The following is a 56,878-nucleotide window of genomic DNA, read 5'->3' as shown; positions in this document are numbered from 1 at the left end:
GATCTCCCGCTGGCGCATCAGATCCTTGTAGGCCAGCTTCTGCCCGTCTTCGCCTTCGTATTTCTTGCGGCCGTCGATCTCGATGAGAAGCCAACCGCCAATGCAGAGGTCAGGGCGGAAACGGCCGATCTGGAACTGAGCCGTGATGTCGTCGATTCCCGCTTCGATGAGCAATGCGCGGGCGTAGCTCTCATAGGGGGACTCGGAGCGGTCGATCGCGTGCTCCAGGCATCGCCTTACAGTAGCGATTCCTTTCTTCCGCCCCATAGCTTCGATGTACTGGCGGATCTCGTTCCGTGTGAAGCCGTTGTTCAGGAGGCAATCGGCCGCCACAAGCCCCTCGGCGAAGCCGTGGTACCTGGCGATATCAACGAACGTCCGGATCGCGCTAGTGACACTCACACCATGAACAGTCGTGATGTCAGAGTCAGACAATGTCCCGTAGCGGTATGTGTAGCGCTCACTGTTCGCCCGGGATGGTGATGCTTTTCCACTTTTCAGCGCAAGTTCTATTGTCTCAGTGGAGGTGGCGATGACCCACATATTCCAGATCCGAGCAGCCGAACGCGCCACAAGGACCGATCCGGTGGAACTCCGTGCAGCGGCATAGGCGAGCAGATAGCGTTTCTCGTGGTAAGGCAAAGCGGTGAAATCACCGGTGGGATAGCAGAGCGTGCCAGGAAGAGCTTTGTACTGCGATAATTCGTGGGCGGTCGCACCCTTCATGCTCAGGACGCGGAAGTCTGTCAGCGGGCGAGTGAGCTCTGCGATGCGTTCAGCATTCATACACTCTTAGACTTCACCGCCTAACGACGGGTTCCGTCGCCGATTTAGATTCACGGTGCACGGCCAGCCCACACGTGCAAATAGACAGCTTGGTCCGGTTTTCGAAAGTGCAGCCGTCGTCATCGTGTGAAAAGTGTTTGCGACGGCCAGCGACCAGTCCTAGCTTGGTGCCATGACGAACGAGACTGAGCCCCAGCCGGCCGAAGCGAACCAGGCGAACTCCACCCCGCACTACGACAACAGCGCTGCGAACGACTGGTCCTTCGACACCCGCGCCATCCACGCGGGCCAGAGCGTTGACAACGGAGTTGGCGCGCGAAACCAGCCGATTTACATGACCACGTCCTACGTGTTCAACGATACGCAGCACGCGCAGGATCGTTTCGCGTTGGCGGATCCGGGCCCGATTTACACCCGCATCACGAACCCGACGCAGGAGGCGCTGGAGAACCGTCTGGCGTCGCTTGAGGGCGGTGTCGCGGCGGTGGCATTCTCCTCGGGCATGGCGGCGGAGACGGCGGCGATCACGAACCTGGCCAGTGCGGGCGACCACATCGTCACGTCCCCGCGCTTGTACGGCGGTACGGAGACGCTGTTCGAGGTGACACTGCCACGTTTAGGCATCGAGGTCAGCTTCGTGGACAACCCGGACGACCCGGACAGCTGGCAGCAAGCGGTCAAGCCGAACACGAAGGCGTTCTACGGCGAGACTTTCGGCAACCCGATCGCGGACGTGCTGGACATCCCGGCTGTCGCACAGATCGCGCACAATAATCAGGTGCCGTTGATCGTGGACAACACCATGGCTACTGCGGCAATCGCCCGTCCGTTGGAGCTAGGCGCGGACATCGTGGTCGTGTCCACGACGAAGTTCTACACCGGCAACGGGGCAGCTCTCGGCGGCGCGATTATCGACGGCGGCTCCTTCGACTGGACCGTCACCCGCGACGGCGAACCGGTCTTCCCGTACTTCGTCAACCCGGACCCCGCCTACCACGGTCTCGTGTACGCAGACCTCGGCGCACCGGCATTCGCGGTGAAGGCCCGCGCAGGTGTCCTCCGCGACACAGGTGCCGCCATTTCGCCGTTCAATGCCTGGGTGGCGCTGCAGGGGATGGATACGCTTGGCCTGCGCGTCGAAAAGCATAATGCGAATGCGCTGAAGGTCGCTGAATACCTGGCGGCGAAGGACGAGGTGGCGCACGTGAATTTTGCGGGGCTGCCGGATTCGCCGCACTACGCCACGAAGGAAAAGCTCGGCCTGCAGTACACAGGGTCGGTGCTGTCTTTCGATCTCGCGGGTGATCCGAGCGACAAGACGCAGGCGTGGGCGTTCATCGACGCGTTGAAGCTGCATTCCAACCTGGCAAATATCGGCGATGTCCGCTCGCTCGTCGTGCACCCCGCGACCACGACGCACTCGCAGTCCACGGAGGCTGGCCTGGCCCGCGCCGGCATCACGCAGGCGACGATCCGCCTGTCGGTGGGCATCGAGGACATCGACGACATCCTCGCTGACCTCGACCGTGGATTCGCTGCAATCGCATGATTATTCTCCCGCCCGAAGGCGAACTAACCACCCAGCCGATCGGCGACGTGCGCACAGAAGCCGGCGCCACGATCCGCGACGTGCGCATCGCTTATCGACGTTGGGGTGCCTTCACTGGCGACCCCCACGGCCGCAACAACCTCATCCTGGTCGAGCACGCGTTGACCGGCGACTCGAACGCCGCCGGCTGGTGGGAGGGCCTGATCGGCCCCGGCGCACCGCTGGACACCGACCGTTTCTGCGTCGTGTGCACGAATGTTCTCGGCGGCTGCTCCGGTTCGACCGGCCCGTCGAGTGAGCACCCCGACGGCGGGGCGTGGGGCTCGCGCTTCCCCGCCATCTCCATCCGCGACCAGGTGCGGGCGGAAGCGCAGTTCTTGGAGAGTCTCGGGATCAACAGCATGCACGCCATTGTCGGCGGCTCCATGGGCGGGGCGCGCGCTCTGGAGTGGACGATCATGTACCCGGATTGGGCGAATTACGCCTGCGTGATCGCCATGTCCGCCCGCGCGTCCGCATGGCAAATCGGCATCCAGACAGCACAGATCACGTCGATCGTGCGCGACCCGGACTGGCAGGGCGGCGACTACTACGGCACCGGCCGCTCCCCCGATGCGGGCCTGGCCGCTGCCCGCCGCATCGCCCACCTGACCTACCGCGGCGAGCAGGAGATCGACGAACGCTTCGGCACCATGTCCCAGCCGGGCGAGAACCCCTTAGGCGCCTTCCGCGACGAGCAGCAGCGCTTCGCCGTGCAGAGCTACCTCGATCACCAGGGCGAGCAGCTGGTCAGGCGTTTCGACGCCGGCTCCTACGTCGCCATCACCGAATCCCTGTCACGCCACGACATCGGCCGCGGACGCGGCGGCCTCAACCGCGCACTGGCGCAGATCAGCGTGCCCACGATGGTCGTCGGCGTGGACACCGACATCTTGTACCCGTTCCACCAGCAGGAACACTTGTCGCGCAACATCGGCAATCTGCTGGCCATGAACAAGATCGTTTCCCCCGTCGGCCACGACGCATTCCTTGTGGAGACCCGCCAGATGGGCCACATCCTGCGCAATTTCATCATTCTGGCGGACCAGACCCCGTCTGCAACGGACCTGGCGAAGACCCGCGGGCACTACGAGATCTAACTGCCCAGCGAGTCCACCGACACAGCCAGCCACACCAAGCCAGCGCCGGCGGTAGTGGCGAACATCGCGTCGAACCGCCGGGAGCGCACTGCGAGCAACCCCATGACCTGGGAATCGCAGGTGAGGCGGCAGGCAGTGAGCCACAGCATCGCCGCACCGAGGGTGAAACAGGCGCGGCGCCAATGCTCGGTCACCGCGAACAGGGTCGCCACCACGAAGCCGAGCACGAACACCCCGACCATGACCTGCTGCGCTCGCAGCGGCAGACGCGACGGCGGGTTTCCGATGTCGTGCGGATTATCCAGGCTCGGTGGCACCGGCCCGGCCGAGGCAGAACTGCCACTGGCTGCCGGGCCGGCCCCGTTGTGAGCGGGCAGCTTACTGGGCTCCGGCAAGGCGCTCGGCACGCTCGACGATGTTGCGCACCAGGAACGTGCGGGTCATCGGACCGACACCACCCGGGTTCGGGGAGACCCAGCCGGCCTTTTCCCAAACGTCGGGGTGGACGTCGCCGGTGGTCTTGCCGTCGACACGCGAAACCCCCACGTCGAGCACAGCGGCACCTTCCTTGATCATGTCGGCGGTAATCATGTGGGGCTTACCGGCGGCTGCGATGATCACGTCGGCGCGGCGGGTCTCAGCAGCCAGATCCTTAGTGCCGGTGTGGCACAGCACCGCGGTAGCGTTGACATCGCGCTTGGTCAGCATGAGCGAGATCGGACGGCCGACGGTCACACCGCGGCCGATCACGCACACGATCGCGCCGTTCAGATCGACGCCGAAACGCTCAAGCAGCGCGAGCGAACCGTTCGGGGTGCACGGCAGCGGCGCGGGCTCGTTGAGCACGAGGCGGCCCAGGTTCACCGGGTGGAGGCCGTCGGCATCCTTGTCCGGGTCGATCAGGCCCAGCACGCGGTTCTCGTCCAGGTGCTTCGGCAGGGGAAGCTGCACGATGTAGCCGGTGACAGCGGGGTCGTGGTTGAGTTCGTCGATAAGCGCATCGAGCTCTTCCTGCGTGCAGTCGCCCGGCAGCTCCTTCATGATCGACGCGATGCCGAGCTGCTCGCAATCCTTGTGCTTCATGCGCACATAGTTCTGGCTGGCGGGGTCCTCGCCGACGAGCACCGTGGCCAGGCCCGGCGTGATCCCGTGTTCTTCCTTGAGACGAGCCACGCGAGCTTCGAGGTCCGCGAAAATCTCCTCGCGGTAGAGTTTTCCGTCCAATTTGATCGCAGTCACGGACACCATCTTAAACACCAGTGTTTCCCCGCGCGGGCCCCATCGCGCCACCCCATCGCGCCACCCCATCGCGCTGGCAGGGACTACCATCGGCTCCGAACGCTCATCACCACATTCGAAGAGAATTCTCGAGGAGGCGGGACACGTGACCGAATCCGCACCAGATGACCTGAATACCCTCTACACCCGAATCGATGACGCTGCCGGCGCCATTGCCGAGGATGTGACAGCGTGGCGCCACCACCTGCACAAGAACCCGGAGTTGTCGAACCGGGAGGTCGAAACCGAGCAGTTCATCGTCGAGCGTCTCGAGGAGTTCGGAATCACCGATATCAGCCAGGGTATCGCCGGGCACGGGGTCGTCGCGCGGATCGCCGGGGGTCGGAGCGAAAACGGCTTCGGTGAAGACGACCGCAGCGAGAACAGTGAGAGCAGCGAGAACAGCCGCACCATACTCCTCCGCGCCGACATCGATGCACTACCGGTGAAGGAGAAATCGGGCGAGGACTTCGCGTCGGAGAAGGTAGACACGGACTACCCCGGTGGACCATTTCCCGTGGCGCACGCCTGCGGCCACGACACACACACCGCGATGCTGCTCGGCGCGGCGAAAATCCTCCACGACATCCGCGAAGAGCTGAGAGGCGAGGTCCTGCTGGTCTTCCAGCCAGCTGAGGAAGGACCGCCTCCGGGTGAGGACGGCGGCGCGTCGCTAATGGTCGAGGAGATGGAACAGCGTGGCATGTTCGACCCCGCACCCACCATGGCCTTCGGCATGCACATCACCCCGATGCCGGTCGGGGCGATCGGATACGCCCGCGGAATCCAGCACGCTGCGTCCGAAACCGTCAAGATCACCATCGAAGGCAAGCAGGTCCACGGCTCGACACCGTGGCTCGGCGTTGATCCCATGCCGGCTGTCGGCGACATCCTGAGCAATATCGGTCAGATCTACCGCCAAGTGGATGTCCAGGAGCGCTTCTCCATCTCACTCGGCCACATCGTGGACGAGGGCCGGTTCAATATCGTGGGCAACAAAGTGGAGATCTGGGGGACAGTCCGGGCGTTGCGACCTGAGGTGATGTCCGACGTCAACGAGCGGATCGAGCGCTACGTCACCCACACCGCCGCAGCTCACGGCTGCACAGGCGAGGTTGAATTCCTCGACCAGATCCCCGCCGTCGCCCACACACAGGAATGGATCGACGCGATCATGCCTACTTACCGGCGGGTCGCCGGGGACAAGCCCGTCATCGAGGTCCCGCCGGCCATGGGGTACGACGACGTCTCCGAGTTCACCTCCCGCTTCGGCGGGGTCTACGGGCTGCTCGGCGGGCAGAACATCGCGTTCACCGAGGACGGCGGCATCACGCCCACAAACGGCGACGACCGCGGTTTCGCCGCAAACCACTCCCCGCAGTTCTACGTCAACGACGACGCCCTCACCTACGGTGTCCGCCTTCACGCACACGTCGCGGTCAATCACCTGCTCGGTGAACTCGATGACGGGGACGGCCAGCCGCGCTCCTAAGCTAGGGTGCATGCCGCCGCTGCACGTCATCTTCGACAACCCCGTCATCCCGCCGAACACCGGCAACGCGATCCGCATGTGCGCAGGCACCGGTGCCACGCTCCACCTCGTGCGCCCGCTGGGTTTCTCCCTCGACGACAAGCACCTACGTCGGTCGGGCCTCGACTACCACGACCTCGCCCACGTCGAGGTCCACGACGACATCGACGCATGCTTCGCATCGCTTATCGACGCCCGCATCTTCGCCTTCACCACCCAAGCCACCCGCCACTTCACCGACGTGGCTTTTCAGCCGGGCGACGCTTTATTGTTCGGGACCGAGCCGACCGGCCTTCCCCGGGAGCATTCCCACCATGAGCGCGTGACCGACCAGCTCCGTATCCCGATGCTGCCCGGACGACGGTCGATGAACCTCTCCAATTCCGCCGCCGTGGCCACGTACGAAGCGTGGCGGCAGCTTGGCTTCCCCGGAGGGATGTGAATCGGAGGGGTGTGAATCCGTTCAGCCCCGGTCCCGAGGATCGGCGAGAGGCGGCAGCTCGCGGGCGCTCAACTCACCGACCAGACGGTGGCGGTCTGATCTGTGCGGCGGAGCGGTTTCGCGGGAATGGGTGAGAGGGAAAGGGCTTGGCTGGAGGCGTCGATAGGCGACGGGATGCGAGCGCGCTTCGGTGAGCGGACATCCCACGCGGGCGACGTGACCTGGTGTGCACCTAGCGGGCTGATCGCCGTGATGAGGTCGACGGCTTGCTCGCGCGTGCCGTCCGGCAGCAACCGCGACGTGCCGGACTGCTTGTTGGACTCCCGTCCGTACCCGGCCACGTTGACGGTGACTGTCCACCAGCCGAACGGCCGCCACAACATGGGTTGGGACAGCCCGTTGGCGTGGATGCGGTCCAAGGGCACCGCTTGCCTGCGCCGATTGGCTATTCGAGCTTCCGCGAAACCGGGTTCATCTCCTTCGGGGAAGTGGGCAGCTACGGCGCGGGATCGTCGTCACGTGCGTGCCTCCTTCGGGCGTGGGTGTGAGCCGGCATGTACGGCTCGGGAACAGCATGTACGGCTCGGGAACAGGCTGCATAGGCGCCACCCTACCGTGCGGTCACCTCGCCGAAACGGCGCGCGACGGGAGCCAGCACCGCCGGCTTCGTAGCCACCCACGCACCCGCGATCACCGCAAGCGACACCAAGAGAATGATGAAACCCAGCCAGTTATTCGCATACACGTCCGGGTCGACATCGCCGCGCGCCACGTACATGTTGTTCAGATTGCGCAAAACACCCGTGGCCAGCACCAACAGCACGTGAACCACCACGAACACCAGGAAGTAGACCATCACCGGGAAGTGGATCTTGCGAGCAACCGACGCCGGGAACAGCTTGTTCGCCGCCGTCCACTCGTTCTTCCACCACATACTCATGCGCACACCCGACGCGATCGCCAACGGCGCCGCGATGAACACCGTGACAAAATAAGCCAGCTGCTGCAGCGCGTTGTAATTCACCCACGCGTTCTCCGTCGGCCAATCCAACGTCAGGTACTGCAGACCCGCCGACAGCGCATTCGGGAACACCTCCCAACTCGTCGGCACCACCCGCATCCACTGGCCCGTCGTGAACAGCAGAACCACGAAGATCGCACCATTGACCACCCACAGCACGTCCAAGGCCAAGTGGATCCACAACGTCAGACTGATCTTCTTCCCACCGTCGCGCGGCCGCCAGTACGCATCCGGCTTCCTCTGGGTGCGCACCTGCCACCCCGTCTTCACGATCAATGCCATCAAGAACATATTGAAAAAGTGCGACCACCCCAGCCACGCCGGCAGCCCCACCGGCGCAGTATCCGGCAGCGGGTTCTCACCCGGGTAGTGCGCCAAGAAGTCCTGCCCCGCGCCGTTATTCAGAAACGCGCGCGCCGCGAATACAGCCACCAACAACAGCACTGCCAAGCCAAGCACGCCGAGCGTAGCAACACGACGCCATCCGCCTTTCGACGTCTCCCCCTTCCCGGCCCCCCTTACTTTCTCCGGCGCGGTTGCGCTCCCGGACTCGGCTGACTTCCTTGAGGCGGTTGCGCTTCCGGGCATGGTTGCTTTCCGCGCCCCAGCACGATCTTCCGGCTTCGAACTCGAAGACGCCACTGGCTGCGTATCGGATGCACGTTCTTCGCTCGCTGTGGGCTTCGCCGTTCCAGGTACAGCGGCACCCGGTGCAGCCCCACCCGGCGTCGCCGCTGGTTTCACCGCCCCGCCCGGCGTCACCGCGCTAGGCGGTTTCGGAGCAGCAGGTGCTCCGGGCACAGCCACACTCGTTGCCGCCGGAGGTTTCGGCGCCGTGTTCCCAGGTTCCACGGCTGTAGGCGGTTTCGGAGCAGCCGCGGTCGCGCTTCCGGGGGGCTTAGGTGCAGCTCCTCCCGGTACCGGTGGCTTCGGCGCAGCCGCAGCGGGCGCAGCCGGTGGATTTGGGGCCGCCGGTGCTTCCGGCGCTGTCGGCGCCTTCGGTGTCGCGGGTGCTCCCGGTACGGATGGCGGCTTCGGCGCGGAGGGGACGTCGTTGGACGATGCTGCCTTGGGAATGTTGTTGCTAGTCATCGCTGCTTAGATTATCCAAGCGTTCGGGATGGGTGGAACCTAGCTTCTCTGAAACAGGGGTTTACATTCGCAGCGCCGGGTGAGCTGTTTGGACCAATCGGTTACCGCCTTCGCACCTTCACAGTGAGGCTAGTGAGGGGGTGACTTTTCATTGGCCCTGGCTGACGACCTATTGATCATCAGTGGGCGAAACAGTTGGGCTTCCCCAACGGGTGAAAAATTTGACATCTTTGACCACACAGCCATCTCACAGCATCGCGTTGACCAGTATCTATAAACGCTTTCCGATATGATCGATGTCAAATCTTTCATCGGTGGGGCCGGACCAACCTTTTTTGTACCGAGAAATCCCCAGAAAGAAAACCCCCGGAAAATAGGTTGAAAAAGCGAGCTGGAGGGGTTCACCGGAAATCGCGGGAACCGCGGGTGAGCCACTCCCCCATCTCGAGGGGCTCGAGCTTGTCGGCGAGGACGCTGACAGCGCTGGAGGCGTTCTCGACGATTCCACGCACGATCAGGGCCTTGGCGGTGCGGGCGAGGATCTTCTGCCGGTTCCACAGGCCTTTGGGGATGATGATGTTGGTCAGGCCGGTCTCGTCCTCCATACCCAAGAAGGTGACGCCGCCGGCGGTGCGGGGGGCTTGGCGGTGGGTGACTACCCCGGCGACGCGGATACGGGTGCCGTCGGGGACGCGTTTCAGATCGGTGCAGGTCAGCACGTTGGCAGCGCGAAGAGCGCCGCGCAGCATGTCCATGGGCATCAGGCCCGGGGTGACGCCGGTGGCGGCGATGTCGGCGGCCATGAGTTCGAAGGAGTTCATGCCGGGGAGGGCGGGGGCGTGGATAGCTGAAAGGCCGGGGAGCATGCCGTCGCGTTCGGTCGCGGAGACGCCGGCTTGCCAGAGAGCTTGTCGACGGTCCACTCCGAAACAGTGCAACGCCCCAGCGCGGGCGAGCGCTTCGACGTGTTCGACGGTGAGGTCGGCGCGGCGGGACAGGTCTGGGATGCCGGTGAAGGGGCCTGAAGCCTGGGCAGCCTCGATCCGCTCGGCGGCTTTCGCGCCCAGCTCTTTGATCAGGTTCAACCCGACGCGGATGGTGCCAGAGTCGATGCAGCGGGCCTGGACACCCGAGGCATTGACATCGACGGGCAAGACAGTGATGCCGTGGCGGCGGGCATCCTGGATGAGGGACTGCGGGGAATAAAAGCCCATGGGCTGGGCACGGAGCAGGGCGACGCAGAACTGCGCCGGGTAATAGTGCTTGAACCAGGCGGAGAAGTACACCAGAGACGCAAAGGACTGGGAGTGGGATTCAGGGAACCCGTAGGCGGCGAAGGCGACGATCTTCTGCCACAACCGGTCTGCCACGTCAGCGCTGATCTGGTTCTCCGCCCAACAGCCGTCAAAGAACCGCTGGCGCAGGGCAGCCATTTTGGCGGGTGAGCGCTTGGAACCCATGGCGCGGCGCAGGGAGTCAGCTTCTGCACCGGAAAAGCCGGCGGCGTCGACGGCGATCTGCATGAGCTGCTCCTGGAACAGCGGGATGCCAAGGGTCTTGCCCAGGGAGCGTTCCAGCACGGGGTGCTCGTACTTGACGGGCTCGAGACCATCACGCCGACGCAGGTAGGGGTGCACGGATCCGCCCTGGATAGGACCAGGCCTAATCAGTGCGACCTCCACCACCAAGTCGAAGAACCGCCGCGGTTTCAACCGCGGCAGAGTGTTCATCTGGGCGCGGGATTCCACCTGGAAGACTCCGACGGAGTCGGCGCGGCAGAGCATGTCGTACACGCTGGCGTCGTCAAGCGGAAGATCCCACAGACGAACCTCGCGGCCGGTGGTCTCGCGCACGAGGTCGATCATGTGGTGCAGCGCCTCGAGCATGCCCAGTCCGAGCAGGTCGAATTTGACCAGGCCGGCGGCAGCGCAGTCGTCTTTGTCCCATTGCACGACGGAGCGGCCCTCCATGCGCGCCCATTCCACCGGCACGACATCGGCGATGGGGCGGTCGCAGATCACCATGCCGCCGGAGTGGATGCCCAGGTGGCGGGGTTGACCTTTCAACTGGGCGGCCAGCGAGGAGACTCGGTCGGGGGGCGACGCAAGACCTTTGGACCACGCATCGGCGGCGCCCTGCGGGTACCCGAGAGCCCGGGCGGCGTCGCGGATCGCGCCTTTCGTGCGGTACGTGATCACATTGGCCACCTGCGCGGCGTTGTCGCGGCCGTAGGTGGAGTAGGTGTACTGGATGACTTCCTCGCGGCGGCCGGATTCGATGTCGATGTCGATGTCGGGCGGGCCGTCGCGGTCCGGCGACAGGAAACGCTCGAAAAGCAGTCCGGAGGAGACCGGTTCGACATTGGTGATGCCGAGCGCGAAGCACACCGCGGAATTCGCCGCCGACCCGCGCCCTTGGCAGAGAATATTGGCCTCGCGGCAAAAGGTCACCAGATCGTCGACGATGAGAAAATACCCAGGAAAGCCGAGTTGCTCGATGACACGGAGTTCGTGCTCGATCTGGGCGCGGGCGCGTTTGCGCACGTCAGCAGGCCGGGGTGCGTAACGTTCCCGCCCCCGCTCCTCCACGAGGTGCCGCAGCCAGCTCATCTCGTCGTGCCCGTCGGGAGTGGGGAACCGCGGTAGCTGCGGCGCGACGAGGTCGAGGGTGAACACGCATTGCTCGGCCAGCTCGACGGTGAATGCGAGAGCATCGGCGCATTCGGGGGCCATGGCCAGCAGTTGCTCGCCGGAGCGCAGCCAGTTCGCACCCATCGGATGCACGTCACGGTACGCGGACGCAATCGCTTCTCGACGCCCCAATGCCCTTTTCGCCCCCGCCAACCTCGCCCGATCCCGGGTGGCTGCCCCGGGAGCAGCAGTGACGATCGCGGGCACCTGGGGATACGCCTGCAGAGAAGCGTGCCTATCCGCGTCCTCCGGGAGCATGGATACCTCAAATTCCCTGACCACTCGGTCTAGTCCGAAGCATTCGATCAGATCGTCGATGCGGTCAACCCACCGCCACCCAGCCAGGGCAATGCAGGTGCCGTCCAGTGCGGTGGCGATGTCGGGCAGCGGCGGGTAATACAGCACGCCCTTCTCCCCTCCCGCCATGTGCGCCCGAGCCATGAGGTGGGACAGGCGGCGGTACCCCTCGGGTCCGCGGGCGATGAGGGGGAGAGGCGGGGCGTCGATAAGCGAAAGCTCGGCGCCGAATACTGTGGCAACATCGGCATCGGCGGCTGCTTCGGCGAATTTCACGGCTCCATAGAAACCGTCCCTGTCCAGCAGTCCGAGCGCAGATAGGCCGACTTCGCGGGCGCGAGCCACGAGTTCTTCCGGCTCACTCGCACCGCCGGCGTCAGAGAGGAAGCTGTACGTGGACACGGCGTGCAGCTCCGCGAAAGGAACAGCCGGCACACCGCGGGAAATGCGCTCCCGAACCGGCTCGCGGGTGTGGTCGACGGGAATGGGAACGGGGCCCGGGCGGCCGGAGAGCACGCGCTCCAGCCGCGACCACGTCAAACCTTCTCCGCCACGGAAATCCACACCCGCAGAATAGCGTGACTCGAAACTGTGTTCCAATCTTGGATTACTTGGCGCAGTCCCAAACTAGACTAAGCGGTACGCACGGTGCTACATTTTCCTCACGTTCATTTCCCGACGACAAAGAAAGAGCAGGAAGCGACATGCGCCTCAACCGTGTAATTGCAACCGCAGCGGCCTCCATCCTGGCTGCGACCGGGCTGGTTGCGTGCTCCTCCGATTCCGCCGATAACGCCGCAAACGAAGGCGGCGCCAAGGACGGCGACCAGGTCGTCCGCATCGGCACGACCGACTCCGACCAGAAGGCATGGTCTGTCTTCGTGGATAAGGCTAAAGAAGAGGGCATCAACCTCGAGCTCGTCCCCTTCACCGAGTACACCCCGGTGAACCCGGCCCTGGCCGAGAACCAGATCGACGTGAACAAGTTCCAGCACATCCTGTACCTCGCCCAGTACGAGGCATCTTCCGGTGAGGACCTGCGCATCGTCGGCTCCGCCGAGATCAACACCCTCGGCCTGTTCTGGAAGGACCACGACAGCCTCGATGGCATCGAGGGCCAGAAGATCGCCATCCCGAACGACCCGTCCAACCAGGGCCGCGCCATCAACGTCCTCGTCCAGGCTGGCCTGGTCAAGGTCAAGGAGGGCGCAGACAAGCTGAACCCGAGCCCGGCCGACATCGACAAGGACGGCTCCAAGGTCGAGGTCACCCCGGTCGACGCATCCCAGACCCCGACTGTCTACAACCAGGGCGACCCGGCGATCATCAACAACAACTGGCTCTCCCGCGCCGGTATCGACGCGTCCACCGCTGTCGCTTCCGACGACCCGAACTCCGAGCTGGCTGAACCGTACATCAACATCTTCGCCGTCCGCGCCGAGGACATCGACAACCCGACCTACGAAAAGCTCGTGGAGATCTGGCAGACCCCCGAGGTCACCGAAGCTTTGAACGAGGACTCCAACGGCACCGCCGTCCAGGTCCAGAAGTCCAAGGAGGACCTGAACAAGATTCTCGACCGCCTCGTGGAGGAAGCGAAGTAATGGCCGCAACCGGCACCCGGATCGAATTCCGGGACGTGAACAAAGTGTTCCGGTCCGGGAAGAAAGGCGCCGACGTCGTCGCGTTGGACAACGTCAATCTCACCGTCGAACCGGGCGAGATCTTGGGCGTGATCGGATACTCGGGTGCCGGCAAGTCCACGCTCGTGCGCATGATCAACGGGCTGGACACCCCCACCTCGGGACAGATCCTGCTGGACGGCACCGACATCGTCGGCATGCCGGCCAAGCAGCTGCGCGAAGTACGCCGCAACATCGGCATGATCTTCCAGCAGTTCAACCTGTTTTCGTCACTGAACGCCGCGGGCAACGTGGAATATCCGCTGAAGATGACCGAGATGAGCTCCGCGGACCGCAAGGCCCGCGTGAACGAACTGCTCGATTTCGTCGGCCTCGCCGAGCGCGGCAAGAACTACCCGGAACAACTCTCCGGCGGCCAGAAGCAGAGGGTCGGCATCGCACGTGCGCTGGCCACGAGTCCTTCGCTTTTGCTTGCCGACGAAGCCACCTCCGCCCTCGACCCCGAGACCACCCAGGAAGTCCTAGCGCTGCTCAAGGAAGTCAATGAGCGCACCGGCATCACCATCGTGGTGATCACCCACGAGATGGATGTCATCCGCGCCATCGCCGACAAAGTGGCGGTGATGGAGAACGGCCGCGTCGTCGAACACGGCTCCGTCTACGATGTCTTCTCCAACCCGCAAACGCAGGTGGCGCAGCGCTTCGTGTCCACGAGCCTGCGAAACACCCCGACCGCCGCGGAAGAACGCGAGCTTATGAACAAGGACGGCCGCCTGTTCACCGTCGACCTGACTGCCGAGTCCGGCTTCTTCTCCGCCGCCGCGAAATTGCAGGAACGCGGGGTGGACCTCGATGTCGTCCACGGCAGCGTGACCACGCTGCAGGACCACTCCTTCGGCAAAATGACCGTTCGCCTGACCGGCAACCAAGAGGCCATCGAGGACTTCTACTCCACCCTGCGCCGCGCGACCACGATCAACGAGATCACCACGAACGGGGAGGCTAACTAATGAGCGCGACGAACGAATTGATTCTCGCCGCCGGCAGTGTCGACTGGGACCGCCTCGGCCCCACCTACGTCGACGCGATCGGCGACACCCTGTTCATGGTGATCATCACCATGCTCGTGGGCGGTTTCTTCGGCCTGATCATCGGCCTGTTCCTCTACACCACCCGCCAAGGCGGCGTGCTGCAGAACAAGGCTGTCTACTGGGTACTGAACATCCTGGTGAACTTCTTCAGGCCCATCCCCTTCATCATCATGATCGCCATGCTCTACGCCGTGACGCTTGCGGTGGTGGGCACCACGATCGGCCGCGAAGCCGCCACCTTCGTCATGTGCGTGACCGCCACATTCACCGTCGCGCGCATCGTGGAGCAGAACCTTGTGGCCATCGACCCCGGCGTGATCGAGGCGGCCCGCGCAATGGGCGCCGGCCCGTGGCGCATCATCCGCACCGTGATCATCCCCGAGGCGCTCGGCCCGCTGATCTTGGGCTTCACCTTCATCTTCATCGCCGTGATCGACATGTCCGCCATGGCGGGCTACATCGGCGGCGGCGGTCTGGGTGACTTCGCCATCGTCTACGGCTACCGCGCGTACCAGCCGGAAGTCACCTGGCTTGCTGTGATCACCATCGTGGTCATCGTTCAGCTGGCGCAGCTTCTGGGCAACTACTTGTCCCGCAAGGTCATGCGCCGCTAAGCCCGCAGCGCCGGCTCAGGAGAGAGTCACAGACTCAACCGCCCAGTACGAACCGGTCTTCGGTTCATCGCCGCAGGAGGACACCACTCCTGCGGCTTCTTTCTTGCGCAGGGAGGCGGTGAAGGTGCGGTCAGTGGGAGCGTCGATAAGCGAAATGCTCGCTGCATCATCGTGGATTTCTGACGTGCTCACGGAGAGCTGCCCGTAAGCCACGTCCTGCCCCTCGCGCTGAAGGTGCGCGGCGACGGCGATCTCTGCCGCTTGTTCCGGCGGGGTGAGGGTGCCGCGGCCGCGGTTACCGGGGACGAAGTACTGGGCGCGCATCGCGGCGGCCAGCATCGCTTCAGTCGCCTCGAGGTTCATGCGGCCGAAGCTGTACCCCCACGGCATGAGCAGCATCGCCGGAGCAAAACGGTGCCCCTTGACGTGCGAGGTCTCCCACACCACATCGCCCGTCTTCTTGAACGGGTAGCGGCGTTCCAGCTCGCTGACCATCGGGCGGCCTTTCACCGCGCAGCACCTGTCGCGCTTGGCGTGCGTGCACACGAGAAGAAGCGGAGCGATGCGCGTCTGCCCGCCGTTGCGGCCGGGGCCCGACAGGTCGAGATCCAGAATCGCCTCGGGCCCGTCGACGTGAAGGACTTCGGTGACCCCAATGTCGGAAAAAACAATATAGAGGTGATGATCGTTGATCTCGCGGCCCTCACGCGTAGGGTGGCGGATCAGCTGTAACGACGCACCGGCTTCCTTCATCCGGGTTTTCAGCTTCGCGGTCAGCCCCTCACCGAAGGTGTCGCCGTCGAGGATGTCGTGGCTCCACGACCCCGGGTACTCGAAAAGCACATAGATGCCCGCTTGTTTCGCAGTGCCGGGCAGGGGCTCCACCTCCACGTCGGAGCACAGTGTTCGGTGGCCATCAGACATGCTTCTAAGGGTAGCCTATCTCGCTGGGGAGGACTCTCGAGGAACAGCCACCTCAAATTGCCCATATACCCCCATTAGGGGATTTCTCCGAAAAATTTTTCCGAAGTTCGTTCTTTTCTAATCTTTACTAAAGGTAAACTCCAGATTAATCCCACACTTGAGATTAATCCCACACTTGCCTGGCGTTCGGTACGACGGGCAGACGCAACGTGGACCACCAGAAAGGTATGGAAATGCGCAAGACAATTCTGCAGCAAACTGCAACCCTTATCGCAACGACCTCGCTCGTGCTCACACCGGTGGCCGCACCTCACTTGGCACACGCAGGTGCGGCCCCAGAAGCTGTAAATTCCGTCGCTGCCCCCGGAAAGGTTGATGCGCTCGGACGCCCGACGGTTTCGCCACGCCAGATCTCGGACCAGGACGGCTACTTCGACAGCCACAACGGCTCTGGCGTGAAAATTTACTACCGCGTCCAGAAAGTCGCCAACCCGCGCGGAAACGTTGTCGTCGTCCACGGCGTCTCCGAGCACTCCGGCCGTTTCGACTACGTGGCCAAGCGCCTGCTGGACGCTGGCTACAACGTCTACCGCCTAGACCACCGCGGTCATGGCAAGTCCGCCAGCGGAAGCACACCGCTGGGCCACATCGACAACTTCCAATTCCTAGTGAGCGACCTCGACCGCCTCGTCGATATGGCTAAATCCGACACCCCAAGCGTCAAGACATTCCTGCTCGGCCACTCGATGGGCGCGCTCACCGTGGAAGCATACGGCATCCGAGAATCCGGAAAGGTCGACGGAATCATTACCAACGGCGGCGGCGCGCCTCTCAACCTCTCCGGCAAGAATGTCGCAGGACAAGTCGTGACACCCGACCAGATTTCCGACCTGCAGCGTAACCTGCAGCCGAACATCTTCGAGCGGCTCCCCTTGGCTGAGCTGACCAGCTTCAACGCCCAATACGCTCAGAATCTAATCCCGCACCGCGCCTACATCGGTGTCCAGTCCCCCGAGTGGACCAAACAGGTCCCCTTGACGAATCCTTTCAACGACGGCCTCGCCACAAGCCAGGCAATCAAGGACGACTATGCCTCCGACCCGCTGAACTCCAAGCCCACCGCTGGGACCATCTTGCAGCTCGTCTCCCTGGCGCTCTACGATGCTGTCAACGCCGACATGTTCAACACTCCCACGCTGATCATGCACGGAACCAAGGACGGGATCGTTCCCGCTTACTTCTCCCGCGACTGGTATAACGCCATCTCATCGTCAGATGTGTCCTTTGTCAACTGGGAAGGTCAAATGCACGAGGTATTCAACGAACCCGCCGCCGATCAGGCTATCGACACATCTATTGATTGGCTGAACCGCCACATTTAACCCCCGGACCGCGGGGCCCTAGGAGTACATCGCCTCCACGCTCCAGCGCTGCTTCGACCAGAGCAAAAGCCACGCTAACTGGGTCCCGCCTGCTTCCCTATTGCCGACGATCTGTAATCGCGCCACCTTCTGCGAGTGCTCGTCCCACCACCCTTCATCCACCGGCCACGGCCCCGCCCATCCCGTGATGAAGTAATGGCTGCCGCCCCAGCGCAACGCGTACGGATTAGCGCTGAGCAGCGCCTCGGCAGTGACGCTGACAGGCCGCGCTGTCTCATCGAGAATGGTGATCCGAGATGCCGGGTGGTCCGCACCGCCGCCGATCCGCGCAGGCAGCGGCGGGGGTATCGCCCCCGGCCAGGAAGCGTCAGCCGGGTTGTGCCCGTCGGCGGTCTCTGGGTTGCGCTCCCCGAACGGGATAAGCTCGATGCGTTCGGCCACCCCTCGCCCACCCACGAACCGGGGCTGCAGCACCGCGTCGATCCCGAGGGCGGACTGTACGCGCTCCGCCACTCGGCGGGCGTCCCCCGTGGTGTCGCTGCTGCCGCTGCTTGAGCCCCACAACTGCCCCACGGGATCCGGTTGTGCAAGCTCAAGTGGCTCGAGCAGCAGCGACGTGATCGTCCCCGCTCCCCCGCTGGTCAACCACCCGTCCAGCTGCCACCTGACGCGGTCGGCCGTGGCCTGCTCCGTCAACGCCTCGCGGGTGCGCCAGATCCGTTCGACGACAGTCCCATCAGCGAGCTCCGCCTTGACTTTCAGCCGCAGACAGTTCTGTCCCGCCTCCGCCAGCCGCTCGTGCAAACTGGCGGCCAGAGCGCGGGCGGCGAAGGCGGCGGCATCCACCCGGTCGATCGGGTCCTCCGGAGTGATAGCCACCGACAAGTCCGTGGCCGGGAGCTCCGGTGCCACGCGGCGGTCCGGGGCCGCACGCGCAATGCGGTGGCAGAGCATCCCCGCATTCCCGAACCGGGTGGACACTGCTGTTGACGGCAGCCGGGCAAGATCCCTCAGCGTTGCCACCCCGAGCTGTCCCAGCGCCTTCACCGTCTCCGTGTCCGCGCCCAAACTGGTCTCCGCCACCAACACATTCAACGGCTGGCGGGCGAGGAATTCCGCCGACCCGCCCGCCGGAACCACCGCCGAGGACCGTGCCGCGATCAACGCTGTGGCGATCTCATCGGCCACCCCGGCAAACGCGTCGATGCCGCGGCGCGCTGCCGCGTCCAGGAGCATCTCAATAGCCTTCTCTTCGCTGCCGTGGAACGAGCCTGCCGCGGCGACATCGACGACGGCAAGGCCCGGACGAAGCACCTCCACCGAAGCCGCAACATCGTCGAAGCCCGCCGCGAGCGCAGCGAACATGCGCCCGTCCCGCTCCACGTTCTCGTCGATGACAGTGAGCTCCGGGCACACCGACTGAGCGTGGCGGACTTTCATTCCTCGCCGCACCCCCAGCGCGCGGGCGCGGTGCGACACGACCTTGATGCGGTGCTGCACCCCGATGGCCAAGGGTTCTTCCAATTCGTCGTCCGCTTCCAGCCGGGCGGCCTGCACCGGCCAATCCGGAAACCACACCGCCGCGACGCGCATCTACCGCACCACCTTCAGCGCTGGCGCCGGCGGATCAGTCTGCCCCACAGAAACAGTCGCTGCTTTGACGGACTGCCCCACCGTGACGGTGGCCGATGCGGGGTGGACGCTCTTCGACTGCGCCCGCACGCGGATATCCACGCCCGTGATACGGCCGGTGCCGCGGCCGATCCCGCGGAACGCTTCCACGTCCCCGGTCACCGTGAGCGCCGGCGACGGCACGGTCGCGCCCACCATCATCAGAGCGGCCCGGCCCCTGCGGAGCTTTCCCAGCAGCGGTCGGCAGCGCACCGGGGACAAGGCGAGCTGGACCGGCGAGCGGTAGACAACCAGATCCAAGCCTTCGGTCAGCACGGCTGTGATGCCCAATGGGTCCACACCTGGGTCCGGCACCGCGATAATGCGTCCCAGATAGCGCTTGTCTATCCCGGCGTATGACAACTCCGGCCACCCCACCACGCCGGCGTACCCACCTGCTTCGACGACGTTCAGGAGCATCTCCGCGACAAGGGCGGGCGTATCGCTCATGTGTGTGACTGCGCGGCGCGGCAAGCCGCCGCCGGGGAGCAGGAAGCGGAACTGTTCGCCCAGCCCCACGACATCCTCGCCGGAAACGACTCCCCCGGAGAAACCGGTCACATCACCGTCACTGCCAGGAACATCTCCACCGATTTGAGCCATCTTCGAGCGGAGCTCAGCGATCTGTTCGGCGCGCGCGCGACCGGCAGACCCCGCCAGCGCTGCCGGCTGGGCCACCTCCGGGACCGTCTTGCGAACACTTGTTCCACTCACGGAAGTTGATTATGCTCCGCGGGCGAACCACGGTCAACCAAAAATATCGAACATATTTTCGGCATCAGGTCATGTGGTAGCGTCCACCCCATGTACGCCTACGATGTCCGCAACCGCGTCACCCCGATCCCCACACCACTGATCGTGCGGACAGCGGGCAGCGCAGGTGCCGCTGGCTCCGTCGCAGTGATGGTCTCCCAGCTCGCTACAGGCCCGAAGGTGCTCATCGCCCTCGGCTGCGCGGCGCTCGCCATCGCGGTCACCCTGCTCCACCCCTACCGGGGACAGATGCGGGCGTTTGCGGAGGAGAAGAAGGTGGACACGGTGCCGTCGATAAGCATGCTCGTGCCCTTGATGCTCTGGTGGCTGGCGCTGATGCTCGCTCCGCTCGCACAGTGGCCCACATGGGGAGCCGTGCTCGTATTCGTCATTGTCACGGCTGCGGCATGGGTGCTGTACCCGCATGTCGACGGCTCACGCCGCCTCGCTTACGCAGACTAGCGACTCACACGGTGGGGGCACCGCGGGACTCATCGAGGTCTGCGGTGGCCCGGACTACTCCCACTCGATGGTGGCCGGCGGCTTGGACGTGATGTCCAGCACCACGCGGTTGACGTCCTCCACCTCGTTGGTGATGCGGGTGGAAATAGTCTCCAGCACCTCGTAGGGGACGCGGACCCAATCGGCGGTCATGGCGTCCTCGGAGGCGACAGGGCGCAGGACGATCGGGTGGCCGTAGGTGCGGCCGTCGCCTTGGACACCGACGGAGCGGACATCAGCGAGCAGCACGACCGGGCACTGCCAGATCTGGTCGTCGAGACCGGCCTTGGTCAGCTCCTCCCGCGCGATCGCGTCGGCGGCGCGCAGGGTTTCCAGACGCTCCTCGGTGACCTCGCCGATGATGCGGATGCCCAGGCCCGGGCCCGGGAACGGCTGGCGGTTCACAATCACCTCGGGCAGCCCGAGCTCCCGGCCCACCGCGCGCACCTCGTCCTTGAACAGCAGGCGCAGCGGCTCGACGAGCTCGAACTCCACGTCGTCGGGCAGGCCGCCGACGTTGTGGTGGCTCTTGATGTTGGCGGTGCCGGAGCCTCCGCCGGATTCCACTACATCCGGGTACAGGGTGCCCTGCACCAGGAAGTCGACAGGGGCATCGTCGCCGGACTCGGTGAGGACACCGGCGACTGCGCGCTCGAAAGAGCGGATGAACTCAGCACCGATCGCCTTGCGCTTCGCCTCCGGCTCGGTCACCCCGGCGAGCTTGCCCAGGAAGGCTTCACGCTCGTCGACGGTGACCAGCTTGGCTCCGGTGGCGGCGACGAAATCAGTCTCCACCTGCTCGCGCTCGCCTTGGCGCAGCAGACCGTGGTCGACAAAGACGCAAGTGAGGCGGTCCCCGATCGCGCGCTGCACGAGGGCTGCGGCGACAGCGGAGTCCACGCCGCCGGACAGACCGCAAATGGCACGGCCATCGGGGCCGACCTGCTCCGCGATTGCGTCGATAAGCTGGTCCGCAATATTCGACGCAGTCCACGTCTGCTCGAGGCCGGCGATCTCGGTGAGGAAGCGCGTGAGCACCTCCTGGCCGTGCGGCGAATGCATGACCTCCGGGTGGTACTGAACGCCCGCCATGCACTTCCCGGTGTTCTCGAACGCGGCGACCGGTGCGCCCTCCGACGATGCCGTGACCTCGAAGCCCTCCGGGGCCTCAGTCACGGAATCGCCGTGGCTCATCCACACCGGGTGGTTGGCCTGCAGACCGTTGTGGAGCACGCCGCCGCGGACATTCATGTTGGTGCGGCCGTACTCGCGGGAACCGGTCTTAGCTACGGTGCCGCCGAGCGCCTGCGTCATCACCTGGAAGCCGTAGCAAATGCCGAAGGTCGGCAGACCCAGCTCGAAGATCTGCGGGTCGAGCTGCGGGGCGCCGTCTTCGTACACGGACGACGGGCCACCGGAGAGCACGAGCGCGACCGGGTCCTTCGCTTTGAGTTCCTCAGCCGTGATCGTGTGGGGCACGACCTCCGAGTAGATCCGCGCCTCGCGCACGCGGCGGGCAATGAGCTGCGCGTATTGCGCACCGAAGTCTACGACCAAGACGGGTCGGGGGTGCGCGTTCGCGGGGGCGGAATTTGCCGGGTTTGCAAGTGATGTCGACTCTGTCACGCCTACAGAGTTTATCTCATGGCCTTGGGAGCCGGAGCTCGCGCTCGGGCTTTGCGCCGCGTGGGCAGGCGCGTGAAGTCCTACCGTTTGACGCTCCGTGTAATTCGCTGCAGAAGACGATAGGCTCAGGTTCATGTCAGAGCCCCAATCCGTCGATGATCTGTCTACCTCCACGCAGAATTACCTGAAGGCGATCTGGAGCCTGACGGAGTGGTCAGCTGACCCGGTGACGGCCTCGTCTGTGGCAAAGGTGACCGGCCTGCGCATGTCCTCCGTTTCAGACGCGGTGCGCAAGTTGGCGTCCCAGGGTCTGCTCACCCACGCTCCGTACGGCTCGGTAGAGCTGACAAAGCAGGGTCGAGTCTTTGCCATCGAGATGATCAGACGCCACCGCCTCATCGAGACGTTCCTGGTAGAAAGCCTTGGCTACAGGTGGGATCAGGTGCACGACGAGGCGGAGCACCTCGAGCACGCCGTCTCTGACTTCATGGTTGAACGCCTCGACGAGTTCCTTGGCTACCCCACCCGCGACCCGCACGGTGACCCAATTCCTTCAGCTGACGGTGCGGTGCGCAATTTGGACGCGCGATCCCTCACCGAGGTCGGCGCTGGGCACCGCGTGGTCATTGAACGAATCTCTGACTCGGACCCCGAGTTGCTGAAGTACTTCGACAAAAACGGACTCGTCGTTGGTGCCTCGCTCGATGTTGCGGAGGGCGCGCCATTCTCCGAAGCGCTGGATATCCGCCTCGTCGGCGCTACCCAACCTGTATCGCTGGGCCGGTCTGCGACGGACGCTCTGTTTGTGTCTCCTGCCGGCGCTGCGCCGACCTCCAGCGAGTAACCACGATGCCCTGCAACGGGCTGAACAGGTAAACGAGCATGAACGCCGTCCCTTGCGCCACGACTACCAACCCGCCCGGGGAGGCGTCGAGGTAGTAGCTGGCATAGAGTCCGACGACTGCGCACAGCGCCGCGATCGACGGGGCGATGATGAGCATGTGCCAGAAGCGATTGGTCAGCAGGTACGCGGTGGCACCGGGGATGATCAGCATCGCCACCACCAAAATCACGCCGACAGCCTGCAACCCCACCACGCACGTGAGAGCGAGCAACGCAAGCAGCCCCGCCCCAATGAGCTTCGGGTTCATCCCGATGGCGTGCGCGTGGACCGGGTCGAAGGCGAAGAGGACAAAATCTTTGCGCTTGAGCACGAGCACGGCGAATACCAGCACACCGAGAACCACAATCTGCAATAGCTCTGCCTTGGATACCCCGAGCAGGTTGCCGAAAATGATGTGGTTCAGGTCAGTCTGCGACGGCGTGACGGAGACAAGCACCAGCCCAATGGCAAATAATGTGGTGAAGACGATGCCGATCGCCGCGTCTTCTTTCACCCTTGATGTGTCACGCACAAGCCCGATCAGCCCGACCGCAACGAAGCCAAAGATGACGGCACCCACGGCGAACGGCACTCCCGCGATGTAGGCGAGCACAACGCCAGGAAACACCGCGTGCGAGACGGCATCGCCCATGAGAGACCAGCCCACGAGCACGAGCCAGCACGACAGCAGCGCGCACACGATCGAAGAAATCAGCGTCGTCGCCAGCGCACGGACCATGAAGTCGTAGGCGAACGGATCAGTCAGCCAAGAAATCATCGGTTCATCACATCCATTCCAAAAGCTTTCGCGAGGTTATTCGGTTGCAGCACCTCGTGGGGGTCTCCATGCATGAGCACGGACCGCATGAGCAGCATTGCTTCATCGGCGAGCCCCGGCAGAGCCTGCAGGTCGTGGGTAGAAACGAAGACGGTGGTCCCGGCATCAGCGAGTTCTCGGAGCAACCGGGTGATCGTTGCCTCAGTTCGCTTATCGACGCCCGCGAACGGCTCGTCGAGAAGCATGATCCGCGCTTCTTGCGCGATTGCCCTGGCGACGAAGGCCCGCTTGCGCTGTCCTCCCGAGAGTTGGCCAATCTGGCGGTGCGCGTACTCCGTGAGCTCAACGCGTTCGAGCGCGTGGGCGACAGCGTCGTGGTCGGCGGTGCCTGGCCGCCGCGTCCACCCCATTTTTCCGTACCGGCCCATCATGACCACTTCCCCAACCGTGACAGGGAAGTCGAAGTCGATCGCTTCGCGTTGTGGGACATACCCGAGCGCGCCGTCAATACGTGCGACCGACGGATCGTCTCCTTCGACGCGCACGGTGCCAGAATCTGGGCGGATTTGGCCCATAATAACTTTGAACAGCGTTGATTTGCCGGAGCCGTTCATGCCCACGAGCCCGCAAACGCGCCCTGCGTACAGCTCAAGCGATGCGTCGTCGAGGGCGAGCACGTCACCGTACCGCACGGTGACGTTGTGCACTGAAATGGCGGGCTGCATTATTTCCTCCCGGTCAGGGCGTTCGTGATCACGTCCGCGTCGTGCTCAATCAGCTCGAGGTAGGTCGGCACCGGCCCATCGTGTTCAGACAGGGAGTCGACGTAGAGAATGCCGCCGAACCGTGCGTCAGTGGCGTCGACAACCTGCATCATCGGGTTCTTGCTCACGGTGGACTCGCAGAACACTGCGGGCACTTCGTTCTCTTTGACGAATTCGATGGCCCGCGATATCTGCTGCGGTGTTGCCTGGTTCTCGGAGTTGACCGCCCAGATGAAGCGCTCCTCCAGGCCCGCGTCGCGGGCCATGTAGGAGAAAGCCCCTTCACAGGTCACCAGCGCCCGGTGCTGTTCTGGCAGGTCGGAGAGCTCTTCGACCATGCCGTTCTGCACCTTGTCCAGCTCCTCCTTGTAGGCCTCGCCGTTGGCCTTGAAGTCTTCGGCATGATCCGGATCGAGGTCGCTGAAGGCTTTGACCATATTGTCCACGTAGGTCTTCACCACTACCGGACTCATCCACGCATGCGGATTGGGCTTGCCAGCTGCTTCGTCCTCGGTGATGTCGATCGGGTCGACACCGTCGGAGACAGTCGCATGCGGGGCATCGACATCCTGAACGAACTGATCGAACCAGCTTTCAAGATTCAGTCCGTTGTCGAGGATGAGGTCGGCGTCTGAGGCGCGCTGGATGTCGCCAGGCGTTGGTTCATACCCGTGGATCTCCGCACCGGGCTTAGTCAGCGACTCGACGGTGAGATGGTCCCCCGCGACATTCTGGGCAATGTCCTGAATGACAGTGAAGGTTGTCAGTACAACCGGTTTTTCGTCGGTGGCGCCAGTGTCTGTGGTGGAGCAAGCTGCCAGCAATGCGGAGAGACCCAACGTAGCCGCCCGTATGGAGATACGCGTAAGCCGTGCCATGATTCTTCCTTTCGGATCTTATATTGACGTTAGGCTAACCATAGTTCGTCGTGCCGAAGATTAACAATACGCTGTGTAGAAATATGATTTTCACATCACCGTTTCAGGGGTACGCACAATAATAACCGCCCAGCACCGAAACGAGCAGTGCTGGGCGGAAAGGCAGGCCTTGATTTGATGGGTTGACTCCACGCGTGGCTTAACGCATGACGGTAATGCTCACCTTCTGGAAGCTCTTGATGTCGGTATAGCCGCACTTGGCCATCACCCGGCGTAGGCCGCCGGCGAGATTGTGGCCGCCCCGAGTGCTGGTGCTGGGGCCGTGCAGGATGGTTTCCAGGCTGGGGCTGCCGGCCCGGAGCTGCTCCAGCACAGCATGAGCCGCATCCGCGTCGTCGAGGCCCCAGCCGAAGGAGAAGCCGCCGCCGAAACGCTCGACGAGACCACGCGGGAAGCGCGGATGCGCAGTCTGCGACTGCCAGTAGTAGCCGTATCCGGCTGCTTCGGCCGCGGAGGCCAAAGCCGGTCCGAGCATCACCGCGTCGGCGCCGCAAGCGACTGAACGGGCGATATCGCCGCTGGTCTTGACACCGCCGTCGGCGATGATGTGCACGTAGCGCCCCTCGGTCTCGTCGAGGTACTCGCGGCGCGCGGCCGCGGCATCGGCGATTTGAGTGGCCATGTGGGAACGGATCCCCAGTGCGGAATCCGAGGTGGTCACGCCCTGGCCGACGATGATGCCGGCGGCACCGGAACGCATCAGGTGCAGCGCAGTGGAGTAGTCGGCCACGCCGCCGGCGATGACGGGAACGTCGAGGGAGCCGATGAACTCCTTCAGGTTGAGGGGCTCCCCGCCTTCCCGGACGTGCTCGGCGGAAATGATCTCGCCCTGGATGAACAGGATTTCGGCACCTGCCTTGATCACAACCGGCGCCAGCTCGCGCGCGTGCTGCGGGCTCACGCGAACGGCCACGGTGACGCCGGAATCGCGGACCTGAGCGATGCGCTCGGAGAGCAAGTCGTGGTCGAGCGGAGCAGCGTGGAGCTCCTGGAGCGTCTTCACAGCATTATCTTCGGCAGACGACGCCTCCTTGGCGCGATCTGTATCGAGCCGTGCAGTGACCACCTTGGCAATGGCACCGTCGAGATCCGCATGGCGGCCCCACAATCCTTCGGCGTTGATCACGCCGAGGCCACCTTGCTTGCCCATCTCGATGACGAATTCCGGGCTGGCCAGCGAGTCCGTCGGGTGGGAGACGAAAGGGACATCGAACGTGTAAGCGTCGATATGCCAGCTCAAGTCCACGTCCTTCGAGGAACGCGTGCGCCGCGAGGGGACAATACTGATGTCATTCAGTTGGTACGCGCGGCGGGCTTCGCGGCCGATGCCGATCTCAACGTAATCGCGCATGTTTAACCCCTGTAGTTCGGTGCTTCGACGGTCTGGGTGATGTCGTGCGGGTGGGACTCGCGCAGGCCGGCAGTGGTGATCTGGACGAACTGCTTCGTCTGCAGCTCCTCGATCGAGCCGGAGCCGGTGTAGCCCATGGCCGCGCGGAGACCGCCGACGATCTGGTGGGTGATCGAGTCGATCTCGCCGCGGTAGGGCACGCGGCCTTCAATGCCTTCCGGCACGAGTTTGTCTTCGCTGGTGACATCCGCCTGGAAGTAGCGGTCCTTGGAGAAGGAGCGCTTCTCCCCTGTCAGGCCGCGACCCTGCATCGCACCCATGGAGCCCATGCCGCGGTAGCGCTTATACTGCTTGCCGCCGACGACGACGATGTCGCCGGGGGCCTCGGCGGTACCTGCCAGCATGGAGCCGAGCATCACGGACGATGCACCGGCGGCAAGGGCCTTGGCCACGTCGCCGGAGTGCTGCATGCCGCCGTCGGCGATGACCGGGATGCCTGCCTTGTGGGCCGGAACGGACGCTTCGAGGATCGCGGTGATCTGCGGAGCACCCACACCGGCGACGACGCGGGTGGTGCAAATGGAGCCGGGGCCGATACCGACCTTGATGCCGTCCGCACCCGCGTCGATCATTGCCTGTGCGGCCTCGCGGGTAGCCAAGTTGCCGCCGATGACATCGATGCGGTCGCCGAAGTCGCGCTGGACGCGGCTGACCATTTCCAGGACGCGGTTGTTGTGTGCGTGTGCAGAGTCCACGATCAAGGCGTCGACGCCCGCTTCGACGAGAAGGCCGGCGCGCTCGTAGGAATCCTCGCCAGTGCCGATGCCGGCGGCGACGAGCAGGCGGCCCTCCGCGTCCTTGGACGCATTCGGGAACTGCTCCGTCTTCACAAAGTCCTTGACCGTGATCAGGCCGGTGAGCTTGCCGGCGTCGTCGACGATCGGCAGCTTCTCCACCTTGTTGGCGGACAAAAGGTTCAGCGCCTCTTCCTTGGACACGCCGTCCTGGGCGACGACTAGCGGCATCGGCGTCATGACCTCGGAAACGGGACGGTTGAAGTCCCGCTCGAAGCGCATGTCGCGGTTAGTGATGATGCCGGTGAGAACACCGTTGTCATCCACGACCGGCAAGCCGGAAATGCGGAAGCGGGCGCACAAGGCATCGACGTCGTTAAGCGTCATGTCCGGCGATGCCGTGACAGGGTCGGTGACCATGCCCGACTCCGAGCGCTTGACCACGTCGACGTGCTCTGCCTGGTCCTGCGCGGAGAGGTTGCGGTGCAGAACGCCGATGCCGCCTTGGCGCGCCATCGCGATGGCCATGCGGGACTCAGTCACGGTGTCCATCGCCGCGGATGCCACAGGGATGCCCAGGCGAATGTTTCGGCTGAACAGCGTCGACGTGTCCACCTCACTGGGCACAATGTGGGATTCAGCCGGAAGAAGGAGGACATCATCGAAGGTCAGGCCGCGGAACGCGACCTTGTTCGGATCGTCTCCGCCGGTATGGATTCGCTCGCTGGACATGATCACTCGCTCCCTTTCTCCGCTGCGCGGGGACGTGCCTGTGGCCCTCGCATACACCAGATGCATACACCACTGCCTGTACGCATGTCAGCATAGTGCGTCGTGCAAATCGGATGCCGGTTCAGGGGCCGGCGCCGCAACTCCCTCTCGAGGCGGCGGGGAATTGAACTAGGTGGCAGGTGAGCAATAGGCTGGAAAGCGTGAATTTTGACTCGATGATGCCGCGCGACCCGTTCGCTGACGATCCCAACGATCCCGCATCCTTCATCGAAGACGACGAGGTCGTGGAGCCGCTCAGCCCGGAAGAACGCCAAGGGGTCATCCGCGACCTCGCCCAGACCCGCGAATTCAAGCACGTGCTGGAGCCGCGCGGAATTCTAGGCATCCACTTCTTGTGCGAAGACTGCGATGAGGTCCACTACTACGACTGGGACATCATGATCACCAACATGATTGCCAGCTTGCAGGGCGAGTTGCCGCCAGTACATGAACCGAGTGCCGAGCCCAATCCGCGCGCGTACGTGCCCTGGGATTACGCGTTGGGCTACCTCGACGGACTCGACGCCCGCTAACCGGAAGGTACGTAACCAACCGTCCGGAACGCGAGCTTTACTGCGACGATTGCGCCGCAGGCGGAGTCGGCTGCGGGGCACCCGGCGTCTTCGTCGTCGTGGGAATCGTTGAGGTTGTCAAGGGGGCATTCACGCTTGACGACGTTTCGCGGTCCACCCCACCCTGCGCAGCAGCCGTCTCAGTGACGGTGACCGTCTGGGTGACCGGCTCCGGGGTAACCGTCACCGTGGCAGCCTCCGCCGGTGCAGCAGGTTTCTCCGTCGGCTGCGGCTGATGCGACACGGTCGCAGTGCTGTTTGGCGCGACAGGGGCTGCCCCATCGCGCTGCGAACGCTTGGACCGGTCAGACCGCCCATGGTTCAAAGATTCGCGCAGCTGCTCAATGAGTACGCGTGCCCCCGCGATGTCGCCCGACTGGGTCTTGTCTTCAATCTCGTCCAGCGCGCTGGCGAACTCAATTGAATTCGTACCCTCACCAAACACCGCCTCAGAGGGCCCCCACAAGGCTGAGCCCGGTGTGGCGTTGTACAACGCGGCGCCGGTGCCGGCGACCACAACAGTGGCCGCGGCCGCACCGACAACGCCCGCAAACCACGGGCTCGTGCGGAAACGGCGCTCATGCTTATCCGTGTCACGGAAGCCACCACCGCGCTGCGCACGGCGCTGCTCCACATCAACGACACAAGGGCCGGGCAGTTCCGGAGCCACCGGCATCGGAGCCTCCACCTCAGTGCGAAGCTCAAGGAATAGGGCAGCCAATTCATCGGAACCATCAGATGGGTCGATGCCCCGCGACAGTTCGGTCAGAAATGCGTCACTGGCCTGCACATCGAAGTTCGCATCCACGTCGGCGCTTGCTGCACGGTGCTTCCCGTGCCGGCGGTTGAATGTCGGTCCCATGGCTACCCTCCTTATCTATTCTCTTTTCAGCTCAGCTTCTCACGCTGCCGCTGCTGCTCTTCTTCGACGGCTTTCCGCATCGTTGCGAGAGCACGATGCTGAGCGACACGCACCGCACCTGCGGTACTGCCGGTGATCTTTGCTGTTTCTTCGGCGGACAACCCGACGAAGACACGCAGCACGACGATCTCTCTCGCCCTCTCACTCAACAGATCGAGCAACTCTCGCACTCTGTTACTTCCCGCTTCCACCATTGCGGCATCTTCGGGCGTACCTCCGAGAAACTCGTGGTCCGGGACCTCATCGGTGGGGCTGGACTTGTCCCGGGAAAGCGCTCTGTGCGCATCAGTCACCTTGTTGAAAGCGATGCCGTACACAAAAGCCATGAACGGCTTGCCTTTGTCCTGGTACTTCCCGACAGATGTGGCAACTGCCAAGCAGATCTCCTGCGCGACATCCTCGGCAGTGGGTGTCCTGCCTCCACTGATGCGTGCGCGGGCGTAACGGAGAACCACCGGGTGGATGACCTTGATGATCTCCCTGAGGGCGCGCTGATCACCGTTCTGCGCGAGGGGAACGAGTTCCGCTAGGCGATCGTCGGCTTCGGATGCGGCCACGTCTCTCCTTCGCGGTGTCACAGGGTCAAATGGGTCTTCAGAGGCTTGGAGCCTTAGCGTCCTAACTTCTCAGCGCCTCAGTGTCTCAGCGCCTCAGCGTCTCAGCGTCTCAGTGCCTTGCTGCTCATTCACTCAACTTCGACGCTTCAGCTCTCGGATCTATCGCAGGTTACGCCAGGGAACATGCATTTGGCGTTGAATTCAAATGATTTCAATCGATTTCAAGCGTGTTCATCCTACGTCCTTGCGGCGCGCACCCTAAACACTAAACACTGGCGCACGCCCTAAACACTGGGGCGCGGCGCATGCGGTCCACTTTCCCAGGTGCGCCACCGGAAACCGCCCGCACATCCCCCCCATTCAGCCATACCGGCCGGTAACGCATGTGGCCCATGTGCTTTAGTGGGACGACACGCAATTGGACACGAACTATTCACCGATCCTTAACCTCGGCATGTTTCCACAGCTCACAGCCCTTCCGAACCCCAGCAAAAGCTTGGTTCAAACTGTGCGACACCTGTCAGAAACCAACTGTTTACCCGCGCCTTGCACACTCCTTACTCGTTGCTTCACCGAGCCAGCGGCCGCCGACCCCCAAGTCCCGCGCTGACACTAGATGAAGCGAAAGCTTGTAATACCCCAGTCGAGGAGATTTGCACTCAATGCCCACGATGTCCATGCCGCAGCAGCTGCCCGGACCGAACGCCGATTTCTGGGATTGGCAGCTCCACGGGGCTTGCCGCGGCGAGGCCTCCGATGTCTTTTACCACCCTGACGGTGAGCGCGGACGCGCACGCACCAACCGGGAGAACCGCGCCAAGGCGATCTGCTTCGGCTGCCCCGTGCTCGAGCAGTGTCGTGCCCACGCTCTCGCTGTCGCCGAGCCATACGGCATCTGGGGCGGAATGAGCGAATCCGAGCGCCAGGCTGCGCTCCGCGGCAATGTCAATCGTCGCGCCAAGACGAAGGTCGCCGCCGTTTAGCCCTGCTGCCGCTCCAAAGTTCGGCATAGAAAACGCCCCGTCTCCCGTAGATCATCTTTCAGGTCCGCGGGAACGGGGCGTTTGCCTGGATGAAGTGGCCTAGTGGCTGTGGCCGTGCTCGTCTTCTTCCTCCGCTGGCTTCTCCACGACAGATGCTTCCGTCGTGAGTACCATGCGGGCGACAGAGGAGGCGTTGACCACTGCGGAGTGGGTGACCTTCACCGGGTCGATGATGCCCTGCTCAATGAGGTTGCCGTACTCGAGGGTGGCGGCGTTGAAGCCTTCACCGTTGGGCAGCTCCGCAATCTTGGACACCACCACGGAGCCGTCCAGGCCCGCGTTCTCGGCGATCCAGTAGGCGGGCTTGGTCAGTGCGCGGGCAACGGCCTGCACGCCAACTTTCTGCTCGCCGTCGAATTCCTCGGCGTAGGTCTCCAGATTCTTCGCAATCTGGACCAGAGCGGAGCCGCCGCCAGCGATGATGCCTTCCTGCGCCGCAGCACGCGCGGCGTTGATGGCATCCTCGACGCGCAGCTTGCGCTCGTTGACCTCGGTCTCGGTCGGAGCGCCGACGCGGATGACAGCGACACCGCCGGAGAGCTTGGCCAGGCGCTCCTCGGCCTTCTCCTTATCCCAGGTGGAGTCGGTGTTCTCGATCTCGCGGCGGATCTGCTGGCGGCGGTTCTCCACCGCCTCAGGCGTGCCGGCACCGTCGACGATGACGGTGTCGTCCTTGGTCACTGTGACGCGGCGGGCGCTACCCAGCACGTCCAGCTCAGCGTCCTTCAGGTTCACGCCAACCTCGGGGTCAACGACCGTTGCGGCGGTCACGACTGCCAGGTCGTCCATGAATGCTTTACGACGCTCGCCGAAGTACGGCGACTTCACCGCGACGACCTTCAGAGCACCACGAATGGTGTTGACCACGAGGGTCTGCAGCGGCTCGCCCTCGATGTCCTCGGCGATGATCAGCAGCGGGCGGGAGGTGCCCACGGCCTTCTCCAGCAGCGGGAGGAATTCCGGCAGCGAGGAGATCTTGTTGCGCACGAGGAGGACTAGCGGCTCCTCGAGCACAGCCTGACCGGACTCCGGGTCCGTCATGAAGTACGGGGAGAGGAAGCCCTTCTCAAATGAGATGCCCTCAGTGACATCAACATAGGACTCGATGGACTGGGATTCCTCGACGGTGAGGACACCGTCCTTGCCCACCTTGTCCATGGCACCGGAGACCATCTGGCCGACAACCTCGTCGCGGGAGGAAACGGTCGCGACATTGGCGATCTCCTCGGAGGAGGAGACTTCCGTGGCACGGGCCTTGAGCTCCTCAACGGTCTTCTCCGCAGCTGCGGCGATGCCCTTGTTCAGCTCGATCGGGTTGGCGCCAGCGGCGACGTTACGCAGTCCTTCGTTGATGAGCGCCTGCGCGAGCAGCGTCGCAGTCGTCGTGCCATCGCCGGCGATGTCGTTGGTCTTCACCGCCACGGACTTGACCAGCTGAGCACCGAGATTCTCGAAGGGGTCTTCAAGGTCGATGTCGCGAGCGATGGTCACGCCGTCGTTGGTGACGGCCGGACCGCCGAAGGCCTTGTCCAAGACCACGTTGCGGCCGCGTGGGCCGAGCGTGACACGCACGGAATCAGCGAGCACGTCGACGCCGCGCTGGATGCCCTCGCGGGCTTCCTGGTCAAATGCAATGAGTTTTGCCATTGGGAGTTACGTCCCCCTTCTTATTTTTCGACGACGGCCAGCAGGTCACGCGCGGACAGGAGCAGGTACTCCTGGTCGCCGTACTTGAGCTCGGTGCCACTGTACTTGGAGAAGATGACGGTGTCGCCTTCCTTGACGTCGACCGGGATGCGGTGCTCACCCTCGTCGTCCCAGCGGCCCGGGCCGACGGCGATCACAGTTGCTTCCTGCGGCTTCTCCTGAGCGGAGTCCGGGATGACCAGACCTGAAGCGGTGGTGGTCTCAGCTTCGACAATCTGGACGAGGATCTTGTCCTCGAGCGGCTTGATGTTGACGTTTGCCACGGTGAAAACCTTTCTTGAAAGTTGTTCTTGAGAGCTTTCTCCGGCGCTACCCCGCCTGTACCGGCGCGGGAACTGCCGAGGTTTCGCGATGCGCAGCCGTCGTCGCGGGTGAACAAACTGTGCCCAAAACCTGGTTAGCACTCTACCTACGTGAGTGCTAAACGACAACAAGGCCGGACGCCCCGCACCCAGCCTTGCTCTGATTCTGCTGCGAACCGGTTCCCCTTTGGACCGGAACCCGCGGCAATTTGCCCACCGCTACACCTGCGGATTGCCCAGATTCAGCACAGCATTGCGCCAGAGCTGGTACTCCTCCTCGTTGTCCTCACGGTAGTTGCGCACAGCGCGAATGGTGTTTTTAATTTCCTCGACCACGTCATCGTCAATGCTCTTGCCGCCGCGGCCAACGAAGATCACCGGGCCGGAAATAGCAGTCGACGGGTCCTGAAGGAAGCTCGGGTTAGCGGTTGCCGCAGTGTTACGTGCCAAGGTGTAGGGGGGAAGACAACGTCCACCACAGTACGTGGATTCGGCCCGTTTAGCTCGACGTGCTGGGATCACCGCCAGCGCGGGCGGAGCTTGCCAACGAGCTACGCCGTGACGAGCGGGATTTCCACATCCAGCGACGTGTCGGTCGGGGTGTCCAAACCGGACGGCTGCGCCCCTTCGTGGATGAGTTGCGCGGCCAAGGCGGCAATCATGACACCGTTGTCCGTGCACAGGGCAAAGCGGGGTACACGCAACTCGATTCCTTTCTCCCCGCACCGCTGGGCAGCCAGCTCCCGCAACCGGGAATTCGCGGCGACACCGCCGCCGAGCAGAAGCGTGCGGGCACCGGTGTCTTCGCAAGCCATGACAGCTTTGGAAGTGAGAACATCCACCACTGCTTCCTGGAATGACGCGCAGACATCCTCAACGCTGATGACGTCTCCACCCCGCTCCGCGGCCTCCACGTAGCGCGCAACTGCCGTCTTCAAGCCGGAGAAAGAGAAATCATAGCGGTGCTCCCCGCGCAGATCCTCTGCACGGGACAGGCCGCGCGGGAAGCGAATGGCCTGCGCATCGCCCTTCTTCGCCAGGGCATCGATCACCGGCCCTCCGGGGTACCCGAGCCCTAGGAGGCGCGAGACTTTGTCGTAGGCCTCGCCGGCGGCGTCATCAAGCGTGCTGCCCAATTCCTTCATGGGCTTGCCCACCGCATCCACCTCGAGGATCTGAGTGTGGCCACCCGAAACGAGCAAGGCCACCGAGTGCGGAAGCTCCTCCCCCCCGTCGAGGTTGGCCACCGCGACGTGCCCGCCCAGGTGGTTGACGCCGTAGAACGGAACCCCCCACGCCGCCGCGTAGGCCTTCGCTGCGGACGCGCCCACGAGCAAAGCGCCAGCCAACCCTGGCCCGACAGTGGCGGCGACCGCATCCGGTTTGTCCACGCCCGCCTGCGCCAGCGCCTTCTCCATCACCTGCGGCATGGCTTCGAGGTGCGCCCGAGAAGCGATCTCCGGGACGACTCCGCCGAAACGCGCGTGCTGCTCCATCGACGAGGCCACGACATCAGCCAGGATCTCCATCTGCCCGTCCGCGGACAGCTCGATGATCCCTACTCCCGTCTCGTCGCACGAGGACTCAATTCCCAGAACAATCATGTGCCGTTCCTTTCTTGCGCACTGTCGCCGCCGCCGTTTCCTTCCCTGTTTCCATCCCGGTTGGTCTCGGCGCGCTCGCTGAGACTGGGCCGCATCATCGTGTACGCGTCCGCCCCCGCCGGCTGGTAGTAGCCCTTCCGCAGACCGATCTCGGTGAAACCGTAACTGGCGTACAGCGCCAACGCGGCGGCGTTGTCGGTGCGCACCTCGAGGAACATTTGTCCGTCATACATGTCGGCAGCGTTGACCAACTGGTCCATGAGCACCCGGCCGACACCCTTGCGCTGGTGCCCGCGGGCGACGGCGATGGTGTGGACCTCGAATTCCGGGTCAGCTGGAGGTCCGAGTTTGGCCAGTCCCGCGTAGCCGACCAGCGCGCCCTCGTCGAAGGCGCCCACGTAAAAGGTGTACGGGTGCGCAAACTCGACGAGGAACACATCCCGGGACCAAGGCGTCTCTCCGGCGAATACCTCCGCCTCAATCGCCGCGGTCGCTTCCGCATCCGCGGCAGTCAATTCGCGCAGTTGCATTTACGCCTTTCCCGCCACATCCGGGATCGCTGGCGACTTCGGCTTCGGCGCGGGCTCTTTCGCATCGGGGCGCCGCAGGTACAGCGGCACCAACGGTTCGGGCTCGGCCGTCAGGTCCGCCACCCCTACGAGACCTGCGGGGCGCGGAGCCACATAAGTTACTGTCGCCGCCGCGACAGCCCCCTCGGCCACAAGCTGGTCGCGGAGGTGATCCGGAACGCTGAGCACGTCAACAAAGCTGGTGTCAGCTTCATCGCCCCCGGGTAAACGCAGCGCGGCCGGCGCCGCAACGCCTGGGCCCGCAATGCGCTGTCCGCCGCGGTACTGCGCCCAATACACCTCGCGGCGGCGTGCATCAGTGACCACGAGGGACGACTCAGCGTCAATCAATGCCGCCACCGCGTCGTGGGTGCACACACCGTGAACGGGAATGCCGAGCGCTTGACCGAAAGCTGAGGCAGTGGCCAAGCCCACGCGCAAGCCGGTGAACGGACCGGGGCCACACCCGACGACGACCGCGCCGAGGCCCCTGAATTCAAGGCCCGCCTCAGCCAGTAGCTCCTGCACCATGGGCACTAGCAGCTCGTTATGGGATCGCGTAGTCACCACGCGCTCCGCAATCTGCGCCGGCTGGCCGCCGCTCACCTCCACCAGACCAGCTACAAGATCGGTGGTGGCTGTGTCGATGGCGAGAACGATCACTGGACACGGACGCCGAAGCGCCAGATGTCGCCGTCCCAGTACACCGGGAAGCCCTGCTCAGTGCTGAAGAACTGGTCGAAGTAGTTGCCGTTGCACAGGTCAATCACGTCGGGCGAAACCGCATCAACGGAATCGACGCCGGCCTGCGGGTCCTTGGCCAGGAGAATGTAGTTGAAGCCGCTTTCCAGGTCGACCTGGTCGGCGACATCGCCGGCCGCCTGCAATTTCGCGTCGATAAGCTCCTTCGGCTCCTCGGAGCACACCGGGACGAACGCCTTGACATCGTCACCGTAGACGTAGCGCAGGTCAATCATCTCGCCCGCAACTGCATCGCTGTTAGACGGTTCCATTCCGTTCAGCGTCTCCTCGAGCGAGCCCGACGCCTGCGCCTCGCTGACGGGGGTGACGCCGGACGCGTTGGAACTCGTCTTCGGCAGCAGGAAGACCATGGCAGCTAGCGCGATGATCCACAGCGCGACGACAATTCCAAACCAACCTTTTTGAGCACCAGTGAGCTTCTGCATGGCCACCACACTACCCCGACGGAGTCCAAGAAATGATCCGGCCCTGTGAATCAGGGTCCTCGCGCACACGCGTTTCACGGTCGAGCCGCACGAGCAAGTAGCGCGCCGCGATCTGTTCAACCAGTCCGCCGCCCCATTCCGCAACAACGACGGAATCCGCGAGCTCTGAGTCGAGGTCGAGCGCATCAAGCTCCCCTAGCGGATCCGCGGCTCCCACCCCGCCGACGCTGTCGAGCAACCGGTACGCGTCCACATGCACGAGCGCCGGACACCCGCTTTCCTGCGGCTTATGCTCCCGCGCGATGATGAATGTAGGGCTGGTCACACGGCCTTTCACACCCATGCCCTGAGCGATCCCCTGCGTCAGCGTGGTTTTTCCCGCGCCGAGCGGACCGTCCAGGATGACCACATCGCCGGCCTCCAGCGCCGCGCCGAGACGTTCCCCGAACGCGCGCGTGTCTTCCGCGGTGTCGCACTCGACGCTTCCCGCATTCACAAACGGCGGTTTCATCGCACCTCACCCTTTCCGCACTTTCGCTTATCGACGTCTCCACTGCTCCCGTACACCCGGCGCACCCGTCCGTGCGGCGCGCAGACCACCTCATAATGAATGGTCCCGGCGCGGTCCGCCAGTTCCGCGGCGCTCATCCCGCCGTCGCCGAAGATCACAGCTTCATCCCCGACTGTGACGTTCTCGGGATTATCGCCCAGCCAGATGATGATCTGGTCCATGCACACCCTGCCCACCTGCGGGTAGCGCGTGCCATCGACGGCGACCTCGAGCGCTCCCTGCCACGACCTCTGCAGTCCGTCGGCGTAGCCCACGGGGACGACCGCGGTCCAGCCGTCCGCCGGCGCGGTCCATGTCAAACCGTAGCTAGCACCCTCGCCCTGTTTGATGCGCTTCACCGCGGTGAGGCGAGCGGCCCAGGTCATGGCGGGGGTGAGCGCGGCAACGTCGATAAGCGGGGCACCCTCGTGCTCTGGCGTGACGGGGTTGAGGCCGTACAACGCGATCCCCGCACGTACCTGGTTGAATACGAGGTCGACGCTGGTGAGTGCGCCCGGGGAATTGGCCAGGTGATTGTGCGCCACGTTCAGCCCGCAGGTCTCCGCTTGGTTGACCGCCCGGATGAACGCTGCGCGCTGCTCGGCGTTGTGGGGATGGTTCGGTTCGTCCGCGCATGCGAGGTGGGACATGAGCCCCACGACGTTGAGCCCCGCCTCCCCGGCCGTTGTGAACGCTCGACCCCAGTCCTCTTCGTCGATTCCCGAACGGTTCATTCCGGTGTCCACCACGAGGTGCAGCGGCGCGCGCACGTCTTTCTCGATGAGCCATTCGAGGTGCTCCAGCCCCGGAACGCCGAGCTCCACCCCCTCCGGGATGGCCTCGCCCGGCTCCCACAGCCATGCGATGACTGGCTTCTCTGTGAGGGACCGCACCTGCTCCGCTTCGTCGAAGGTGGCCACCCCGAAGGCGTCCGCCCCCGCCTCGTCCATAGCTGGAACCACGTGGTCTGCACCGTGGTTGTAGGCATCGGCCTTGACCACGCACACCAGACGAGTCTGCCCCAGCCGCTCTTTGAGCAATCTCGTGTTTCGGGCGATCGCGCCCACATCGATGCGCAGGACAGAAGAACTCATGGGAGACATTGTGCCACTGCCCCTTGACACCGCTATCCCACGGCGGGCTAGAACATGTGGACAGTACCTAGGACGATCAGCAGTAAAGCGACCGCCCATGTCGCGCCGAGCGAGACCTTATCCGAGTTCTCGCGCGCGGCGTTGAACACTCGCCCAGCAGCGCTTTCCGGCGCGCGGCGCACCCACCCCACAGCGAGCGCGCACAAGGTGGGGAGGCTGAGCGCTACGGTGGCGTAGAGCACCAAGAAGGCGTAACGCACCGCAACATCGACCCCGGCGGTGGACAGCACAGCAAGCCCCCCGTAGAAAGGCACCGATGTCGCCGACTGGATAAGGCCGAGCGCAAGACCGACCAGAACTGTCTTGGCCGACGGAGTCTTCAACGGCTCCAAGATCCGGTTGACCAAGCCCGAGTTGTCGCCGCCGCGTAACGCCAGCACACCCGTGGCGATGCCTGTGGCGATCAAGAGAATGCCGAAAATGGGGCCCTCGACGAACCGCTGCACCACATCACCCAAGCCGTCGAAGACGACGAGCATCAAAAACGCCAAAGCAGCCACACCGCACCAGTCGCCCGCGATCAGCAAAGCCGTGGTTCTCGCGTACCGGCCGCTGGCGCGGGGAAGCATGACACCGACAGCGACGATGACACCGATCAACAACAGGTTGATCGAGTCTACGAACGCGAATTGAACAGCATGCAGCATCCGGTGTCCCTACCTGGTTGTGGCGGAGCCCCGCGAGGTCTTAGGGGGCTGTCAGGGGCTTTACTCGACAGTGACCGACTTAGCCAGGTTGCGCGGCTTATCGATGTCCTCGTTACCGCACTGCTCCGCAATGAACGCCGCCAAGAACTGGAGCGGCACCGTGACCAGAAGCGGCTGCATGATCGTTGGTGACTGCGGAATACGCAGCAGCCAGTTCGCATACGGCTCGACAGCGGTATCGCCTTCCTCCGCGATGACGATCGTCTTCGCCCCGCGGGCGCGGATCTCCTGGATGTTGGAGACGATCTTCGAGTGGAGCTGGGACACACCGCGCGGGCTAGGCACAATCACCACGACCGGCAGATCGTCCTCGATCAGAGCGATCGGGCCGTGCTTGAGCTCGCCGGCCGCGAAACCCTCCGCGTGAATGTAAGCAAGTTCCTTGAGCTTCAGGGCACCTTCCAGCGCGATCGGGAACCCGACTCCGCGGCCGAGGAAGAGCATGGTCTGCACCGCGCCAAGGGTTTGCGCGATGTGCTGGCACTCCTCGTGATTGCCCAGGGCCTCCTCGATCTTCTCCGGGATCGCCTCGAGCTCGTTCCAGATCGCTCGAATTTCGTCCGGGTATTTCGTGCCCTTCGCCTGCGCAAGGGCCAGACCGACGATGTAGTTCGCAGCTACCTGCGCAAGGAACGCTTTTGTGGAGGCGACACCGATCTCCGGGCCAGCATGGGTGTAGAGCACCGCGTCAGATTCTCTCGGAATCTGGGAACCGTTGGTGTTGCAGACCGCAAGCACCTTCGCGCCTTGAATCTTGGCGTGCCGGACCGCCTCCAGCGTGTCGGCCGTCTCCCCCGACTGGGAGATCGCCAGCACCAGAGTTCGCTCATCCAGAACCGGGTCGCGGTAACGGAACTCGGACGCCACCTCGATCTGCACCGGGATGCGCACCCAATGCTCGATGGCGTACTTCGCCGCCAAGCCCGAGTGGTAAGCGGAACCGCAGGCAACCACAAAAACTTGGTCGAAAGCCTTCAGCTCGTTCTCCGAAATGGAGTTCTCGTCCAAAACAATACGTCGGCCGTCCCAGTGGCCGGCGAGGGTGTCGCGCACAGCAGCAGGCTGCTCGTAGATCTCCTTCATCATGAAAGAGCTGAAGCCGCCCTTTTCCGCAGCTTCCAGGTCCCAGTCGATCGTGAACGGCTTTCCCGCGCCCGGAGTGCCGTCAAAATTCAGCACCTTGTAATCATCTGCAGTGATGACCACCACCGAATCGGACTCGAGCTCGACCGCATTCTTTGTGTACTCGATGAACGCCGCGACGTCGGACCCGAGGAACATCTCGTTTTCGCCCACGCCCACCATCAGCGGAGTGGAACGCCGGGCGGCGATGATCGTATCCGGGTGATCAGCGTGGACGAACAGCACGGTGAATGCACCCTCGAGGCGATCGAGCACCTTCAAAGCCGATGCCTCAAAATCACCGCGGGTAGAACCGTCATCCTCGCCGTTGTAGGCGCGCGCCACGAGATGCGCCGCCACCTCAGAATCCGTGTCGGAAGCCATCTCGATGCCTTCGCGCTCAAGTTCATCGCGAAGCGGCGCGAAGTTCTCGATGATTCCGTTGTGCACGATCGCCGCACGGCCGTCATACGAAAGGTGCGGGTGCGCGTTCTCATCCGTCGGACGGCCGTGGGTGGCCCAACGTGTGTGGCCGATAGCGGTGGAGCCGCTCAACGCGCCCTCGCCAAGCTCTGCGATCTTGTCCTCGAGGTTCTGCAACTTGCCGGCACGTTTAGCCACGTTGAGGTCTCCCCCACCCGCCACGGTGATACCCGCTGAGTCGTATCCGCGGTACTCCATCCGGCGAAGGGCCTCCAACGCAATCGGCAGCCCCTGCTGCTTACCTACGTATCCCACGATTCCACACATGCGGACAAGGATAATGCATGGAACAAATCATCCCCCGACCCACTGCAGCTAACCGGAGTCAACGGGTCATTGCGCGGATGAATCGACATGCCGCCCCGCCAGCACCACCCCGGTGCCTCGCCAACTCGCGCTGGTCTTCTGTGCGCCCGTCAGCGCTGATCTGCCGCATCACGCCCCTTCCATGAAGTATCCTGATTCACGTGTCTGCGAAGTTGAAGAAGCTCAGCGATCTGTCCAAGCGTGGCCCGCACCGGGTCATGGAAGGCGACCTCGGTTACACCGGTCTGCCCGGCAAGGTTTACGTTCCCGCCGACGGGACCGCAGTTCCCGGCGTCGCTTTCGGCCACGATTGGATGAAGAGTGCCGAGGATTACAAGAAGACCCTGCGCCATCTGGCAAGCTGGGGCATCGCTGTGGCCGCTCCCGACACCGAACGTGGTTTCAACCCGAACCACTCTGGCTTCGCCGCCGATCTGGAGACTGCGCTGCAGATCCTCGCCGGCGTGAAACTCGGCAACGGCAACACCACCGTCTCCCCCGGCAAGCTCGGCGTTATCGGCCACGGCATGGGCGGGGGTTGCGCCGTGCTCACCAGCGTCAACAACGAGAAGGTCAAGGCTGTCGCTTCAATCTACCCTGCCGCGGTTGCGCCGTCTGCCAACGACGCTGCCCGCACTCTGTTCCTCCCCGGCCTGATTATCGGCCCGGATGAGGACGCGGATGCCATCTTCGATCCGGGTAACCCGGCTCGGCTTGCCTACAACTGGTCCGGCCCCGTCGCTTACCGGGCGGTGAAAGACGGAAACCAAAAAGCGTTCAGCGAGGATAATTTCAAGAAATTCTTGCTTGGCCAGGGCCGTTCGAAGAACAGCGTCCAGGAGACGGTCCGTGGTCTGATCACCGGTTTCCTGCTTCACCAGCTCAACGGCGATAAGACCTACTCTGCTTATTCCGAAATGGATGCAGAGGGCAAAAGCATGGAGTCGATCTTTGGCAAAGAGCTCGCCGACCGGGCCGATTTTGCCCGCTCGGATGCGAAAGGCTTCTTTTAGCCTTCACTAGTTTCGCGGCTGTTCCGTCGGCCCCTCTCTCCGGAGCACTCCTTGCACACGCCCGTGTCTGACACCGCGGTACGTTCCGCGAGGTGTCTGCGCTGGCGGTTTTTGGATGTTCATTTCCTTTGCCAGCGCTTGCTGGCGAGCTGCCTGTTCCATTTGCCGCTGGCTTTCCTTGAGCGTTCTTTCGAATTCGACCATTCGCCGCGCCGTGCGCTCTTTGAATTGCTCCGCGAATTGCTGGAAATCCATCACCATCCCCCTGTCTTCCGTGCCCGGTGTTGCTCATCCTGCTGCTTCGGTTGTTGATGCTCCGCTGAAGGCTCTGACGGCGCTGGCTGTTCCTGCGCCGGGGTGGGCTCCGGTTCCGGGACTGCCTCCGCACCGCCGACTCCCATCGGAGCCACCAACCCCTTCTTCGGCGGTGGCGGCGGCTCCTTGACTTCAGCCAACTCCGGCGGCGGGGCGATCGTGCCCTCTGGACACTCCGGCTCGGGCTGAGCGACTGGTTCCGGTTTCGGCTCGGGCTCTGGACACTCGGGCTCCGGGTTTTTCACTGGCTCCGGTTCAGGCTGTGGCCACTCCGGCGTCACTGCGGCAGGCTCCACTGGTTCGGCGGGTTCCGCGGGCACGTTAGGTTCAACCGGGCACTCGATCTGCGACAAACACTCGGCGACGGACTGGCCGAAGGCTTCGATTCCGGCGATTACTTGAGCCACGACGCATTTTCCCGCAGGCCCGACGGGCGGTACCGCTGGTGGGGCTGGAACTGCCGGAGGCGGACAATTCGTCGGCGTCGTCGGCGCAGACGGGGCCGGTGTAGTCTCCGTGACCGCTGGAATAACTGGTGGCGGGCAACCGAGGTTTGCGTCGACGGTGATGTTGACGTTCAATCCGGTGCCGGTAGCTGCAGGGACCGTGGTCTGGGTCGGTGGGATGGGTGTGGTCGATGTCGCAGGCGGCGCAGATTCAACCGCTGGGGTTGAGGCCGGAGCCGGGACCGGGCTTGGCGGGCACTCAGGCACCGGCTGGGGCTGCGGCACGGGTGTGGGAGCCTGTGCTGGTGCAGGGGCCGGTGCGGGCGCCGGGGGCTGCGCATCGTGTGCTGGTGTCGTTGGGCCGGGCTCTGGTGCAGGCGCTGGCTTGGGTGCTTCTTGCGCAGGCGGGCGTGCAGGTGGGGCCGGTGGGCACTTCTCCGCGGGCGTGTACTGCTTCGGCGCGGGCGGCTGGGTCTCGCCGGCTGCGTCGCACAGTTGTTGAAGCCCCTCGAAACATTCGCCGATTGTTTTGTTGCGGTCGTCGACGGTGTCCTCGATGGAGAGCAAACCATCGCAGATCGGACCCAGTGCAGCCGAACCTAGCTGAAGTAGAGGGCTGTTCTTCGAAGCGGTGATGATGCCGAGGATCACATCGATGATGTCCTGGCATCCGCGGTCGGCTGTCTCGTCGATCTCTTTGACGGAATCCGCGCACTCGCACGAACGACCGTGAAGATCGTCCAAGGTGTCAGAATGTTCGCTCTGTTCCTTGTCCAGTTTCGCTTCATGGTCTGCGATGCCGATACTGCCCAGCCAATCGGCCGCCCCCGAGATCAGGTCAGCCAACAAAGGTAAGCCAGCGAGAACCCCGAGAATGCCCGGGCCGGTCACGCGGCGGACGGGAGAAGAGCTAGCAGACGGGTTCAACGACCCGACCTGCGCTGGCAAAGCGGACATGTTCATGCCGTTCGTTTTGTCTATCTTCGCGGAGATTGTCAGAACCTTCTCCCCCACGAACGACGCATCCGTGGCAGTCACACCCGGCAGCACAGCCACCTCGCGGGCGATCTCCCCGAGACCTTCCTTCAGCTTCGTGTTAGACATGGCGGCTCAACCCCACAGCAGTGTCATGGTCCACCATGTCCACGTCCGCAGCGAGGCGAAGCATGTCCTCGAACTGGCCGACGCGTGCCTGGAGCCGCCCCACTGTCTGTTCGTGGACGCGTCCCACCGCCGCGGCGATATGTCCGCCCCGCTCGGCAAAACCCTCCCCGAAGATAGCGTGGTCAATATCCGGCTTATCGTTTTGGAGTTGGTTGATCACCTCGTTGTAATGGGTGATTCTCGAATTCAACTGCGCCCGGAATTCCTCCGGATCGACGTACACATGGTCGGCCACGGTCGTCACTTCCCCCGCATGATCGAAGCCGCAAAAAGCGGCAGCCTTCATCTTCCATAGACTTAGACTGCCGCTGGCCCCCGTCCGGTTCCCTAACGGGGCATGATTTTTCTAGACCGCGGCGACCACCGCAGCCAAACGGCCAGCCACCTTGCGGGCATGCTCTTTTTCAGCGGCCTCGACCATAACGCGGAAGAGCTCCTCAGTCCCCGAAGGGCGCAGCAGAACGCGGCCGTGGACGCCCAGCTCGTCCTCGGCATGTGCAATGGCGTCTTTCACTTCTTGTGCATCCAGGATGAGGGACTTGTCCGACACTGGGACATTGATGAGGACCTGCGGCAGGACGGTCATCACGGACGCGAGTTCTTTGAGGGACTTGCCTGTCTCGGCCATACGCTCCATGATGAGCAGACCCGACAGAGTTCCGTCACCGGTGGTTGCACGCGACGGGACCACGATGTGTCCAGACTGCTCGCCACCGAGCGAGTACTCACCCGCGTTCAATTCTTCGAGGACGTACCGATCGCCCACCTTGGTTTCGCGGACATCAATGCCCTCCCGTTGCATGGCGAGCTTCAAGCCGAGGTTACTCATCACAGTCGCCACCAGCGTATTTTCGCGTAACGACGACTTCTCTTTCATCCCCAGCGCCAATATCGCCATGATCTGGTCACCGTCGACCACATTTCCCTCCGCGTCGACGGCCAGGCAACGGTCAGCATCGCCGTCGTGCGCCAACCCCACATCCGCACCGTGTTCCACGACTGCTTTCTGAATCTGGTCGATGTGAGTGGAACCCGCGTTGTCGTTGATGTTGTAAGCATTCGGCTCGTTGAAGATGGGCACGACCTCGGCACCAGCCGCGGCATACGCGGCGGGGGCGATTTTCGACGCAGCGCCGTTGGCACAATCCACCACGACCTTGATGCCGCTCAGCGGCACCGTGACAGATTTTGCGAGGTGATCCAGATAACGCACGTGGGCATCCGAGGACTCCTCAATGATGCGGCCGATTCCTGTGCCGGTCGGACCGCCCTCCTCGAGGCTCGCCATCGCCTGCTCGATCTCGTCCTCCACGGCGTCGGCAAGCTTCTTGCCTCCCGCACTGAAAAACTTGATGCCATTATCCGGCATCGGGTTGTGCGACGCTGAAATCATCACTCCGATATCGGCACCGTAATCGTCGGTGAGATAAGCGAGACCAGGAGTGGGGATCACTCCCACTCGAAGTACATCCACGCCTTTCGACGCCATCCCGGCCGCCATCGCCGCGGCGAGCATCTCTCCCGACACACGCGGGTCGCGCCCGATGATCGCGGTGGGCCTCCGCTGCTCCGAACGCTTATTCTGCGTCAGCACCGTCGCTGCCGCCTGCCCTAGCTTCAGGGCCAGCGGTGCCGTCAGAGCCTCATTGGCAAGTCCACGCACTCCGTCAGTTCCAAAGAGTCGAGTCATGAAAAACAATTATGCCGTAACCGGTGTTTTCTCTGAGAGAGGGTGGCCATCCCGAAAAGCGGAAAGCCGCCGCACCCCAGACAACGGGGAGCGACGGCAAAACCGTGTCGCTGGAGCGACTCTTTAACGCTTGGAGTACTGCGGTGCGCGACGGGCCTTGTGCAAACCAGCCTTCTTGCGCTCCACTGCACGAGCGTCACGGGTGAGGTAACCGGCCTTCTTCAAGGTCGGGCGCTCAGCCGGGTTGTAGACGTTCAGTGCGCGGGCGATAGCCAAGCGGAGAGCACCGGCCTGGCCGGTCGGGCCGCCGCCGCCGATGTTCGCCTTGATGTCAAACTGGCCTTCGCGCTCGAGCAGCGTCAGCGGGGACAGGATGTCCTTCTGGTGCAGCTTGTTCGGGAAGTATTCCTCGAACTCGCGGCCGTTGACCGTGATCTTGCCCTCGCCCTCGACGACGGTCACGCGTGCAATGGCGCGCTTGCGGCGACCGACAGTCTGGATCGGGCCCTCGTGGTAGGCGGGAGCCTCGACGGCATCGTCGTTCGCGTCATCCTCGGTCGCAACAGCGTCACCGATGGTGTAGTTGAACTCCTCGGTAGCGGCCGTAGCTGCGTCGATGTCGGTCTGGGTAGCCTCGACGCCCTCGGTCAGCTCTGCGGTGTTCGTGGTCTCTTCGGAGATGTTGTTCGGCTCGGTCATTACTGCGCCACCTGCTTAAACTCGAAGTTCTCGGGCTTCTGCGACTCGTGCGGGTGCTCGGAGCCGGTGTAAACGTGAAGCTTCTTAATGGACTGACGGGAGAGGCGGTTGTGCGGCATCATGCCCTTCACAGCCTCTTCGATCACGCGGTCCGGACGCTCGTCGAGAGCGCGGCCCAGCGTGATGGACTTCAGGCCACCCGGGTAGCCGGAGTGGCGGTAGCGCATCTCGCGGTCGCGCTTGTTGGACGAAATGTGGACTTTGTCGGCGTTGATGACAATGACGTGGTCGCCGGTGTCGGCGTTCGGCGCGTACTGTGGCTTGTGCTTGCCGCGCAGCAGATCTGCGACGGTGGAAGCGAGCTTGCCCAGCACCACGTCGGTAGCGTCGACGACGTACCACTTGCGGGTAATGTCACCGCTCTTCGGGTGGTAGGTAGACATGTATGACTCCTTGAAGTCTTTATCTAGAGGCTGCCGGCCATGGCGCGTTCGACCTTTCCCTCCCCTGTTCCGGCGGCCGGTAGAGACCCGGTGGGGCGGCCCGGAAGAACTTCCCGTGTTAAACGGGGTTGAGCGTTCTAGCGGTAGGAAAAACACACAGGACATTTACTTTAGAGCACTTCCTGTTCAGACACCAAAACGCCGCCGCGGCACCTTTTGCGCGTTTCGCGCTCGGTTACCTCGGCGGCGTGGAGTTCGGAAGCGCTCGCCAGCCCCAGGCGGCGCTAACCGGTGGGGCGTGGGCCAACTCCGCGTCTGCCCCCGGGATGCGGGTATGTGGTCAAATCAGGCCCACGCGATTGTGTGTCGCGCCAGTTCTTACCCCCAGCTGTTGGCGGCTGCGATGTTGACAGCCTGCATCCGGTTGTTGCCCTCATCGACTGCGCGGCCGATCGTAGTGAGGATTTCGTTGAGCTCCTGCGCTGCGGTGTCCCACTTCAACTGGTGTTCTTGGTAGCGCTGCGCTGCCTCACCTTCCCACGTGGCAACCATCGGCTTGATCTGCGCCTTCAGGTCTTCCAACTGGGCGCCGATGTTGCGGGACGAGGTCTCGATGTCGGCTGCGGCTTCTGCCAGAGAGCCGAATCCGTACTTGATCACTGTCACGGTGTTCTCCCCTTGAGCTTGATGTGAATGAGTGTGTTTGGTGGTGCGGTTTTTCGCTGCTGCAGTAGTGCGGTTGTACGGCTTAGAGCGCCAACCCGCCCGCCGGCGCGATGTTGGCGAAAGCGTCGGAATTGGACGCGTCGACGTCCTCGAAGTTCGAGGCGTTGCTGCGGATATTCGTGGCGATGTCCGCCAGAGCCTCGCTGAGACGGTGCTCCGCGTCGTCAAAGCGAGCCATCAGCCCGTCAAAGCTTGCCTGGGCAGTCCCCTGCCAGTAGTCGCGGGTGGATTGCGCGACATCTTGCAAGCGGTTGAGTTCGGCGTTGACCGAGTCGTTGGTGCTGTCTACGTTGTTCGCCGCGTTGCGCATAACGTCGGCTTCTGTACGGAACTGAGCGTTGCTCATGTTTCCTCCCCCGATGATCGTGTGTGTAAAGAAGTGGACGGGGCACGAGGCGTGAGCCGTTCGTGGCCTTCCACCTTTATTGGACTGTTCTTCACCCGCACCGGTTCCCTCTCCCCCGAATCTTTTTCGGGGTTCTATTCAGGCGGAGTGAAGCGGGCAGAGTCGTTGGCCATGGTGCATGTAGCCGACTGAACGGTGGTAGGTTCCTTTCGGGTGTGGCAACCAATGGATAGCTGCACGTCGCGGTCTGTCCACGTGCTCCACTGCGCGCGAGAACCGTCGGGCAGGTCGTGCGCGTAACGCACGTTTTCATCGCCGCTGTCAATGAGGCGCAACTCGGGATCGGCCTCGATGTCCGCCAATACCTGCCGCATGACCGCGTCCGGAGCTACCCCGTAGAGAGGATCCACCGCCAGTTGAAGCCGAAAATCCGGGTCGGGTCCTGTTGCGCGCCACATGTTCCCGTCCGGTTCTAAGTGGAAGCCGACAGGAAGTTCAACACTCAACCCGTTCTGCTCGAGCGTGACGTTCTCGGGCGCGGGCTGTTCCGGCTCTAGCCCCGGCTGTTCCGGTACGTGAGAGGGAGAGCGCGAACCGTGGGCTTCCAATGGCGTGGTCTGCGAAGGCTGCTCCGCTGCGTCGTGCACGTCGTTGCTGACGCCCCGGCCGGCGACAACCCAGATGGCCACCCCGCACACCGCGGCAACGAGCACCACCACCCCGGCAAGCAGGTAGCTGACGGAACCGAGGCGCCCCGTACGCCGGGTCTCCACCGCTGGCCGGCGCACAGGAATGTGGTTGATTTCCTCCCACTCACTCGTCGCCGGATGCGTTCGGGCAACGGTTTCACGCGATGGGGCGCCAGCCTCTTCCCCGTCCCCTTGACCGCTGCTGGAGGGGTCTTCGCAGGTCAGATCGATACCGTAATCCCCAAACGCGTGGATGATCCGCTGCTGGGTTTCCGCGTCCGCCACGAGGTGCACCGTTGCCTGCTGCGGGTCGTCCCCGAGCACACCTCGAACAAAGGAGACGATCTCGCTCGCGGAAGGCTGGTCGTAGCGGTGAACATTGGACAGTCCGGAAAATACCGTCGCGTCTTCGTCGATCGTGATGGTGAGTAAGGCGTCGAAGCCCTCTCGGGAATCAATTTCCCGGCCGGCGGCATACGCGGTGATCATCGGGTTTCCTCCCGGTTAGGCGATGGCGTGTGGACGTGAGTGGGGGTTTGCGTGCTGTGTGCGATGTGGATGAGTCCGAGCTGCTCGTTGTCGCGGACGAAGATGCCCCGGCCGGGCCGCAAGGTCAGTGGGCGTACCCCGAAGAGCGCACCTTCTTCCTTTGTGCCGGACATGATCACCACATCTGGAAGCTGATCCTTCAGCGCGCTCAGGAAGACTCCGAGCAAGGCCCGACCGGTGCCGCCGAATTTGCGTGCGGCGATAATGTGCAGCCCGACGTCCTGGGCATGCGGGATCAAAGGCAGGAGCGGGCGAAGATGTTCGTCGTCAACGAGTTCGAGATCGTCGATGACCACGTAGATATCCGGACCGGCCCACCAGTTGCGTGCGGCCAGCTGTTCGGCGGTGACGTCGGGGCCGGGCAAGCGGCTGGTCAAGGTAGCCGCGGTATCTGAGAGAGCAGTTTTCGCGGAATCGGCCGAGCCACCATAGGCGGCCACCATCGGATGGTCCGCTGAGCTCAAATGCGTGCGCCGCGGGTCGATGATCACAATGCGGGCCTGTTCACGCGGCATACGTGATAGTTCAGAAATAACCGTGCTGATGAGAGTCGATTTACCCGCTCCAGATGCGCCGATGGCCAGCAGATGTTGGCGGTCGAATGTGACCGGATCAATATCGCGTCCGCCGATGCCGAGCAGAACCCGGCTGCGCCGCTCTTCCGGCACAACTAGATCATCGGCGGCAATGCTGTCTGGCAGGACCTTCAACGCCGGAACTGGTGTCTGACCGGCTGCTTGGGCCGCGATGTGCGCAATGTCTTCTTTCGCGGTCGCGGCGATGAGCATGCTCTTGCCGCCGGCGATGATGCCTCGGCCCGGTGCGGACGGCAGTTTCTCCTGCACTTTCCGCCCCAGCAACGAGTCCATCGGCTCCGTGAGCTTCAGTTCCAGGCGGGTGCCAATGAGATCGCGGACGTTCGGCCGGATAGAGTTCCACCGCTGAGTCGTGACAATGAGGTGCACCCCGGCCGCTGGCCCCTCAGCCGCGATCGTCGTCAGCGCATCTTTGAGATCCTCCAGCTTCGAGTCGGGCGCGGTCAGCGCGTGCCAGCCGTCGACGACCAGTACGGTCCGCGCGGGAGACGCACGCCGCTTATCGACGATCCCCAGCACCTCATCCACCACCCTTCTCACCCTCTCTTCGTCGCTACGCGCCGCCACTCCCGCGACATGCGGCAGGGACTCGAGCACTCCCGAATCGCCGCCGCCGGCATCAATGACGTAGAAACCGAGCTGATCGGTGGAGTGCGTTGCAGCAAGTGACGCGACGATCGTCCGCACCGCCATCGATTTGCCGGTCTGCGGCCCGCCCGCCAGAGCCACGTGCCCGCCGGCTGCACCGAGGTCGATGAGGAGGGGATGCTGGCCCTGGTGATACGGGTCGTCGATAAGCCCGATGCTCGCCTTCAGCTCCCCTGCGACCTCGCACACGGCGGGCAGGTCCACCTGGGCTGGAAGCGGCGGAAGCCAGACGGTGTGCGCCTGCTGCCCGCGTGCTGCCGCTGTCTCCTTCGCGGCGCTCACGATTTCCGCGAGCAACGTGGTGCTCGGGTCGGGAATGCTCGCCGCCGCTGGTTCGTCGACGTCGTCCCACCCCTCGAACAGACGCACTTGCTGTGTGTCACCCGGGCTGCGCGTGTCCACCGGCCTCATCAACGGCCCCGAAACATACGACGCTTTAAAACGCGTCAGCTCCGTCGACGCTGTCCTGATATAGCCCACGCCGGGATCGGCGGGCAACTCGTACGCATCAGGCACACCGAGAACCTGGCGGGACTCCACCGCGGAAAAAGTACGTAAACCGATCCGGTACGACAAGTGGGAGTCGAGACCGCGCAATTTCCCCTCCTCCAATCGCTGCGATGCGAGGAGCAGGTGCACGCCCAGCGACCTACCCAATCGGCCGACCGCCACAAACAAATCCGCGAAATTCGGATACTGGCCGAGCAGCTCAGAGAATTCATCGACAACGATGAGCAGCGACGGCAGCGGATCCAGATCCGGGCGCGTGCTCGTGCGTGCGTCGTTGTACTCGGTGACGTTGGCGAAATTGCCCGCCGCCCGCAACAACTCCTGGCGGCGGTTCATCTCTCCCGAAATGGCGTCGTACATGCGCTCCACCAGAATCGCTTCGTCCTCGAGGTTCGTGATCACTGCGGAGGTGTGCGGCAACCCCTGGCACCCCAAGAACGTCGCGCCGCCTTTGAAGTCGACGAGAACTAGGTTGAGCTCGTCCGGCGAATGCGTCGCGGCGAGCGCGACAACGAGCGTGCGCAAGAGCTCCGACTTGCCCGATCCTGTCGCCCCGATGCACAGCCCGTGCGGGCCCATACCGCCGTGCGCGGATTCCTTCAGATCCAAATAGACGGCAGCGCCGTCGGGATCGGTGCCGATCGGGACGGTGAGCCGCTGGCGGCTGTTGTCCCGCCCCGGCCACATGGTGGGACCGGGAAGGTGCTCAATGTCCTCTATCCCCAACAAATCAAGCAAGCCACCCCCACGGGCATTGGCGGCGGTGTGAGCGGGTCTGCGGTAAAACGCCAGATTGCGGAAGATGTATTCGGCTGCTCCCGCTCTGAACTCATCGGCCGTGCCAAGACGCTCCACCCCGGACGTGGTCACAGCATCAATTGCCTCCCCGCAGGTCAAATGCAGCGCTTCTTCGTGCACAAACGTGTCTGCCTCGTCACTGACCGTAATGAGGCAATCATGGTCGCTGTACGTCATCGCCTCCGGAGTGCCCGCGTCCACGACCGCGACGACGAAATCAGCCCGCGAGGGAGTGCGCGTGTGCGGCAGCCACTTCGCGGATTCAAGGCCAGCCGCATTGATGTCGAGTCCCACTGTTTCCGGCCCGTGAAAAAACGCCAACTGCGCCACGATCGATCGCGCGATGTCGCGTGCCCCCGAGCCCGCCAGAGTGAGCAGAGGAAACGCCTCGAGCTGGATCACAATGGGCATGCGCGGCACCACGCTCACCGCGGCGACGGTGCGGCGCAGACTCACAGCGCACACCGGATCGAGATCCTCCGGGGAGCCCGGATCAGCCACCTCAACAGGTGTGCACAAAGATGACTTTCCCGTCCCCACACGCACCTCGAACGCCCGCGCATGCTCCGCAGCGCGCTCCCACACGCGCTCTGCGCCGACAGCATTCACCAGATGTTCCGGGTGCGGGTGAAAGAACTCCACGTGTTCGCGCTGCTGCACCGCATTGGACCGGGCGCGCTCAGCCAAGGCGTCCAAATGACGCAGATACACCCGACGCGATTCGTCGATATCACCAGCCTTCTCAGGCGGGTTGAGGGTGGTCAGCAGACCCATGATCATCATCAGCGGAAATAACATCATCAGCGGACTGATGCCGCGCCCACTCAAAGCGAAAATGGCCACCATTGCGCCGATTGCCGCAACCATCACCACGGGCATGATGATGCGGATCAGCGGTTCCGGCGACTTCCGCACCGCCTGCGGCACACTTTCCGCGTCCAATTTCCCCGTGGGCAGCGGCGGCGCCTCATCCGCTACGGTCCCTGCGGCGGCAGGTGCCTGAATCGGGTCGTTGTCGAGCCCCAGCATGGAAAATTCCCCCCTCTAGTCACGTTCCCTGCACGGTCCGCCAACACGACAGCTGACAAGACAAAAGCCCCCCGGCTTTCCTGCCTCTCCCCGTGCGGCAGTGGTGCCGGTTTTGAAGCATAGGCAAGAACAGCGGGTCGCGGGAGTAGAAAACGGTGCTGAGGGCAGCGTTGTCCACTGAAGTAGACATTCGCGGCTCCCGTCGCACCGGTGGAGAATGCACACTGGCATCACAACAGCCGTTATGAATCTGGGGGGAATCATGGTCGCTGCGTCGACCCGCCATGTTGTCAGGGTGTCCGTGCGCATCAGCGCGGCGCCGTTCTACCGTTCCGTCGACGTGAGTTTGCCAACGACGTCCACGTTCAGCGACGTCCTGCCCGAACTGGCGCGGTTGATCGAGCTGCCGGAAACCGGTCGTCCGTGGGAATTCGCCACCGCGGCAGGAGCGCCGTTAGACCCGCATGTTCCGCTGCACAACATGCGGCTTCGGGACGGCCAGGTGCTCTCGTTGCGTCCCCTGGAACCGGTGGATCCGCCGGTTGTACGCGATGCGGCGGAGTCCCTTGCCGCCACGGCTGCAAAATCGGCGCAATCCGGCATCGATGTCGCTGCGACATTGGCGGGGACGTCAGCGGCTGGGCTGCTCACTGCGGCACTGGCAGGGCCACTCGCCGGAACAGCCGTGGCAGCGCTCATCCTGCTCGTCGTGGGCGCGGCTGCCCGGTCACGCGTCGTTTTCCCTGCCGGAGCGGTGAGCTCCGGTGCTGTGTGTGGGGCGTGGGTGGCTGGCCCAAGCTCCGAAGCCGGACCGGCTGCAACTGATCTCGCCTTTGGCACGATTACCGGTGCTGTCGTCGCGGTGGCATTGGCGGGCGGCGGTGCAGTGCTGGGTCTTTCTGGGCCGCGCGTCACCTCAGCAATCGCCACCGGTGCTGTTGTTCTATTCACCGGTGCCCTCGCCGTGTGGATGCCCGTTCCGACGGCGCCGGCGGCGGCTGTTGTGCTGGCAGGCATCGCCGGAGTGATGTTAACGCCGTCCGTGGCCACGCGTGCCGCTGGTCTGCGCATTCCGCGTGTGCCCACTGCGGGTCAGGAATTCGGCATTGCGGACGATTACCAGGAGGACGTGGACGAGCGGTCTGCGGCGGCACGCGCCGTCACAGCCGGTATCAGCATAGCTGTCGCTGTGTGCACGGTGCCCGCCCTCGTGGCGCTCGCACGAACGGGCGGCGGATGGGTATTCGCCCTGTGTATGTGCACAAGCGGGGCACTGCTCATCCACGCCGCGCGCCACCACGACACGGCCCCGCGGCTCAGCCTTGGAAGCACAGCTGTGATCGCGCTGACCTGTGGAATCGCCGCCATCGCGGCCAGCGCCCGAACGGGAAACGCGCACCCAGCGTTATTGATCGTAGCTGGGATCGCCGCGCTCGCCGCAGCCACCGCAGTCTTGTGGGCCTCACACGTGCCGGACCTCGAGCCGACCACCCTGGTGTGGCTCGAGCGCGCTGAAGCCGCCGCGATCATCGCTGTGATCCCGCTCGCCGTGAAACTCACCGGCATCTTCGATCTGATCCGGGGGCTCTAAACATGCGCAGCACGCCATTCCGCCTGTCGACACAACTGGCCTCCCTCCCTATCCTCATCCCTGCCCTCGTCCCTACTCTTCTTCCTCTCTTGTGCTTCCCATCAGCTGCTCACGCCCAAGACGTAGCGTGCGCTGTCGGAGCTCCCACGGGGGATGCCGATCCGGAGCCTGAGAACACCGCCGAGGCAGCAGAGCTTCGGGGACTCGCAACTGGAGCCGGGGTGAAAGTCGCGGTGATCGACACCGGTGTCACCCGGCACCCCCAACTTGACCAGCTGGTCGGAGGCGCCGATTTTGTCACGCCAGACGCACCGGAACCCTTCAAGGACTGCGACGCACACGGCACCGTCGTCGCCGGCATCATCGCGGGAGCTGACGCGGGCATCGCTCCTGATGCGGAGATCATGTCCATCCGGCAGTCGTCCGGCCACTACCGCTCGTCGTCCTCCATGCCACAAGGTGGCGGGGAAACACCGGGTGCCGGAGACTTGGAGACCCTCACCCGGTCGATCCACAACGCTCTGGACGAGAAGGCGGGAATTATCAACATCTCCGTGGTGTCGTGTGTTGAACCGGCTCTAGCACCGCGCGTGGACACCCGGGGCATCGAAGGGGCACTCCAGCGCGCCGAACGTGACGGAGCCGTAGTCGTGGCAGCAGCCGGCAATGTCTCGCACGAGTGCCCGGCCGGCTCGACGGTGTATCCTGCCCACTTCGCCACAGTTCTCACCGTCGGCGCGAGATCCGATTCGCACACCATCGCAGACTATTCCCTACCTGTGCCCGAAGGAAAAGGTCTAGTCACTGCGCCAGGAACGATCGGCAGGGCACTCGCGCCGAGCGCACCGGGGTGGTCTGCGGGCAAGGCCGGTGAGCGCGGCGTTGTCGAGCCGTTCACCGGGACGAGCTTCGCCGCTCCGGTGGTCAGCGGCACCGCCGCCCTGCTGCGCCAACGCTATCCACATGCGTCCCCGGCGCAGATCCGGGGAATGATCGTCGCGTCCGCGGAACCGCACGGCGGCGCCGTCGACCCGCTGCGTGCTGTCACCTACCTCGAACGGGAACTTTCCGCCAGCCCAGACCCGCTGCGGGTTGTTCCGGTGGAGACCGTTGCGTCGGCAGCGCCTGCACGCGGCGGTTTTGCAGTCGCTTGTGTCGTTCTCGCCGCCGTGATCGCGTTCGCTGCGGGAGCGCTCCACTCCGCCTTCCGCAACGCCCGTCGTTCGCAGCCGAACCCCGTCGTACGCCCGGGGCAGTAAGTCGCAGTTAGTACGTCGCGGTCAGCGCTGCGTCGCGGGTGAGTTCCGGCCCTTCCGGAAGGAGACTGATGATGCTCCATGGAGCGCTGTCCACCCGGGCAGCGCCGACAATGTTGAGGGTCTCCTTTTCTTCTGCCACGTGGCGCTGACCCGAGGCGGACACCACGTGGTAGCCCGAACCGGTGTCCACTCCGACGGCGCCCGCGGCAAGACCGGCAAAATGCGTGGCCGGGCTATCACCGGACAATTCCACCGCGCCTGTAGTGAGTGCGCCTGACCCCGCATTCACGACTGCAACTGCGCCGGTCTCGTTGACACAAACCGCCTTTCCGTCTGGCTCGACCCACTCCGGTGCCTCCTCCGGGATATTGATGTCCAGGGGAACCTGCGCATCCGGATAGGCCGCGATCTCGGAAGGTGAGGTGGTGGACGTGGGAGCTGCGGTGTCGATCAACACCTGCTTCTGCAGCGGGGTAACCGGTTGAATACCACCATGCTGCGTCACCGCCCAGGCGTCACCGGATCCCTCGGTAAGAAGGAGACGCGGCAGCGGATCCGGCACGCTGACCGGCGGCAGTTCCCTTATCGCGGAGAGAACTGGGGCGCTGACCTGGGCGCGTGCAACGCTCGCATCCACACCCAGCGCACGGCGGATGATTCGGCCCCGGGCATTGTCTGCTGGCGGCAATTTCGCGCGGCCGTGCTGAGTCAATAGCCACTCGTCCTCTCCCTGCGCTACGACGAGAGCCCGCCCCTGCCCAAGTTCCGCCAGAGGCTCTCCTGCGATGACAGTGACGCGCTCCTTCCCGTCCTGGCACGCCGACCACGCCACATCCTTCGCATCGCCCGGGGCGAACATCGCAGGTGCAGTGTCAATGCCCAACGGAACTCCGCGGGGCATCTCCGCCAACCTCTCCTCACCGACGCGCTGCGCGTCCTCCGGGCTGCCCGCGATCAAACGAGCCGAGGTCAGATTCGTCACCGGGTGGACCGTCTCGCCGACCCTCACGTACATCGCCCCATCGCCGGCACGCAGAATCGCAGCTGCACCCGGATCCGGATTCGGCCGGAGCCATGCAAACAGACCCGACCCTGCCGCGATCAATGCGACCGCCACTACACCGAAGATCGCGGACCGCCGGCGCGCCGCCAACGGGTCGTGGATCATCCGGATATCGCCGTAGATGAGACCGTGCTCCACCCGCCGCCGCATGAAGCGGTGCCCCGACACCTGCGAACGTGTTGTGGGCAAAAGCCGCCGCGCAGCCGTCGT

The 56,878-nt window shown here is 63.8% G+C and carries 53 protein-coding genes and 1 pseudogene (2 of these 54 running past the window's edge); 16 read left to right on the top strand and 38 right to left on the bottom strand.

Annotation, left to right across the window (positions count from 1 at the left end; translation table 11 throughout):
- Positions 1–786, bottom strand: the 5' portion of a protein-coding gene (locus QYQ98_RS07860) for a hypothetical protein (RefSeq protein ID WP_302006309.1). The gene continues 132 nt to the left of window position 1, outside the view; 786 of the gene's 918 nt are visible here — the first part of the coding sequence; it begins with the start codon at positions 784–786; its stop codon lies off the left edge, out of view.
- A gap of 172 nt (positions 787–958) precedes the next feature.
- Between QYQ98_RS07860 and QYQ98_RS07855 the strand changes: the two genes are divergently transcribed.
- Complete coding sequence (locus QYQ98_RS07855) at positions 959–2,335, top strand: O-acetylhomoserine/O-acetylserine sulfhydrylase (RefSeq protein ID WP_302006308.1); 1,377 nt, start codon at positions 959–961, stop codon at positions 2,333–2,335.
- Entirely contained in the window at positions 2,332–3,474 is a 1,143-nt protein-coding gene (locus tag QYQ98_RS07850) for a homoserine O-acetyltransferase (RefSeq protein WP_302006307.1), read from the top strand. The genes QYQ98_RS07855 and QYQ98_RS07850 overlap by 4 nt, the downstream gene beginning before the upstream one ends.
- Here QYQ98_RS07850 and QYQ98_RS07845 read toward each other — a convergent pair.
- Together QYQ98_RS07845 and QYQ98_RS07840 are read right to left on the bottom strand one after the other, a co-directional pair.
- Entirely contained in the window at positions 3,471–3,881 is a 411-nt protein-coding gene (locus QYQ98_RS07845; RefSeq protein WP_367881623.1) for a DUF3017 domain-containing protein, read from the bottom strand. The genes QYQ98_RS07850 and QYQ98_RS07845 overlap by 4 nt on opposite strands.
- Positions 3,853–4,713 carry a bifunctional methylenetetrahydrofolate dehydrogenase/methenyltetrahydrofolate cyclohydrolase gene (locus QYQ98_RS07840; protein WP_302006306.1) on the bottom strand — a complete coding sequence of 287 codons (861 nt, stop codon included), beginning with the start codon at positions 4,711–4,713 and terminating at the stop codon, positions 3,853–3,855. Before QYQ98_RS07840 ends, QYQ98_RS07845 begins: the two co-directional genes overlap by 29 nt.
- A gap of 145 nt (positions 4,714–4,858) precedes the next feature.
- Between QYQ98_RS07840 and QYQ98_RS07835 the strand changes: the two genes are divergently transcribed.
- The gene (locus QYQ98_RS07835; RefSeq protein WP_302006305.1) at positions 4,859–6,244 is read left to right on the top strand and encodes a M20 family metallopeptidase; all 1,386 of its coding nucleotides are present in this window, start codon (positions 4,859–4,861) and stop codon (positions 6,242–6,244) included.
- Between the two features lie 10 nt (positions 6,245–6,254).
- Positions 6,255–6,725: a tRNA (cytidine(34)-2'-O)-methyltransferase gene (locus QYQ98_RS07830; RefSeq protein WP_302006304.1), complete on the top strand. Its 471-nt coding sequence runs from the start codon at positions 6,255–6,257 to the stop codon at positions 6,723–6,725.
- A 68-nt stretch (positions 6,726–6,793) separates the two neighbouring features.
- On the opposite strand, the gene QYQ98_RS07825 is transcribed toward QYQ98_RS07830, so the two are convergent.
- The gene (locus tag QYQ98_RS07825) at positions 6,794–7,174 is read right to left on the bottom strand and encodes a PH domain-containing protein (protein WP_302007733.1); all 381 of its coding nucleotides are present in this window, start codon (positions 7,172–7,174) and stop codon (positions 6,794–6,796) included.
- A gap of 161 nt (positions 7,175–7,335) precedes the next feature.
- Positions 7,336–8,334: a cytochrome b/b6 domain-containing protein gene (locus QYQ98_RS07820; RefSeq protein WP_302006303.1), complete on the bottom strand. Its 999-nt coding sequence runs from the start codon at positions 8,332–8,334 to the stop codon at positions 7,336–7,338.
- Between QYQ98_RS07820 and QYQ98_RS07815 the strand changes: the two genes are divergently transcribed.
- Positions 8,333–8,848, top strand: coding sequence for a hypothetical protein (locus QYQ98_RS07815; RefSeq protein ID WP_302006302.1), 516 nt, complete (start codon positions 8,333–8,335; stop codon positions 8,846–8,848). The genes QYQ98_RS07820 and QYQ98_RS07815 overlap by 2 nt on opposite strands.
- 391 nt (positions 8,849–9,239) lie before the next feature.
- On the opposite strand, the gene QYQ98_RS07810 is transcribed toward QYQ98_RS07815, so the two are convergent.
- On the bottom strand, positions 9,240–12,389 hold the full coding sequence (locus tag QYQ98_RS07810) for an error-prone DNA polymerase (protein ID WP_302006301.1): 3,150 nt from the start codon (positions 12,387–12,389) through the stop codon (positions 9,240–9,242).
- Between the two features lie 140 nt (positions 12,390–12,529).
- Between QYQ98_RS07810 and QYQ98_RS07805 the strand changes: the two genes are divergently transcribed.
- The 3 genes from QYQ98_RS07805 to QYQ98_RS07795 are packed head-to-tail and all read left to right on the top strand — an operon-like array spanning position 12,530 to position 15,173.
- Entirely contained in the window at positions 12,530–13,429 is a 900-nt protein-coding gene (locus QYQ98_RS07805) for a MetQ/NlpA family ABC transporter substrate-binding protein (protein ID WP_302006300.1), read from the top strand.
- Positions 13,429–14,478, top strand: a complete 1,050-nt coding sequence (locus QYQ98_RS07800; protein ID WP_302006299.1) for a methionine ABC transporter ATP-binding protein — start codon at positions 13,429–13,431, stop codon at positions 14,476–14,478. The genes QYQ98_RS07805 and QYQ98_RS07800 overlap by 1 nt, the downstream gene beginning before the upstream one ends.
- Positions 14,478–15,173, top strand: a complete 696-nt coding sequence (locus QYQ98_RS07795; RefSeq protein WP_302006298.1) for a methionine ABC transporter permease — start codon at positions 14,478–14,480, stop codon at positions 15,171–15,173. The genes QYQ98_RS07800 and QYQ98_RS07795 overlap by 1 nt, the downstream gene beginning before the upstream one ends.
- Positions 15,174–15,188: 15 nt before the next feature.
- Here QYQ98_RS07795 and QYQ98_RS07790 read toward each other — a convergent pair whose 3' ends face one another.
- Positions 15,189–16,097: a sucrase ferredoxin gene (locus tag QYQ98_RS07790; protein ID WP_302006297.1), complete on the bottom strand. Its 909-nt coding sequence runs from the start codon at positions 16,095–16,097 to the stop codon at positions 15,189–15,191.
- 233 nt (positions 16,098–16,330) lie between these two features.
- Between QYQ98_RS07790 and QYQ98_RS07785 the strand changes: the two genes are divergently transcribed.
- Entirely contained in the window at positions 16,331–17,479 is a 1,149-nt protein-coding gene (locus tag QYQ98_RS07785) for an alpha/beta hydrolase (protein ID WP_302006296.1), read from the top strand.
- Positions 17,480–17,497: 18 nt separating this feature from the next.
- Here the strand turns inward: QYQ98_RS07785 and QYQ98_RS07780 are convergent, their stop codons facing one another.
- Complete coding sequence (locus QYQ98_RS07780) at positions 17,498–19,072, bottom strand: DNA polymerase Y family protein (protein WP_302006295.1); 1,575 nt, start codon at positions 19,070–19,072, stop codon at positions 17,498–17,500.
- On the bottom strand, positions 19,073–19,864 hold the full coding sequence (locus tag QYQ98_RS07775) for a hypothetical protein (RefSeq protein WP_302006294.1): 792 nt from the start codon (positions 19,862–19,864) through the stop codon (positions 19,073–19,075).
- 90 nt (positions 19,865–19,954) lie between these two features.
- Between QYQ98_RS07775 and QYQ98_RS07770 the strand changes: the two genes are divergently transcribed.
- Positions 19,955–20,365: a hypothetical protein gene (locus QYQ98_RS07770; protein ID WP_302006293.1), complete on the top strand. Its 411-nt coding sequence runs from the start codon at positions 19,955–19,957 to the stop codon at positions 20,363–20,365.
- 54 nt (positions 20,366–20,419) lie between these two features.
- On the opposite strand, the gene guaA is transcribed toward QYQ98_RS07770, so the two are convergent.
- A complete protein-coding gene (gene guaA, locus QYQ98_RS07765; protein ID WP_302007731.1) occupies positions 20,420–21,961 on the bottom strand; it encodes a glutamine-hydrolyzing GMP synthase in 1,542 nt (513 codons plus the stop codon).
- A 202-nt stretch (positions 21,962–22,163) separates the two neighbouring features.
- On the opposite strand from guaA, the gene QYQ98_RS07760 reads away from it, so the two are divergent.
- Complete coding sequence (locus QYQ98_RS07760; protein WP_302006292.1) at positions 22,164–22,874, top strand: metal-dependent transcriptional regulator; 711 nt, start codon at positions 22,164–22,166, stop codon at positions 22,872–22,874.
- Here QYQ98_RS07760 and QYQ98_RS07755 read toward each other — a convergent pair.
- The 5 genes from QYQ98_RS07755 to guaB form a co-directional block, all read right to left on the bottom strand.
- Complete coding sequence (locus QYQ98_RS07755) at positions 22,789–23,691, bottom strand: metal ABC transporter permease (RefSeq protein WP_302006291.1); 903 nt, start codon at positions 23,689–23,691, stop codon at positions 22,789–22,791. The two genes, QYQ98_RS07760 and QYQ98_RS07755, sit on opposite strands and share 86 nt — an antisense overlap.
- Entirely contained in the window at positions 23,688–24,416 is a 729-nt protein-coding gene (locus QYQ98_RS07750) for a metal ABC transporter ATP-binding protein (RefSeq protein ID WP_302006290.1), read from the bottom strand. The genes QYQ98_RS07755 and QYQ98_RS07750 overlap by 4 nt, the downstream gene beginning before the upstream one ends.
- Positions 24,416–25,333 (bottom strand): metal ABC transporter substrate-binding protein, encoded by a 918-nt coding sequence (locus QYQ98_RS07745; protein ID WP_087117213.1) that lies wholly within the window; start codon positions 25,331–25,333, stop codon positions 24,416–24,418. The genes QYQ98_RS07750 and QYQ98_RS07745 overlap by 1 nt, the downstream gene beginning before the upstream one ends.
- 199 nt (positions 25,334–25,532) lie before the next feature.
- Positions 25,533–26,744 (bottom strand): GuaB3 family IMP dehydrogenase-related protein, encoded by a 1,212-nt coding sequence (locus tag QYQ98_RS07740; protein ID WP_302006288.1) that lies wholly within the window; start codon positions 26,742–26,744, stop codon positions 25,533–25,535.
- A gap of 2 nt (positions 26,745–26,746) precedes the next feature.
- A complete protein-coding gene (gene guaB / locus QYQ98_RS07735) occupies positions 26,747–28,270 on the bottom strand; it encodes an IMP dehydrogenase (RefSeq protein ID WP_302006287.1) in 1,524 nt (507 codons plus the stop codon).
- Positions 28,271–28,470: 200 nt separating this feature from the next.
- Between guaB and QYQ98_RS07730 the strand changes: the two genes are divergently transcribed.
- Positions 28,471–28,842 (top strand): DUF5319 domain-containing protein, encoded by a 372-nt coding sequence (locus tag QYQ98_RS07730; protein ID WP_302006286.1) that lies wholly within the window; start codon positions 28,471–28,473, stop codon positions 28,840–28,842.
- A 37-nt stretch (positions 28,843–28,879) separates the two neighbouring features.
- Here the strand turns inward: QYQ98_RS07730 and QYQ98_RS07725 are convergent, their stop codons facing one another.
- A complete protein-coding gene (locus QYQ98_RS07725; protein WP_302006285.1) occupies positions 28,880–29,743 on the bottom strand; it encodes a hypothetical protein in 864 nt (287 codons plus the stop codon).
- Between the two features lie 26 nt (positions 29,744–29,769).
- Positions 29,770–30,360, bottom strand: a complete 591-nt coding sequence (locus tag QYQ98_RS07720) for a sigma-70 family RNA polymerase sigma factor (RefSeq protein WP_302006284.1) — start codon at positions 30,358–30,360, stop codon at positions 29,770–29,772.
- A gap of 671 nt (positions 30,361–31,031) precedes the next feature.
- Here QYQ98_RS07720 and QYQ98_RS07715 point away from each other — a divergent pair.
- Entirely contained in the window at positions 31,032–31,343 is a 312-nt protein-coding gene (locus QYQ98_RS07715; protein WP_302007730.1) for a WhiB family transcriptional regulator, read from the top strand.
- Positions 31,344–31,442: 99 nt separating this feature from the next.
- Here the strand turns inward: QYQ98_RS07715 and groL are convergent, their stop codons facing one another.
- The 11 genes and pseudogenes from groL to glmS form a co-directional block, all read right to left on the bottom strand.
- A complete protein-coding gene (groL, locus tag QYQ98_RS07710) occupies positions 31,443–33,050 on the bottom strand; it encodes a chaperonin GroEL (protein WP_302006283.1) in 1,608 nt (535 codons plus the stop codon).
- A gap of 20 nt (positions 33,051–33,070) precedes the next feature.
- A complete protein-coding gene (gene groES, locus QYQ98_RS07705) occupies positions 33,071–33,373 on the bottom strand; it encodes a co-chaperone GroES (RefSeq protein ID WP_302006282.1) in 303 nt (100 codons plus the stop codon).
- A 258-nt stretch (positions 33,374–33,631) separates the two neighbouring features.
- Positions 33,632–33,865: pseudogene (locus QYQ98_RS07700) on the bottom strand (hypothetical protein); the annotation flags it as partial.
- Positions 33,866–33,963: 98 nt separating this feature from the next.
- The gene (gene tsaD, locus QYQ98_RS07695) at positions 33,964–35,016 is read right to left on the bottom strand and encodes a tRNA (adenosine(37)-N6)-threonylcarbamoyltransferase complex transferase subunit TsaD (protein WP_302006281.1); all 1,053 of its coding nucleotides are present in this window, start codon (positions 35,014–35,016) and stop codon (positions 33,964–33,966) included.
- Entirely contained in the window at positions 35,013–35,546 is a 534-nt protein-coding gene (gene rimI, locus QYQ98_RS07690) for a ribosomal protein S18-alanine N-acetyltransferase (protein WP_302006280.1), read from the bottom strand. The genes tsaD and rimI overlap by 4 nt, the downstream gene beginning before the upstream one ends.
- Entirely contained in the window at positions 35,547–36,248 is a 702-nt protein-coding gene (tsaB, locus tag QYQ98_RS07685) for a tRNA (adenosine(37)-N6)-threonylcarbamoyltransferase complex dimerization subunit type 1 TsaB (protein WP_302006279.1), read from the bottom strand.
- Complete coding sequence (locus tag QYQ98_RS07680) at positions 36,245–36,772, bottom strand: hypothetical protein (RefSeq protein ID WP_302006278.1); 528 nt, start codon at positions 36,770–36,772, stop codon at positions 36,245–36,247. Before QYQ98_RS07680 ends, tsaB begins: the two co-directional genes overlap by 4 nt.
- A gap of 10 nt (positions 36,773–36,782) precedes the next feature.
- Positions 36,783–37,283, bottom strand: coding sequence for a tRNA (adenosine(37)-N6)-threonylcarbamoyltransferase complex ATPase subunit type 1 TsaE (gene tsaE / locus QYQ98_RS07675; protein ID WP_302006277.1), 501 nt, complete (start codon positions 37,281–37,283; stop codon positions 36,783–36,785).
- Positions 37,280–38,416 (bottom strand): alanine racemase, encoded by a 1,137-nt coding sequence (gene alr / locus QYQ98_RS07670; RefSeq protein WP_302006276.1) that lies wholly within the window; start codon positions 38,414–38,416, stop codon positions 37,280–37,282. Before alr ends, tsaE begins: the two co-directional genes overlap by 4 nt.
- A 47-nt stretch (positions 38,417–38,463) precedes the next feature.
- Positions 38,464–39,123: a hypothetical protein gene (locus tag QYQ98_RS07665; RefSeq protein ID WP_302006275.1), complete on the bottom strand. Its 660-nt coding sequence runs from the start codon at positions 39,121–39,123 to the stop codon at positions 38,464–38,466.
- Positions 39,124–39,183: 60 nt separating this feature from the next.
- Positions 39,184–41,055: a glutamine--fructose-6-phosphate transaminase (isomerizing) gene (gene glmS / locus QYQ98_RS07660; RefSeq protein ID WP_302006274.1), complete on the bottom strand. Its 1,872-nt coding sequence runs from the start codon at positions 41,053–41,055 to the stop codon at positions 39,184–39,186.
- Positions 41,056–41,255: 200 nt separating this feature from the next.
- Here glmS and QYQ98_RS07655 point away from each other — a divergent pair, with 200 nt between their 5' ends.
- Positions 41,256–42,107 (top strand): dienelactone hydrolase family protein, encoded by an 852-nt coding sequence (locus QYQ98_RS07655; protein ID WP_302006273.1) that lies wholly within the window; start codon positions 41,256–41,258, stop codon positions 42,105–42,107.
- 254 nt (positions 42,108–42,361) lie between these two features.
- Here QYQ98_RS07655 and QYQ98_RS07650 read toward each other — a convergent pair whose 3' ends face one another.
- The 9 genes from QYQ98_RS07650 to eccCa form a co-directional block, all read right to left on the bottom strand.
- Positions 42,362–43,972, bottom strand: coding sequence for a hypothetical protein (locus QYQ98_RS07650; RefSeq protein ID WP_302006272.1), 1,611 nt, complete (start codon positions 43,970–43,972; stop codon positions 42,362–42,364).
- Entirely contained in the window at positions 43,965–44,318 is a 354-nt protein-coding gene (locus tag QYQ98_RS07645; RefSeq protein ID WP_302006271.1) for a hypothetical protein, read from the bottom strand. The genes QYQ98_RS07650 and QYQ98_RS07645 overlap by 8 nt, the downstream gene beginning before the upstream one ends.
- A gap of 60 nt (positions 44,319–44,378) precedes the next feature.
- Positions 44,379–45,722: a phosphoglucosamine mutase gene (gene glmM / locus QYQ98_RS07640; protein WP_302006270.1), complete on the bottom strand. Its 1,344-nt coding sequence runs from the start codon at positions 45,720–45,722 to the stop codon at positions 44,379–44,381.
- Between the two features lie 123 nt (positions 45,723–45,845).
- Complete coding sequence (gene rpsI, locus QYQ98_RS07635) at positions 45,846–46,421, bottom strand: 30S ribosomal protein S9 (RefSeq protein WP_302006269.1); 576 nt, start codon at positions 46,419–46,421, stop codon at positions 45,846–45,848.
- Positions 46,421–46,864, bottom strand: a complete 444-nt coding sequence (gene rplM, locus QYQ98_RS07630) for a 50S ribosomal protein L13 (RefSeq protein WP_087117192.1) — start codon at positions 46,862–46,864, stop codon at positions 46,421–46,423. Before rplM ends, rpsI begins: the two co-directional genes overlap by 1 nt.
- Before the next feature lie 378 nt (positions 46,865–47,242).
- Positions 47,243–47,530, bottom strand: a complete 288-nt coding sequence (locus QYQ98_RS07625) for a WXG100 family type VII secretion target (RefSeq protein ID WP_302006268.1) — start codon at positions 47,528–47,530, stop codon at positions 47,243–47,245.
- 82 nt (positions 47,531–47,612) lie between these two features.
- Positions 47,613–47,936 carry a WXG100 family type VII secretion target gene (locus QYQ98_RS07620; protein ID WP_302006267.1) on the bottom strand — a complete coding sequence of 108 codons (324 nt, stop codon included), beginning with the start codon at positions 47,934–47,936 and terminating at the stop codon, positions 47,613–47,615.
- A 134-nt stretch (positions 47,937–48,070) separates the two neighbouring features.
- On the bottom strand, positions 48,071–49,114 hold the full coding sequence (locus QYQ98_RS07615; RefSeq protein WP_302006266.1) for a type VII secretion-associated protein: 1,044 nt from the start codon (positions 49,112–49,114) through the stop codon (positions 48,071–48,073).
- Positions 49,111–52,755: a type VII secretion protein EccCa gene (gene eccCa / locus QYQ98_RS07610; protein ID WP_302006265.1), complete on the bottom strand. Its 3,645-nt coding sequence runs from the start codon at positions 52,753–52,755 to the stop codon at positions 49,111–49,113. Before eccCa ends, QYQ98_RS07615 begins: the two co-directional genes overlap by 4 nt.
- A gap of 244 nt (positions 52,756–52,999) precedes the next feature.
- Here eccCa and eccD point away from each other — a divergent pair, with 244 nt between their 5' ends.
- On the top strand, positions 53,000–54,346 hold the full coding sequence (eccD, locus tag QYQ98_RS07605) for a type VII secretion integral membrane protein EccD (RefSeq protein ID WP_302006264.1): 1,347 nt from the start codon (positions 53,000–53,002) through the stop codon (positions 54,344–54,346).
- An 89-nt stretch (positions 54,347–54,435) separates the two neighbouring features.
- Positions 54,436–55,605 (top strand): S8 family serine peptidase, encoded by a 1,170-nt coding sequence (locus QYQ98_RS07600; RefSeq protein ID WP_302006263.1) that lies wholly within the window; start codon positions 54,436–54,438, stop codon positions 55,603–55,605.
- Positions 55,606–55,612: 7 nt separating this feature from the next.
- Here QYQ98_RS07600 and eccB read toward each other — a convergent pair whose 3' ends face one another.
- On the bottom strand, positions 55,613–56,878 hold the 3' portion of the coding sequence (eccB, locus tag QYQ98_RS07595) for a type VII secretion protein EccB (RefSeq protein WP_302006262.1). Its footprint extends 72 nt past the window's final position; only the last 1,266 of its 1,338 coding nucleotides appear in the window; its start codon lies beyond the right edge, outside the window; its stop codon occupies positions 55,613–55,615.

The organism is Corynebacterium sp. P3-F1 (assembly GCF_030503635.1).
Lineage (GTDB): Bacteria > Actinomycetota > Actinomycetes > Mycobacteriales > Mycobacteriaceae > Corynebacterium.
This window is presented reverse-complemented; position numbering and strand designations above follow the sequence as displayed.

Bases quoted from the DNA above. Each gene is read 5' to 3' on its own strand.
- QYQ98_RS07615 (WP_302006266.1), bottom strand. From the start codon at position 49,114: ATGATCACCGCGTATGCCGCCGGCCGGGAAATTGATTCCCGAGAGGGC.
- QYQ98_RS07750 (WP_302006290.1), bottom strand. From the start codon at position 24,416: ATGCAGCCCGCCATTTCAGTGCACAACGTCACCGTGCGGTACGGTGAC.
- QYQ98_RS07725 (WP_302006285.1), bottom strand. From the start codon at position 29,743: ATGGGACCGACATTCAACCGCCGGCACGGGAAGCACCGTGCAGCAAGC.
- QYQ98_RS07645 (WP_302006271.1), bottom strand. From the start codon at position 44,318: ATGAAGGCTGCCGCTTTTTGCGGCTTCGATCATGCGGGGGAAGTGACG.
- QYQ98_RS07715 (WP_302007730.1), top strand. From the start codon at position 31,032: ATGTCCATGCCGCAGCAGCTGCCCGGACCGAACGCCGATTTCTGGGAT.
- QYQ98_RS07785 (WP_302006296.1), top strand. From the start codon at position 16,331: ATGCGCAAGACAATTCTGCAGCAAACTGCAACCCTTATCGCAACGACC.
- QYQ98_RS07650 (WP_302006272.1), bottom strand. From the start codon at position 43,972: ATGTCTAACACGAAGCTGAAGGAAGGTCTCGGGGAGATCGCCCGCGAG.
- alr (WP_302006276.1), bottom strand. From the start codon at position 38,416: ATGAGTTCTTCTGTCCTGCGCATCGATGTGGGCGCGATCGCCCGAAAC.
- rpsI (WP_302006269.1), bottom strand. From the start codon at position 46,421: ATGACCGAGCCGAACAACATCTCCGAAGAGACCACGAACACCGCAGAG.
- QYQ98_RS07770 (WP_302006293.1), top strand. From the start codon at position 19,955: ATGTACGCCTACGATGTCCGCAACCGCGTCACCCCGATCCCCACACCA.
- groL (WP_302006283.1), bottom strand. From the start codon at position 33,050: ATGGCAAAACTCATTGCATTTGACCAGGAAGCCCGCGAGGGCATCCAG.
- QYQ98_RS07620 (WP_302006267.1), bottom strand. From the start codon at position 47,936: ATGAGCAACGCTCAGTTCCGTACAGAAGCCGACGTTATGCGCAACGCG.
- QYQ98_RS07745 (WP_087117213.1), bottom strand. From the start codon at position 25,333: ATGGCACGGCTTACGCGTATCTCCATACGGGCGGCTACGTTGGGTCTC.
- QYQ98_RS07790 (WP_302006297.1), bottom strand. From the start codon at position 16,097: ATGTCTGATGGCCACCGAACACTGTGCTCCGACGTGGAGGTGGAGCCC.
- QYQ98_RS07820 (WP_302006303.1), bottom strand. From the start codon at position 8,334: ATGCCCGGAAGCGCAACCGCCTCAAGGAAGTCAGCCGAGTCCGGGAGC.
- QYQ98_RS07740 (WP_302006288.1), bottom strand. From the start codon at position 26,744: ATGCGCGATTACGTTGAGATCGGCATCGGCCGCGAAGCCCGCCGCGCG.
- QYQ98_RS07800 (WP_302006299.1), top strand. From the start codon at position 13,429: ATGGCCGCAACCGGCACCCGGATCGAATTCCGGGACGTGAACAAAGTG.
- guaB (WP_302006287.1), bottom strand. From the start codon at position 28,270: ATGTCCAGCGAGCGAATCCATACCGGCGGAGACGATCCGAACAAGGTC.
- glmS (WP_302006274.1), bottom strand. From the start codon at position 41,055: ATGTGTGGAATCGTGGGATACGTAGGTAAGCAGCAGGGGCTGCCGATT.
- rimI (WP_302006280.1), bottom strand. From the start codon at position 35,546: ATGCAACTGCGCGAATTGACTGCCGCGGATGCGGAAGCGACCGCGGCG.
- glmM (WP_302006270.1), bottom strand. From the start codon at position 45,722: ATGACTCGACTCTTTGGAACTGACGGAGTGCGTGGACTTGCCAATGAG.
- eccCa (WP_302006265.1), bottom strand. From the start codon at position 52,755: ATGCTGGGGCTCGACAACGACCCGATTCAGGCACCTGCCGCCGCAGGG.
- QYQ98_RS07795 (WP_302006298.1), top strand. From the start codon at position 14,478: ATGAGCGCGACGAACGAATTGATTCTCGCCGCCGGCAGTGTCGACTGG.
- QYQ98_RS07680 (WP_302006278.1), bottom strand. From the start codon at position 36,772: ATGCAGAAGCTCACTGGTGCTCAAAAAGGTTGGTTTGGAATTGTCGTC.
- QYQ98_RS07850 (WP_302006307.1), top strand. From the start codon at position 2,332: ATGATTATTCTCCCGCCCGAAGGCGAACTAACCACCCAGCCGATCGGC.
- QYQ98_RS07755 (WP_302006291.1), bottom strand. From the start codon at position 23,691: ATGATTTCTTGGCTGACTGATCCGTTCGCCTACGACTTCATGGTCCGT.
- QYQ98_RS07805 (WP_302006300.1), top strand. From the start codon at position 12,530: ATGCGCCTCAACCGTGTAATTGCAACCGCAGCGGCCTCCATCCTGGCT.
- QYQ98_RS07815 (WP_302006302.1), top strand. From the start codon at position 8,333: ATGGTTGCTTTCCGCGCCCCAGCACGATCTTCCGGCTTCGAACTCGAA.
- tsaE (WP_302006277.1), bottom strand. From the start codon at position 37,283: ATGAAACCGCCGTTTGTGAATGCGGGAAGCGTCGAGTGCGACACCGCG.
- QYQ98_RS07780 (WP_302006295.1), bottom strand. From the start codon at position 19,072: ATGCGCGTCGCGGCGGTGTGGTTTCCGGATTGGCCGGTGCAGGCCGCC.
- QYQ98_RS07760 (WP_302006292.1), top strand. From the start codon at position 22,164: ATGTCAGAGCCCCAATCCGTCGATGATCTGTCTACCTCCACGCAGAAT.
- eccD (WP_302006264.1), top strand. From the start codon at position 53,000: ATGAATCTGGGGGGAATCATGGTCGCTGCGTCGACCCGCCATGTTGTC.
- QYQ98_RS07665 (WP_302006275.1), bottom strand. From the start codon at position 39,123: ATGCTGCATGCTGTTCAATTCGCGTTCGTAGACTCGATCAACCTGTTG.
- tsaD (WP_302006281.1), bottom strand. From the start codon at position 35,016: ATGATTGTTCTGGGAATTGAGTCCTCGTGCGACGAGACGGGAGTAGGG.
- rplM (WP_087117192.1), bottom strand. From the start codon at position 46,864: ATGTCTACCTACCACCCGAAGAGCGGTGACATTACCCGCAAGTGGTAC.
- QYQ98_RS07855 (WP_302006308.1), top strand. From the start codon at position 959: ATGACGAACGAGACTGAGCCCCAGCCGGCCGAAGCGAACCAGGCGAAC.
- QYQ98_RS07830 (WP_302006304.1), top strand. From the start codon at position 6,255: ATGCCGCCGCTGCACGTCATCTTCGACAACCCCGTCATCCCGCCGAAC.